44 protein-coding genes, 1 tRNA gene and 1 pseudogene (1 of these 46 only partly in view) are annotated in these 57,671 nt (G+C 62.4%); 22 read left to right on the top strand and 24 right to left on the bottom strand.

What is annotated here, in order from left to right:
• Together B2Y33_RS08415 and B2Y33_RS08410 are read left to right on the top strand one after the other, a co-directional pair.
• On the top strand, positions 1–23 hold the 3' portion of the coding sequence (locus B2Y33_RS08415; RefSeq protein WP_027916201.1) for a lipocalin family protein. It extends 538 nt beyond the left edge of the window; 23 of the gene's 561 nt are visible here — the last part of the coding sequence; its start codon lies off the left edge, out of view; the stop codon is at positions 21–23.
• Positions 24–53: 30 nt separating this feature from the next.
• The gene (locus B2Y33_RS08410) at positions 54–1,013 is read left to right on the top strand and encodes an MBL fold metallo-hydrolase (protein WP_181073770.1); all 960 of its coding nucleotides are present in this window, start codon (positions 54–56) and stop codon (positions 1,011–1,013) included.
• Between the two features lie 342 nt (positions 1,014–1,355).
• On the opposite strand, the gene B2Y33_RS08405 is transcribed toward B2Y33_RS08410, so the two are convergent.
• Entirely contained in the window at positions 1,356–2,639 is a 1,284-nt protein-coding gene (locus B2Y33_RS08405) for a Zn-dependent hydrolase (RefSeq protein WP_181073771.1), read from the bottom strand.
• Between the two features lie 76 nt (positions 2,640–2,715).
• A complete protein-coding gene (locus tag B2Y33_RS08400) occupies positions 2,716–4,206 on the bottom strand; it encodes an NCS1 family nucleobase:cation symporter-1 (protein WP_027916204.1) in 1,491 nt (496 codons plus the stop codon).
• 338 nt (positions 4,207–4,544) lie between these two features.
• On the opposite strand from B2Y33_RS08400, the gene hydA reads away from it, so the two are divergent.
• The 3 genes from hydA to preA all read left to right on the top strand — a co-directional run bounded on the left by hydA (position 4,545) and on the right by preA (position 8,766).
• A complete protein-coding gene (gene hydA, locus B2Y33_RS08395) occupies positions 4,545–5,984 on the top strand; it encodes a dihydropyrimidinase (RefSeq protein ID WP_027916205.1) in 1,440 nt (479 codons plus the stop codon).
• Between the two features lie 139 nt (positions 5,985–6,123).
• Positions 6,124–7,491 carry an NAD(P)-dependent oxidoreductase gene (locus tag B2Y33_RS08390; protein WP_206405410.1) on the top strand — a complete coding sequence of 456 codons (1,368 nt, stop codon included), beginning with the start codon at positions 6,124–6,126 and terminating at the stop codon, positions 7,489–7,491.
• On the top strand, positions 7,492–8,766 hold the full coding sequence (gene preA, locus B2Y33_RS08385) for an NAD-dependent dihydropyrimidine dehydrogenase subunit PreA (RefSeq protein WP_206405411.1): 1,275 nt from the start codon (positions 7,492–7,494) through the stop codon (positions 8,764–8,766). It abuts the gene before it with no gap.
• A 200-nt stretch (positions 8,767–8,966) separates the two neighbouring features.
• Here preA and B2Y33_RS08380 read toward each other — a convergent pair whose 3' ends face one another.
• The 5 genes from B2Y33_RS08380 to gnd form a co-directional block, all read right to left on the bottom strand.
• Complete coding sequence (locus tag B2Y33_RS08380) at positions 8,967–9,587, bottom strand: TetR/AcrR family transcriptional regulator (protein WP_027916208.1); 621 nt, start codon at positions 9,585–9,587, stop codon at positions 8,967–8,969.
• Positions 9,587–9,943: a VOC family protein gene (locus tag B2Y33_RS08375; protein ID WP_027916209.1), complete on the bottom strand. Its 357-nt coding sequence runs from the start codon at positions 9,941–9,943 to the stop codon at positions 9,587–9,589. The genes B2Y33_RS08380 and B2Y33_RS08375 overlap by 1 nt, the downstream gene beginning before the upstream one ends.
• An 88-nt stretch (positions 9,944–10,031) precedes the next feature.
• Positions 10,032–11,825 carry a glycoside hydrolase family 15 protein gene (locus B2Y33_RS08370; RefSeq protein ID WP_027916210.1) on the bottom strand — a complete coding sequence of 598 codons (1,794 nt, stop codon included), beginning with the start codon at positions 11,823–11,825 and terminating at the stop codon, positions 10,032–10,034.
• Between the two features lie 91 nt (positions 11,826–11,916).
• Positions 11,917–13,425, bottom strand: a complete 1,509-nt coding sequence (zwf, locus tag B2Y33_RS08365) for a glucose-6-phosphate dehydrogenase (RefSeq protein WP_049695755.1) — start codon at positions 13,423–13,425, stop codon at positions 11,917–11,919.
• Complete coding sequence (gnd, locus tag B2Y33_RS08360) at positions 13,422–14,405, bottom strand: phosphogluconate dehydrogenase (NAD(+)-dependent, decarboxylating) (protein WP_027916212.1); 984 nt, start codon at positions 14,403–14,405, stop codon at positions 13,422–13,424. The genes zwf and gnd overlap by 4 nt, the downstream gene beginning before the upstream one ends.
• A gap of 662 nt (positions 14,406–15,067) precedes the next feature.
• Here gnd and glgA point away from each other — a divergent pair.
• The 6 genes from glgA to glgX all read left to right on the top strand — a co-directional run bounded on the left by glgA (position 15,068) and on the right by glgX (position 25,817).
• Positions 15,068–16,627, top strand: coding sequence for a glycogen synthase GlgA (glgA, locus tag B2Y33_RS08355; RefSeq protein WP_027916213.1), 1,560 nt, complete (start codon positions 15,068–15,070; stop codon positions 16,625–16,627).
• A gap of 13 nt (positions 16,628–16,640) precedes the next feature.
• Positions 16,641–18,389 carry a malto-oligosyltrehalose trehalohydrolase gene (gene treZ / locus B2Y33_RS08350; RefSeq protein WP_059183842.1) on the top strand — a complete coding sequence of 583 codons (1,749 nt, stop codon included), beginning with the start codon at positions 16,641–16,643 and terminating at the stop codon, positions 18,387–18,389.
• Positions 18,386–20,455, top strand: a complete 2,070-nt coding sequence (gene malQ, locus B2Y33_RS08345) for a 4-alpha-glucanotransferase (RefSeq protein ID WP_059183841.1) — start codon at positions 18,386–18,388, stop codon at positions 20,453–20,455. The genes treZ and malQ overlap by 4 nt, the downstream gene beginning before the upstream one ends.
• The gene (locus B2Y33_RS08340; protein WP_059183840.1) at positions 20,452–23,226 is read left to right on the top strand and encodes a malto-oligosyltrehalose synthase; all 2,775 of its coding nucleotides are present in this window, start codon (positions 20,452–20,454) and stop codon (positions 23,224–23,226) included. Before malQ ends, B2Y33_RS08340 begins: the two co-directional genes overlap by 4 nt.
• 16 nt (positions 23,227–23,242) lie before the next feature.
• Positions 23,243–23,536 carry a DUF2934 domain-containing protein gene (locus tag B2Y33_RS08335; protein WP_027916217.1) on the top strand — a complete coding sequence of 98 codons (294 nt, stop codon included), beginning with the start codon at positions 23,243–23,245 and terminating at the stop codon, positions 23,534–23,536.
• Between the two features lie 127 nt (positions 23,537–23,663).
• Positions 23,664–25,817: a glycogen debranching protein GlgX gene (gene glgX / locus B2Y33_RS08330; RefSeq protein ID WP_206405412.1), complete on the top strand. Its 2,154-nt coding sequence runs from the start codon at positions 23,664–23,666 to the stop codon at positions 25,815–25,817.
• Between the two features lie 308 nt (positions 25,818–26,125).
• Here the strand turns inward: glgX and glgB are convergent, their stop codons facing one another.
• The 3 genes from glgB to B2Y33_RS08315 form a co-directional block, all read right to left on the bottom strand.
• Complete coding sequence (gene glgB, locus B2Y33_RS08325) at positions 26,126–28,336, bottom strand: 1,4-alpha-glucan branching protein GlgB (RefSeq protein WP_028686553.1); 2,211 nt, start codon at positions 28,334–28,336, stop codon at positions 26,126–26,128.
• Entirely contained in the window at positions 28,333–31,653 is a 3,321-nt protein-coding gene (gene treS, locus B2Y33_RS08320) for a maltose alpha-D-glucosyltransferase (protein ID WP_088523350.1), read from the bottom strand. The genes glgB and treS overlap by 4 nt, the downstream gene beginning before the upstream one ends.
• A gap of 70 nt (positions 31,654–31,723) precedes the next feature.
• The gene (locus tag B2Y33_RS08315; RefSeq protein WP_288632829.1) at positions 31,724–33,742 is read right to left on the bottom strand and encodes an alpha-1,4-glucan--maltose-1-phosphate maltosyltransferase; all 2,019 of its coding nucleotides are present in this window, start codon (positions 33,740–33,742) and stop codon (positions 31,724–31,726) included.
• A 138-nt stretch (positions 33,743–33,880) separates the two neighbouring features.
• Between B2Y33_RS08315 and B2Y33_RS08310 the strand changes: the two genes are divergently transcribed.
• Both B2Y33_RS08310 and B2Y33_RS08305 read left to right on the top strand, forming a co-directional pair.
• Complete coding sequence (locus B2Y33_RS08310; protein ID WP_178102867.1) at positions 33,881–34,048, top strand: hypothetical protein; 168 nt, start codon at positions 33,881–33,883, stop codon at positions 34,046–34,048.
• Positions 34,049–34,133: 85 nt separating this feature from the next.
• Positions 34,134–34,379 carry a hypothetical protein gene (locus tag B2Y33_RS08305; protein ID WP_088523351.1) on the top strand — a complete coding sequence of 82 codons (246 nt, stop codon included), beginning with the start codon at positions 34,134–34,136 and terminating at the stop codon, positions 34,377–34,379.
• Between the two features lie 32 nt (positions 34,380–34,411).
• Here B2Y33_RS08305 and B2Y33_RS08300 read toward each other — a convergent pair whose 3' ends face one another.
• Entirely contained in the window at positions 34,412–36,088 is a 1,677-nt protein-coding gene (locus B2Y33_RS08300; protein WP_206405414.1) for an AMP-binding protein, read from the bottom strand.
• A gap of 232 nt (positions 36,089–36,320) precedes the next feature.
• On the opposite strand from B2Y33_RS08300, the gene B2Y33_RS08295 reads away from it, so the two are divergent.
• From B2Y33_RS08295 to B2Y33_RS08280, 4 genes are all read left to right on the top strand, one after another.
• Entirely contained in the window at positions 36,321–37,484 is a 1,164-nt protein-coding gene (locus tag B2Y33_RS08295; protein WP_023534776.1) for an isovaleryl-CoA dehydrogenase, read from the top strand.
• Between the two features lie 96 nt (positions 37,485–37,580).
• Positions 37,581–39,188, top strand: coding sequence for a carboxyl transferase domain-containing protein (locus B2Y33_RS08290; protein WP_027916225.1), 1,608 nt, complete (start codon positions 37,581–37,583; stop codon positions 39,186–39,188).
• A 4-nt stretch (positions 39,189–39,192) separates the two neighbouring features.
• A complete protein-coding gene (locus B2Y33_RS08285; protein ID WP_049695747.1) occupies positions 39,193–40,008 on the top strand; it encodes a gamma-carboxygeranoyl-CoA hydratase in 816 nt (271 codons plus the stop codon).
• Complete coding sequence (locus B2Y33_RS08280; protein WP_088523354.1) at positions 40,005–41,957, top strand: acetyl/propionyl/methylcrotonyl-CoA carboxylase subunit alpha; 1,953 nt, start codon at positions 40,005–40,007, stop codon at positions 41,955–41,957. The genes B2Y33_RS08285 and B2Y33_RS08280 overlap by 4 nt, the downstream gene beginning before the upstream one ends.
• 64 nt (positions 41,958–42,021) lie before the next feature.
• Here the strand turns inward: B2Y33_RS08280 and B2Y33_RS08275 are convergent, their stop codons facing one another.
• Positions 42,022–42,675: a LexA family protein gene (locus B2Y33_RS08275; protein WP_027916228.1), complete on the bottom strand. Its 654-nt coding sequence runs from the start codon at positions 42,673–42,675 to the stop codon at positions 42,022–42,024.
• A 130-nt stretch (positions 42,676–42,805) separates the two neighbouring features.
• Between B2Y33_RS08275 and B2Y33_RS08270 the strand changes: the two genes are divergently transcribed.
• Positions 42,806–43,117, top strand: coding sequence for a DUF6124 family protein (locus B2Y33_RS08270; RefSeq protein WP_028686560.1), 312 nt, complete (start codon positions 42,806–42,808; stop codon positions 43,115–43,117).
• Between the two features lie 438 nt (positions 43,118–43,555).
• Positions 43,556–44,071: a DUF4880 domain-containing protein gene (locus B2Y33_RS08265; protein ID WP_028686561.1), complete on the top strand. Its 516-nt coding sequence runs from the start codon at positions 43,556–43,558 to the stop codon at positions 44,069–44,071.
• A 37-nt stretch (positions 44,072–44,108) separates the two neighbouring features.
• Here B2Y33_RS08265 and B2Y33_RS08260 read toward each other — a convergent pair whose 3' ends face one another.
• The 4 genes from B2Y33_RS08260 to B2Y33_RS08245 form a co-directional block, all read right to left on the bottom strand.
• The gene (locus tag B2Y33_RS08260) at positions 44,109–45,362 is read right to left on the bottom strand and encodes an OprD family porin (RefSeq protein WP_104926340.1); all 1,254 of its coding nucleotides are present in this window, start codon (positions 45,360–45,362) and stop codon (positions 44,109–44,111) included.
• A gap of 63 nt (positions 45,363–45,425) precedes the next feature.
• Entirely contained in the window at positions 45,426–46,730 is a 1,305-nt protein-coding gene (locus B2Y33_RS08255) for a CitMHS family transporter (protein WP_027916232.1), read from the bottom strand.
• 118 nt (positions 46,731–46,848) lie between these two features.
• Positions 46,849–48,168, bottom strand: a complete 1,320-nt coding sequence (gene dctA / locus B2Y33_RS08250) for a C4-dicarboxylate transporter DctA (protein ID WP_027916233.1) — start codon at positions 48,166–48,168, stop codon at positions 46,849–46,851.
• A 72-nt stretch (positions 48,169–48,240) separates the two neighbouring features.
• Entirely contained in the window at positions 48,241–49,320 is a 1,080-nt protein-coding gene (locus B2Y33_RS08245) for a 4-oxalomesaconate tautomerase (RefSeq protein ID WP_027916234.1), read from the bottom strand.
• A 147-nt stretch (positions 49,321–49,467) separates the two neighbouring features.
• On the opposite strand from B2Y33_RS08245, the gene B2Y33_RS08240 reads away from it, so the two are divergent.
• From B2Y33_RS08240 to glsB, 3 genes are all read left to right on the top strand, one after another.
• The gene (locus tag B2Y33_RS08240; protein WP_027916235.1) at positions 49,468–50,361 is read left to right on the top strand and encodes a LysR family transcriptional regulator; all 894 of its coding nucleotides are present in this window, start codon (positions 49,468–49,470) and stop codon (positions 50,359–50,361) included.
• Between the two features lie 80 nt (positions 50,362–50,441).
• Complete coding sequence (locus tag B2Y33_RS08235) at positions 50,442–51,236, top strand: substrate-binding domain-containing protein (RefSeq protein ID WP_027916236.1); 795 nt, start codon at positions 50,442–50,444, stop codon at positions 51,234–51,236.
• A gap of 98 nt (positions 51,237–51,334) precedes the next feature.
• On the top strand, positions 51,335–52,255 hold the full coding sequence (gene glsB, locus B2Y33_RS08230; RefSeq protein WP_023534785.1) for a glutaminase B: 921 nt from the start codon (positions 51,335–51,337) through the stop codon (positions 52,253–52,255).
• 252 nt (positions 52,256–52,507) lie between these two features.
• Here the strand turns inward: glsB and B2Y33_RS23220 are convergent, their stop codons facing one another.
• The 8 genes and pseudogenes from B2Y33_RS23220 to B2Y33_RS08195 form a co-directional block, all read right to left on the bottom strand.
• A complete protein-coding gene (locus tag B2Y33_RS23220; RefSeq protein ID WP_414176410.1) occupies positions 52,508–52,801 on the bottom strand; it encodes a phage integrase central domain-containing protein in 294 nt (97 codons plus the stop codon).
• Between the two features lie 188 nt (positions 52,802–52,989).
• Positions 52,990–53,076 (bottom strand): annotated as a pseudogene (locus B2Y33_RS23215) (hypothetical protein); the annotation flags it as partial.
• A 361-nt stretch (positions 53,077–53,437) separates the two neighbouring features.
• Positions 53,438–53,513, bottom strand: a tRNA-Gly gene (locus B2Y33_RS08220).
• Between the two features lie 64 nt (positions 53,514–53,577).
• Positions 53,578–54,138: a CDP-diacylglycerol--glycerol-3-phosphate 3-phosphatidyltransferase gene (gene pgsA, locus B2Y33_RS08215; protein WP_023534788.1), complete on the bottom strand. Its 561-nt coding sequence runs from the start codon at positions 54,136–54,138 to the stop codon at positions 53,578–53,580.
• 33 nt (positions 54,139–54,171) lie between these two features.
• Complete coding sequence (gene uvrC, locus B2Y33_RS08210; protein ID WP_027916238.1) at positions 54,172–55,995, bottom strand: excinuclease ABC subunit UvrC; 1,824 nt, start codon at positions 55,993–55,995, stop codon at positions 54,172–54,174.
• Positions 55,996–56,000: 5 nt separating this feature from the next.
• A complete protein-coding gene (gacA, locus tag B2Y33_RS08205) occupies positions 56,001–56,639 on the bottom strand; it encodes a response regulator transcription factor GacA (protein WP_027916239.1) in 639 nt (212 codons plus the stop codon).
• Positions 56,640–56,702: 63 nt separating this feature from the next.
• Entirely contained in the window at positions 56,703–57,092 is a 390-nt protein-coding gene (locus B2Y33_RS08200; protein ID WP_088523592.1) for a helix-turn-helix domain-containing protein, read from the bottom strand.
• A gap of 109 nt (positions 57,093–57,201) precedes the next feature.
• Positions 57,202–57,645, bottom strand: coding sequence for a GNAT family N-acetyltransferase (locus tag B2Y33_RS08195; RefSeq protein ID WP_128610362.1), 444 nt, complete (start codon positions 57,643–57,645; stop codon positions 57,202–57,204).
• Positions 57,646–57,671 lie beyond the last annotated feature (26 nt).

The following is a 57,671-nucleotide window of genomic DNA, read 5'->3' as shown; positions in this document are numbered from 1 at the left end:
CTGACAGCACGGGCGTGGAGTAAGACTTTGATGGCGCATGACAAGGAGTAGACATGGACCTGCTGTTTCTGGGCACCAGCGCCGGTGCCCCGACCAAGGCCCGCAACGTCAGCGCGACGGCGCTGCTGGAGGCCACGGGCAAACGCTGGTACTTGATCGACTGCGGTGAGGGCACCCAGCATCGCCTGTTGCACACACCGCTGTCGACTCAGGACCTGGGCGGCATTTTCATCACTCACGTACACGGCGACCACTGCCTGGGTTTGCCCGGCCTGCTGGCCAGTGCGAGCATGAACGGGCGGCGCCAACCCTTGAATGTGGTGTTGCCCCGGGCCTTGCACGAGTGGTTGCGCATCAGCCTGGCGGTGACCGACAGTCATCTGTCCTTCGATCTGCGGCTGTTGCCCGTCGAAGATTTCAATGGCTGGCACAACGCAGCCGTCACGGTGAGCACCGTTACTTTGTCACACCGCGTGCCCAGCGTGGGCTACCTCTTCGAGGAGCGTTGCCCCGAGCCACGGCTGGACAGCGTGCGCCTTGACGCCGAAGGTGTCCCTCGCGGGCCATTGTGGGGGACGCTAGCAAAAGGCCTGGCGGTGAGTCACCAAGGCCGTGAGCTGCAAGCGGCGGACTACCTGCAGCCTGGTCGAGCTGCCCGCCGCATCATTGTTTGCGGCGACAACGACACGCCCGAGCTGTTGGCCGAGGCTGCGGCAGGTGCCGATGTGCTGGTGCACGAAGCGACCTTTACGCAACCTGCGGTGGAAAGATCTGGCGTGACCTATGGCCACAGTACTGCGGCGGCAGTGGCTCGCTTTGCCCAAGCCGCCGGGGTGCGTAACCTGGTGCTGACGCACTTCAGTGCGCGCTACCAGGCTGACAATCGGCGCAGCCCTTCGATCGATGACGTAAGGCAGGAGGCTGCCCTGCATTATGCTGGCAACCTCACGTTAGCCGTGGATCTTCAGCGGTATCATTTGGGGCGTGAGGGTGTGTTGTTGCCTGTCGATTGAGCGGACAGCGTGTATCTGGGTGGTATTGGCAGGGTATGAACAGCCTTGGATGTCCAGGGTGAGTCATAGATTGTGAGGTCCGCTGCGCGGTCCATCGCGGCATATGCAAGACAGTTGCTCCCACAATGGATCTGCGTAGTCCTCACATTTCAGCAAGTACCGCTAGCCGTGAGCAGCCTTGCTGGGGCGCCGGACCGGCCGCGATAGGCCGCGCAGCGGACCCGGCAATGTAAACTGCGAAGCTGAAACCATCGCACTGCCCACAGTTTCATCCCCGCAGCTCCCATCAACCAGACCACTGTAGCGCCCACAGCGTCCACGACAGCATGAACAGCCCCGAAACTAAGCCGCCAAACGCCCCTTGGCCACCGCCTCGGACGCTGCCAACATGGCGCGCAGCAACACGGCACACCCTGCCGCTAGATCCTCAGGCGTGGCGTTCTCGATTTCGTTGTGGCTGATGCCGTTTTCGCACGGCACGAAAACCATGCCAGCCGGCCCAAGTTCAGCCAGGAAGATCGCGTCGTGCCCTGCCCCGCTGACGATATCCATGTGCGGCAACCCCAGCGCCTGGGCTGACTCACGTACCGCACTCACGCAAACGTCGTCGAAATACAAGGCCGGGAAATCTGCGGTCGGCACCAGCTCATACGTCAGCCCATGCCGCTCGCAGGTCTGTTCAATCACACTGCGAACCTCGGCAATCATTCCCTCAAGCCGGTCTCCTTCGAGGTGACGCAGATCGAGGGTCATGCGCACTTCACCTGGAATCACGTTGCGCGAGCCAGGATAAGCTTGCAGGCAGCCCACCGTGCCGCAGGCGTGCGGCTGGTGACCTAAGGCGGCGCGGTTGACAGCCTCGACCACGGCAGCGGCGCCGACCAAGGCATCCTTGCGCAGGTGCATGGGCGTTGGGCCAGCATGGGCCTCCACCCCACGCAAGGTCAGGTCGAACCATTTCTGGCCCAGGGCGCCTAGCACCACGCCGATGGTCTTGGCCTGGTCTTCCAGGATCGGGCCTTGTTCGATGTGGGCCTCGAAATACGCGCCCACCGGATGGCCCGTCACCGCGCGGCTGCCGGCGTAGCCGATTTCATTCAGCGCCTCGCCCACACTAATCCCCTGCGCATCGCGTTTAGCCAGCGTCTGCTCGAGACTGAACTTGCCGGCAAAGACGCCCGAGCCCATCATGCACGGTGCAAAGCGTGAGCCTTCCTCGTTGGTCCACACCACCACCTCCAGTGGGGCCTCAGTTTCCACGCCCAGGTCGTTGAGGGTGCGGATGACCTCCAACCCGGCCATGACCCCGTAGCAGCCATCGAACTTGCCACCGGTGGGCTGGGTGTCGATGTGACTGCCCGTCATTACCGGAGGCAGTGCGGCATCGCGCCCTGGCCGGCGGGCGAACAGATTGCCCACCCCGTCGACCGTCACCGTGCACCCTGCCGCTTCGCACCACTGCACGAATAGGTCGCGGGCCTGGCGATCCAGGTCGGTCAGGGCCAGTCGGCATACGCCACCCTTGGGCGTGGCGCCCAGGTGCGCCAGGTCCATGAGCGATTGCCACAGGCGTGCGCTATCGACATGACGGGCAGTCGATTGAAGAACGTCTTGAGCGCGGGTCATAGGTCTCTCCTCAGGCTTTTCTTGTCGGATGTGTAAGCCACGGCGCGGGCCTGCCCGCACTGCGACGAGCAGGTATTCAAGGCAAAGGCTTGGCCATGCGCGTCGGGCTAGGGGCGGCCATGGCAGCGAAGACGTAGTACAAGCCAGCCCCGAGCAGCGAGCCGGTGAACCAGCCATAGTCGTAGAACCAACTGAAGTGACTGTTGCCAATGGCCAGCACCGTGAGCGCCACCGGCAGCGCAAAGGCCGCGAAGCCCGGCCAGTGCCACGCAGGATAGACGTCATCACGATACAGCCCGGCCAGATCCAGGTGCTGACGCCGTACCAGGAAGTAATCCACCACCATGATCCCTGCAATGGGACCGAGCAGGCTGGAATACCCCAGCAACCAGTTGGAATAGACGCTTTCAAGGCTGATGTCGGAAACGATCCAGCCCAGCTTCTTGAGAAGCTCGTGGCCCATCAGCGCCAGTCCGATGAAACCGGTCAGCCACACCGCCCGGCTGCGCCCGATCAGGCGCGGTGCAATGTTCTGGAAATCGTTGGTGGGCGAGACGATGTTGGCCGCCGTGTTGGTGGACAAGGTAGCGATCACGATCAGGGCCATGGCCAATGCTACCCAGAAGGGGCTCTGAATCTTGCCGATCAGCGTCACCGGGTCGGAAACGGTCTCGCCCACCAATGAGGCCGAGGCCGCCGTCAACACCACACCCAGCGAGGCAAACAGGAACATGGTCAGGGGCAAGCCGAATATCTGCCCCAGAATCTGGTCCTTCTGGCTGCGGGCATAACGACTGAAGTCCGGGATGTTCAGCGACAGGGTGGCCCAGAAGCCCACCATGGCAGTGAGCCCTGCGCAGAAATAACCCACCACGCTGGCCCCTTGAGGACGCTTCGGTGGCTGGGCCAACAGTTCGGTCATGGACATGTGCGGCAGCGCCCACACCAGCAGCCCGACACCCACCGATACCAGCAAAGGCGCTGACAAGGTTTCCAGCCACTTGATCGATTCTGCACCGCGCAGCACCACCCATAGGTTCAGGCACCAGAAGATCATGAAGCCGATCACCTCGCCGGTGCCGCCCAGGGCCTTCCAGCCCTCGAATACCGAGCCCAGGAACAGATGAATCGCCAGCCCGCCGAACAGCGTCTGGATCCCGAACCAGCCGCAGGCGACCACGGCCCGCACCAGGCACGGTACGTTGGAACCCAGAATGCCGAAGGATGCACGCAGCAGCACCGGGAATGGAATGCCGTACTTGGTGCCGGGAAAGGCATTGAGCGTCAGTGGAATCAGCACGATGAGGTTGGCCAGCAAGATGGCCAGCAACGCTTCACCCACGCTCAGACCGAAATACGCCGTGAGCACGCCGCCCAGGGTGTAGGTAGGCACGCAGATGGACATGCCCACCCACAGGGCGGTGATGTGCCACCTGTTCCAGGTGCGCTGATGCACCTTGGTGGGGGCGATGTCGGGGTTGTAGCGCGGGCTGTCAAGCACGTCGGGGCCTTCGCACAGCTCTACCAGGCCGTTGCGTTCAACCTCGTGCGATCTGCTCTGTTGCATGGGGCCTTCTCCAGAATGTTGTTGTATTTGTTCGCTCATCGGGGCGAGTCGATGGCCGGAGTACACACGCAGAATGTGGGTAGAAATTTCGACCAAATTTCAATCTTGTCAAGTTAGTCAATCTCTTGCGAAACGCCTGTGCTAGAGCCATTCGTAATTTAATTTCTTTATTAATCAGTAAGTTAAAAACCACAAAATTCGTGGGATTTATTTCTTGCCGAATCCAGAATCTGCATCTAGCCTCGAATCTTGTCAGCGCTGACAGGATCTAGCTGCCCGCCTGACCTGCACAATTTCAAGAACCGGCACAGACCGGTCAGCCTGCGAGGAAAAACGGCATGTCTCTGTTGATCCGTGGCGCCACCGTGGTCACCCACGAAGAAAGCTTCAGCGCCGATGTCCTGTGTGCGAACGGCCTGATCCAGGCCATTGGCCAGGACATCGACCCACCCGTCGGTTGCAATGTGCTCGATGGCAGCGGCCAGTACCTGATGCCCGGCGGGATCGACCCGCATACCCACATGCAGTTGCCGTTCATGGGCACGGTAGCCAGCGAGGACTTTTTCAGCGGCACCGCCGCCGGGCTGGCAGGCGGAACCACCTCTATCATCGATTTCGTGATCCCCAATCCCCAGCAGTCGCTGATGGAGGCGTTTCACACTTGGCGCGGTTGGGCAGAAAAGAGCGCCAGCGATTACGGCTTTCACGTGGCCATCACGTGGTGGAGCGACCAAGTGGCCGAGGAGATGGGTGAGCTGGTGGCCCACCATGGGGTGAACAGTTTCAAGCACTTCATGGCCTACAAGAACGCCATCATGGCCGCTGACGACACCCTGGTCGCCAGCTTCGAGCGTTGCCTGCAACTGGGCGCCGTGCCCACGGTGCACGCCGAGAACGGCGAGCTGGTGGATCATCTGCAACGCAAGTTGCTGGCCCAGGGCATGACAGGGCCCGAGGCGCACCCGTTGTCACGTCCACCCCAGGTTGAAGGCGAAGCGGCCAGCCGCGCTATCCGTATTGCCGAAACCCTCGGTACGCCGTTGTACCTGGTGCATGTCTCCAGCCGCGAGGCGCTGGATGAGATCGCCTACGCTCGCGGCAAGGGGCAGCCGGTATACGGCGAGGTCTTGCCTGGCCATCTGCTGCTGGACGACAGCGTCTACCGCGACCCGGACTGGGCCACGGCAGCGGGCTATGTAATGAGCCCGCCGTTCCGACCGCGTGAACACCAGGAGGCGCTGTGGCGCGGCCTGCAGTCGGGCAATCTGCACACCACCGCCACCGACCACTGCTGTTTCTGCGCCGAGCAAAAGGCCATGGGACGCGACAATTTCAGCCGCATTCCCAATGGCACGGCCGGTATCGAGGACCGCATGGCGGTACTGTGGGATGCCGGTGTGAACACAGGTCGCCTCTCCATGCACGAATTCGTCGCCGTTACCTCTACCAACACGGCGAAGATCTTCAACCTCTTTCCACGCAAAGGCGCCATTCGTGTCGGGGCCGACGCCGACCTGGTGCTGTGGGACCCACAGGGCACGCGCACCCTCTCGGCCAAGACCCATCACCAGCAGGTGGACTTCAACATCTTCGAAGGCCGTACCGTGCGCGGCGTGCCCAGCCACACCATCAGCCAGGGCAAGGTGGTGTGGGCCGACGGTGACTTGCGCGCCGAAGTCGGTGCCGGACGGTATGTCGAACGCCCGGCCTACCCTTCGGTGTACGAACTGCTCGAGCGTCGGGCAGAACACCACCGGGCCACCCCCGTGCCCCGCTAGCCGCTGACACTGATCGACCGGCTTTCACTGCAACACCGACCCCTCAGGCCGACACCGTGCGCGGGGGCCGGCGTGCCGGTGATCGGGGCTGCCCGCGCCCCACTTTTCAAGCCCACGACAAGAAAGAGAGGCTACCACCGTGATAGACGCACTGAACCATTTGCCCCGCCCAAGGGCCGGCAGCGACCAGTTGGCCGAGCATTTCAGCGACCTGGTCCCACCCCTGACCGCGCGCCAGGCCGCCGTGGAGAGCGCGCGCTGCCTGTACTGCTACGATGCTCCGTGTATCAATGCCTGCCCCAGCGACATCGACATTCCGTCCTTCATCCGCCGCATCAGTGATGACAACCTGCAAGGCGCTGCTGAACGGATCCTGTCGGCCAACATCCTCGGTGGCAGTTGTGCCCGTGTCTGCCCCACCGAAATCCTCTGCGAACAGGCCTGCGTGCGCAACAACGCGCAGGAATGCGCGCCGGTGCTGATTGGCCAATTGCAACGCTATGCCTTGGATAACGCCCAGTTCAGCGAACACCCCTTCCAGCGCTCCCCGGCTACCGGCAAGCGCATCGCAGTAGTCGGCGCCGGCCCGGCGGGCTTGTCTTGTGCACATCGTCTGGCCATGCACGGGCACGATGTGGTCGTCTTCGAAGCCAGTGAGAAACCGGGTGGCCTGAACGAGTACGGTATCGCCCGCTATAAGTTGGTTGATGATTTTGCCCAACGTGAAGTGGCGTTTTTGCTGGGCATCGGGGGCATCGAGATCCGCTATGGCCAGCGCCTGGGCAGTGACCTGGGGCTCGGTGACCTGCGGGATCAGTACGATGCCGTCTTTCTCGGCCTTGGGCTCAGTGCCGTGCGGCAACTGGGCCTGCCCGATGAACAGGCACCTGGCGTGCTGGCTGCCACCGACTACATCCGCGAACTGCGCCAGGCCGATGACCTGAGTCGGTTGCCCTTGGCCGACCGTTGCCTGGTGATCGGCGCCGGAAACACGGCGATCGACATGGCCGTGCAGATGAGCCGACTGGGGGCGCGCGACGTCAACCTGGTGTATCGCCGTGGGGCGTCCGACATGGGCGCCACGGGCCACGAGCAAGCCATCGCCAAGGCCAACCAGGTGCGTCTGCATACCTGGGCGCGCCCCGACGCCGTACTGCTGAGCGACGATGGCAAGGTACGCGGCATGCGCTTCGCTCGCACCGCAATGGTAGACGGTCGCCTGGGCGACACTGGAGAAACCTTCGAACTGGCTGCCGACGCGATCTTCAAGGCCATCGGGCAGCGCTTCGAAGACCAAAGCGTGGGGGACCCGGTCGCCGCGCAGCTGGCGCGCGACGGCGAGCGCATTCGCGTCGATGCGTGCATGCAGACCAGCCTACCGGGCGTGTATGCCGGCGGTGACTGCACCGCCCTGGGCCAGGACCTCACCGTGCAGGCCGTACAACATGGCAAGGTAGCTGCCCAGGCCATCCATGCCCAACTCATGCTCAACGTGGAGGCCGCCTAAATGGCTGACTTGTCTATCGTCTTCGCCGGCATTCGCGCCCCCAATCCCTTCTGGCTGGCCTCGGCCCCGCCCACCGACAAGGCCTACAACGTGGTACGCGCCTTCGAAGCGGGTTGGGGTGGCGTGGTCTGGAAAACACTGGGGGAAGACCCAGCAGCGGTGAACGTGTCATCGCGATATTCGGCGCACTTCGGCGCCAATCGCCTGGTTCAGGGCATCAACAACATCGAGTTGATCACCGATCGATCACTGGAAATCAACCTGCGGGAGATCACTCAGGTCAAGAAGGACTGGCCGGACCGTGCACTGATCGTGTCGCTGATGGTGCCGTGCGAGGAGGCATCGTGGAAATTCATCCTGCCACTGGTAGAAGCCACAGGGGCCGATGGAATCGAACTGAACTTCGGCTGCCCCCACGGGATGCCCGAGCGGGGCATGGGGGCGGCGGTGGGCCAGGTGCCTGAGTATGTGGAGATGGTCACCCGCTGGTGCAAGACCCACTGCTCACTGCCGGTGATCGTAAAGCTCACCCCCAACATCACCGACATTCGCCAGTCGGCTCGAGCAGCGCATCGAGGCGGCGCTGATGCGGTATCGCTGATCAACACCATCAACTCCATCACCAGCGTGGACCTGGACCGCATGGTGGCCCACCCAATTGTCGGCGACCAAAGCACGCACGGCGGTTACTGCGGCTCCGCCGTCAAACCCATCGCCCTGAACATGGTTGCGGAGATCGCCCGCGACCCCGCCACCCAGGGCTTGCCGATCTGCGGGATTGGCGGTATCGGCAATTGGCGTGATGCTGCCGAGTTCGTGGCTCTGGGCAGCGGCGCGGTTCAAGTCTGCACCGCCGCCATGCTGCATGGCTTTCGCATCGTCGAGGACATGAAGGACGGCCTTGCACGTTGGATGGACCAGCATGGGCATGCCCGTCTTGAAGACTTCAGAGGCCAGGCGGTCGGTCACACCACTGACTGGAAGTACCTGGACCTCAACTACCAGTCCATTGCGCACATCGATCAGCACGCTTGCATTGGTTGCGGCCGGTGTCATATCGCCTGCGAGGATACCTCCCACCAGGCCATCGCCAGTACGGTGAAGGCCGACGGTACCCATGCCTACAGCGTGATCGAAGAGGAATGCGTAGGCTGCAATCTATGCCAGATCACCTGTCCCGTTGAAGACTGCATCGAGATGGTGGCACAAGACACCGGCAAGCCGTACCTGAACTGGACGCAGGACCCGCGCAACCCGTATCGGGAGGTTGGTTGAGGGTAGGGAGTGTGGATGCAGGCGCGGTTTCGCCAGACGCCGGATCCGTCGCGGTGGGGCGCACATGGGCCCTGATGTTTATGATTCACGGCTCAAATCCTGGGGCCGCCCAGCGGCCCCAGGGTCTATACTCCTGCATCATCGTGCGCCGGGACCGCTGCACGCCCTCTGCCGGTGGCAGTCAACAGCCGTCTGACGCCTCAAGGCTCTAACCCAATACCTCGCAGGATTACACGGGTGACCGTCTGCACAGCGTTTTCGAAGTCTCGGTCGGACAGCGGCTCGCCTTCGTTGAGCAAGGCCACCTGGTAACCGAAGTCGGCATAATGCTGGGTCGATGCCCATATCATGTACAGCAGCGCCGACGGCTGCACCGGCAGAATGCGCCCCTCCTCCACCCAGCGGCGGATCTTCGCCTCCTTTAGCCTGGCCCAGGGCACCAGGCTCTCATCCAGGTCCGCTTTGAGCACCGGCGCACCGTGCAGCATCTCCTCGGCCCAGATTTTCGAGCCCAGCGGCCGTGAACGGGAGTGTGCCATCTTCGCGCGGATATAACTGGTCAGCACGACGCGAGGGTCATCGAAGTGCTCGAAGCTCAACGCGTCTTGCTTCCAGACTTCGAGCAAGTCCTGCAGCACCGCTCGAAACAGGTCGTCCTTGGTCTTGAAGTAGTAGTGAAGATTCGAGCGCGGCAGCTGCGCCTGTTCGGCGATATCGCCCATGGAAGTGGCAGCGAAGCCCTTCTCGGCGAATACGCGTTCGGCAGCCTGCAGAATCTTTTCGACGTTGCGACGACGGATTTCAATCTTGTGGTTGGCCATCAGGCGTCGGCCGTCCACACGGCCAACTCGAACCCATCCGGATCGGTGAAATGAAAACGGCGACCGCCCGGAAACGCGAACACTGCCCTGCTGACGGTGCCGCCCGCTGCTTGCACCCGTCGCTGGGTGACCTGCAAGTCATCTGCATAGAGAATGACCAGAGGCCCTCCTGGCCGCACGGGCTCACCTGTAGTGAAACCACCCGTCAGCCGGCCGTCGCTGAACTCGGTGTAGGCTGGCCCGTAATCGGTGAACTTCCAGCCGAACACCGCTGCGTAGAATGCTTTGCTGCGCGCGATGTCGCTGACGTTGAACTCGATGTTGTCGATCTGACGATCCCTACCGCGAATACCCATGAACGCTCCGTGCTCTCGGAAATGTTCCGTAGTCTACTCCGCTTGCGTAGCGAAACCATGAGCCGGCGCAAGCGCCGGCTACCAGGCTTCAGGCGCTGGCGCGCACGCGCGCAGGGCATTGCGCACGGTGCAGGTTGAGCGCGGTATTGATGATGCCGATATGGCTGAACGCCTGCGGGAAGTTACCCAGCATGCGCTTGCCTACCGGATCGTACTGCTCGGCCAGCAGGCCCACATCGTTGCACAGCTCGGTCAGCCGTTGATACAGCGCGTGCGCTTCGGCCTGGCGTCCCAGCAGCACGTACACGTCGGCCAGCCAGAAGGAGCACACCAGGAATGTCCCCTCGCCTGCCGTCAGGCCATCGGTGCAGCTGTCGGTGTCGTAGCGCAGCAACAGGCCGTTGTGCAACAGGCGCTTTTCGATCTGGGCCAAGGTTCGCAGAAACCGCGGGTCGTGGGCCGGCAAGAAGCCGGTCAACGCGATGTGCAGCAGGCTGGCATCCATCTCGCAAGAGCCGTAGGCCTGCACGAAGTGCTGGCCCTGAGCATCGAGCCCCTGCTCGCACACTTCCCGGTGGATCTGATCAGCGACCTGCCGGTAGTGAAGGCCGCGTTCACGGTCCTCCTCGGTGGTTTCGGCAAGCCCCGCAGCGCGGTCGAACGCCACCCAGGCCATGACCTTGGAGTGTACGAAGTGCTGCCGACCACCGCGTACTTCCCAGATGCCTTCATCAGGCTCACGCCAGATGCTTTCCAGGTACGGCATGATCACCCGGCTGATCGCGGCACTGCGCGGATGCCTGGGCAGGCCACCACGGATTGCCTGGCTCATGGCGTCGGCCAGTTCACCATAGATATCCAGCTGTGTTTGCGCGGCGGCTGCGTTGCCCACCCGCACAGGCTGGGAGTGCTCGTAACCGGCCAGCCAGGGCAACGTGTACTCCTGAAGGTCACGCTCACCGGCCAGGCCGTACATGATCTGCATCTGCTCCGGGTTGCCCGCCACCGAACGCAGCAGCCATTCACGCCAGGCCTGGGCTTCTTCGAAGTACCCCAGGTTCATGAAGGCCAGCAAGGTCATGGTGGCATCGCGCAGCCAGCAGAAGCGGTAGTCCCAGTTACGCTCACCGCCCACGCGCTCGGGTAGCGAGGTCGTCACCGCCGCCACGATCCCGCCCGTGGGCGCATAGGTCATGGCCTTGAGCACCAGCAGCGAGCGGCGGACCAAGGCCGTGTACGGTCCCACGTCCGGGCACTTGGCTGCAAAGGCCTGCCACTGATCCACGGTGGCCTTGAGGCAGGCATCGACGTCCTGTTCGGCGGGAACCGCCAGGTGCGAAGGGTGATGACGCAAGCTGAACACATGCCGCTCGCCCTCGCCTACCCGCATACGCGCCACCGTGTGATGATCGCGAGCATGGGGGGCCACGGTCGAGGACAGGATCAAGCGGTCCGGGCCTGCTACCGCGCTGAGGGTCAGCGGGTCGAGCCGCTCTACCCAAGGGACGCTGCGCCCGTAGTCAAAGCGCATCACCAGGTCCATTTCGAACGTGGTCTGACCCGAAAGCCCTTCGACAATGCGCACGACCGCGTTCTCGTCACCCAAGGGCATGAAATCCAGCACCCGCGCCTTTCCCGAGGCCGTGACCCAGACGGTTTCAAGCACCAGCGTGTCGTCCAGGTAGCGCCGTGTGCGCTCTGTCACAGGGTCCGAGGGCGCCAGGCGCCAACGGCCATTTTCCTCGTTGCCCAGCAAGGCTGCGAATACCGCTGGCGCATCGAAACGCGGCAGGCACAGCCAGTCGAGCGAGCCGTCGCTGCTAACCAGGGCTGCACTGCGGCAGTTGCCCAGCAGGGCATAATCTTCAATATGGGCAGGCATCGATACTCCTGGAATTCAGTGCGTCAGTAGTGCCGGACCCGCTTTCGCGGACAGGCCCGGCACCACGCGATCGGATCGAAACGGTGCAACGTCAACCCAGCCGGTGCCACTCGCGCTTGTCCCGGGCCAGCAGCTCGTTGCCCGCCTCCGGGCCATCCTGGCCGGCCTCGTAGTCGTGCACTTCCCCGCCCTGGGCCCAGGCATCGAGAAACGGCTGGACGGCGCGCCAGCCGTTCTCGATGTTGTCGGCACGCTGAAACAACGTCTGGTCGCCTGTCAGGCAGTCGTAGATCAAGGTTTCGTAACCGGTGGCCGGGGTCATCTTGAAGAAGTCTTTGTAGGCGAAACCCAGCTCGACATTCTCCATCACCAGTTCCGGCCCTGGCCGCTTGGCCTGAAGGTCGAACCACATGCCTTCGTTGGGCTGGATCTGGATCTTCAGGTAATTGGGCTTGGGCCTTTGCAACGCGGACTCTCGGAACTGGGCATACGGCGCCGGCTTGAAGCAGATGGCGATTTCCGTATCGCGCACGCTCATGCGCTTACCGGTGCGCAGGTAAAAGGGCACACCGGCCCAGCGCCAGTTGTCGATCATGATCTTCATGGCCACGAACGTTTCGGTCTGGCTGTCAGGTTCCACCTTGCTTTCCTGGCGGTAACCCGGCACGTGCTTCCCGCCCAGGGTGCCGGCTACATATTGGCCGCGAACCGAGTTCTTCAATGCCATCTTGGTCGACCACGGGCGGATCGCGCCGATCACCTTGGCTTTCTCCCCGCGAACCGCGTCGGCGGCAAACGCTGCAGGCGGCTCCATGGCCACCATCGCCAGCAGCTGGAACAGATGATTGGGCACCATGTCGCGCATTGCACCGGTGCTGTCATAGAACGCACCACGGGTTTCGACCCCTACGGTTTCAGCGGCGGTGATCTGCACATGGTCGATGTAATGATTGTTCCAGAACGACTCGAACAGCCCGTTGGAGAAACGGCTGACCAGGATGTTCTGGACGGTTTCCTTGCCCAGGAAATGGTCGATCCGGTAAATCTGACGCTCGCCCATCACGTTCAGCAGGCAGGCGTTGAGCGCCTCGGCGCTGGCAAGGTCGTGTCCGAACGGTTTCTCGATGACCACCCGGCGAAACCCGCCGCCCGATTCGTCCAGCAACCCGGCTTCCCCGAGGCGCTTGGCCACTTCGGGGAAGAACCGTGGGGAGGTCGCCAGGTAGAAAATGGCGTTGCCATGGCTGGTCTTGTCGATGCGCTGGGCGATCGCCTCATAAGTCGCCGCGTCGAGAAAGTCCCCGGTCTGATAGTCTAGGCGCTTGGCAAGGCTGGCCCAGAGCTTTTCGTCCAGGTTCGCTGGAGCACCCTCGCCACCTTTGTCGCGCTCGGCCATGAACGCATGCAAACGTTCAGCAAATTCCTCGGCGCTGACAGCATTGTGGTCGACACCCACGATGCGCAGGTCCCGATCGAGCAGGCCATCACGGCTGAGGTTGTAGAGCGCAGGCATCAGCAGTCGCTTGACCAGGTCGCCATTGGCGCCGAACAGGAACAAGGTGCAGGGTGGAGCAGCGGGCGTTGCCGGTTTTTTGCTCATTCAGGTTTCTTCTCAACGTGCCCACCGAACCCAAGGCGCATGGCCGAGAGAATCTTGTCGCCATACGTGCCTTGTTGCTGGCGCGAACGGAAACGCGCGAACAGCGCACTGGACAGCACCGGGACTGGCACTGCCTGCTCGACGGCCGCGTCGATGGTCCAGCGCCCTTCCCCGCTGTCCGACACCGAGCCGCTGAACTGGGCCAACTGAGGGTCGGCCACCAGCGCGTCGGCGGTCAGGTCCAGCAGCCAGGACGTGACCACGCTGCCACGACGCCACACTTCGGCGATCTCGGCCACGTTCAGGTCAAAGCGCTGGTCCTCGGGCAGCTCGTCACCGCCTTTGCTGCGCAGCAGGTCGAAGCCTTCGGCGTAAGCCTGCATCAAGCCGTATTCGATGCCGTTGTGCACCATCTTCACGTAGTGCCCGGCACCCGGCGGGCCGGCATGGATATAGCCATGCTCGGCACGCTGTGGTTCTCCGGTGCGTCCGTGGGTGCGCGGGATGTCCCCGACACCGGGTGCGAGTGCTGCAAACAGGGGCTCCAGACGTTCGAACACGTCCTTTTCCCCGCCGATCATCATGCAGTAACCGCGTTCCAGGCCCCATACCCCGCCCGAGGTACCGACATCCAGGTAGTGAAGCCCACGCTGGGCCAGTTCTGCGGCGCGGCGCATGTCGTCTTTGTAGAAAGTATTACCACCGTCGATGATCGAATCGCCAGGTTCCAGCAAGTCAGCCAGCTGGGCAATGGTCTGCTCGGTAGGCGCCCCGGCGGGAAGCATGACCCAGACGGCACGAGGCGCCTGGAGTTTCTCGACCAGTGCAGCCAGGTCAGCCGCCCCGACGCTGCCTTCGCCCTCCAGAGCAGTAACGGCTTGTGCGTTGCGGTCATGCACCACGGTGTGATGGCCAGCGAGCATAAGCCGCCTTGCGATGTTGCCGCCCATGCGGCCCAGCCCGACGATTCCCAATTGCATGAGCAGGTGCTCCCCTTCTGGAATGAGTGACGACGTTTCGCCTTTCAGGTTAGTCCAGTGGACGGCATGAGGGTTCAGCGACGGGCGGTATGTTCATGTTGGTTTATTGGGGACGAGACGCCGCGCTATCTGCTATTCAGGGTGCGCAAGTCAATTTAACAGCGCTCGATCAATCAAGGCCCCGTCATACAGCACGGGTCGCACCGTTAAGGTGCAAAGCAATACACACAGCGCCGCTCGTCGCCTCTCGCCGGCGTGCAATAAAAGCGCCCTGAGTGCTCGGCGAGTTGATGCCAACGTTTGCGTCTAGCACGGGGGCCGCCTGGAATGACCGTTCGGTCACATTTGTAATATTTCTCGCCTACACTCAAGTTCCGGCCCGCCATTTGCTCATTGGAAGAGCAACGGAAAAAAAGTCGAACTTTAAGGAAAGCCGGCAGGTCAGGAACTAAGCAGGCCAGATGAAATGGGTTATTCCCACGCACGGCCCGCCCACCCCAACCAGTCCACTCGCCTTTTGGCCGGAATGCCAAATGCGCTGTGCCTGTGCGCACGACTCGGGGGCAAGGATTGCAGTACGCAGAATTCGCAAAGAGAGAATCAACACGAAAGACCGCCGCGGTTTATCAGTGCCCGGCCAAGCTTAGGGACGGAGAGAAAGAATGATCAGTGCCGCTGTCGCGACTCAAGTAGCTACCTTTACATCGGAACACCGCGAACCGCTCATCCCGGAGCTCGCCAAGACAGGCAAGGCACCTGGCGCCCAGCGCCAGAACAACCCGAACAAACGCAAGATCCTTTTCGTCACCTCGGAAATCGCTGACCTGGTGAAGACCGGTGGTTTGGGCGACGTCTCCGCGGCGTTGCCTCGCGCCCTTGCCCACCTGCACGACGTGCGTGTGCTGATCCCGGGTTACCCGCAGGTGGTGGAAAGCGACAACCCCATCCACATCGTCGGTGAGCTGGGCGGCCATGCAGCCTTGCCCCCTTGCAAGATCGGCCGGATGGACTTGCCCGACGGGCTGGTGATCTACGTGTTGATCTGCCCAGAGCTCTACCAGCGTCCCGGCACGCCTTACGCAGCAGAAAACGGTCGCGACTGGCCGGACAACCATATCCGTTTCGCCCGCCTGGGCCTGGCGGCTGCAGAAATCGCAGCCGGTGAAGGCATGATCCATTGGAAACCGGAAATGGTGCATGCCCATGACTGGCCAGCGGGCCTGGCCCCTGCGTACATGCACTGGCGCGGCTTGAGCACCCCGACCCTGTTCACCATTCACAACCTGGCCTACCAGGGTGTCTACAGCCGTGGCTGCAGCCCGGAACTGGCCATACCCGACCATGCCATGCAGCAGGAAGGCATGGAGTTCTACGGCAAGCTCTCCTTCCTGAAAGCTGGCCTGGCCTACTCCAGCCATATCACCACGGTCAGTGCCACCTACGCCCAGGAAATCACCACCCCCGAATTCGGCTGCGGCCTGGACGGTTTCCTGGCCAGCAAGGCGCAACAGGGGCTATTGGGCGGCATTCCGAACGGCATCGACGAAAGCTGGGATGCAGCGACCGACAAGCACCTGCAGCACAATTTCAGCATCAACGACTGGGAAGGCAAGGCGCGCAATGCACAGGCAGTGCGCGAGCTGTTCCAGCTGGACCCCTCCGAGGGCCCGCTGTTCGCCGTGGTCTCGCGCCTGGTCTACCAGAAAGGGCTGGACCTGACCCTGGGCGTTGCCGAGTACATCGTCGAGCAAGGCGGCCAAATTGCAATCATTGGTCGTGGCGAGCCTGAAGAAGAGCAAGCCATGCGCGAACTGGCCCTGCGTCATCCCGGCCGTGTGGGTGTACGCATCGGCTTCAACGAAACCGACGCACGCCGCATGTTCGCTGGCAGCGACTTCCTGCTGATGCCTTCGCGCTACGAGCCATGTGGCCTCAGCCAGATGTACGCTCAGCGCTTCGGCTCGCTGCCCGTTGCACGCAAGACCGGCGGGCTGGCCGATACCATCGAGAACGGCGTAACAGGTTTCCTGTTCGACGAGTCGACGGTAGAAAGCTACCGCGAGGCGCTCAGCCGGGCGTTCTACATCTACCAGAAGAAAGACCTGCTCAATGCCATGCGTTGCCTGTCCATGACCCAGCCATTCAACTGGTGCCAAGCGGTGGAACCCTACGCACGCTTGTACGAAGACCTGGTCAAGCAAGCCCAATTGGCTCATTACTGAAGAGAGGTCGAAGATGCAAAGGCATGGCGCACATGTTGAGGACGCCACGTCGGCGCGCTTCGCCCTCTGGGCACCCGACGCGCGCAGCGTGAGTTTGGAATTGCAGCACCAGGACGCCGTCGACCTCGTTCCCGATGACGATGACGATGGATGGTTCATTGGCACCGCCCCTGCCAAGCCAGGGGACCTGTACCGCTACTGCATCAATGGCGAGCTTCGCGTTGCCGACCCCGCATCGCGCTTTCAACCCGAGGGCGTCCACGGCCCCAGCCAAGTCGTGGACCTGGCCGGCTACACCTGGCAGCACCCCTGGCAAGGCCGCCCCTGGCACGAGGCGGTGATCCAGGAGCTGCATGTGGGCGTACTGGGTGGCTATGAAGGTGTGTCGAGCCATTTGCACCGTATTGCCTCGACCGGCATTACCGCCATTGAATTGATGCCGATCAGCCAATTCCCGGGCACCCGCAACTGGGGGTACGACGGCGTGCTGCCTTATGCAGCGCAGCACAACTACGGTACACCCGAGCAACTGTGCAGCCTGGTGGACCAGGCGCATGGCCACGGGCTGATGGTGATGCTCGATGTGGTCTACAACCACTTCGGCCCCGATGGCAACTTCCTGCATGAGTACGCCAGCTCGTTCTTTCGTGAAGACCGTCAGACCCCCTGGGGTGCCGCCATCGACTTCCGCCGGCCCGAGGTGCGTGAATATTTCATCCAGAACGCCCTGATGTGGATCTGCGATTACCGGATCGACGGCTTGCGTCTGGATGCGGTGCATGCCATCGATCAGCCTGACTTCCTCAAGGAACTGGCCAAGCGTGTGCGCGAGGCCGTCGAGCCGGGCCGACACGTGTGGCTGGTGCTGGAAAACGAGCACAACCAGGCGTTCTTGCTCGAACAAGGCTTCGACGCACAGTGGAACGACGATGGCCACAATGCGCTTCACGTGTTGCTGACCGATGAAACCGAAGGCTACTACGAAGACTACAAGGATGACCCGATCGGCAAGCTGGCGCGCTGCCTTGGCGAGGGCTTCGTCTTCCAGGGCCAGCTCAACCGCCATGGCGAACCACGCGGCGAACCCAGCGGCCACCTGCCGCCAAGCGCCTTCGTGCTGTTTCTGCAGAACCATGACCAGATCGGCAACCGCGCCATGGGCGAGCGTCTAACCCGGCTGACATCGCCCGCGGCCCTGCGCGCGGCAACCGGGCTACTGTTGCTGAGCCCGATGATTCCTTTGCTGTTCATGGGCGATGACGACGGCAGCCGTGCACCCTTCCTGTTCTTCACCGACTTTCATGATGAGCTCGCCGACGCGGTGCGCGAAGGCCGGCGCGGTGAATTCGAGCATTTTGCCGCCTTCGCCGACCCCGAAAAGCGTGCGCGTATTCCCGACCCGAACGCCGAGCAGACGTTCCACGCCTCCAGGCCTGACCCGCAGGATGTGATTGCCGGCTGGCATGGGCTGTACCAGCAGCTGCTCACTACGCGCCGCCAGCACCTGGTCCCGCGCCTGCCTGGCACCCGTTCCCTGGGCGCCGAGGTATTGGCTGACAAGGCGCTGACTGCACGCTGGCAGCTGGGGGATGGCAGTACCTTGCGCATCGATCTGAACCTGGGCGACCAGGCGCAGCACCTGGCGGCTGCGCCTGCAGGCACCTGCCTTTTCGACAGCGGCGACAAGGCGCACGCCGGCTCGACGCTTTCGCCCTTCAGCTGTGTGGTCACCCTGCTACCCCCAAACCAGGAGATGCCATGAGCGATTCCCTGCTTCACCGGCTCGCTCAACGGGCGGGCCTTGCCCGAAACTGGGTGGATGCCAACAACAAACCGCAGCAAGTGACCGACGAGGTACTGCGCAAACTCCTCGAAGCCCTGGGCCATCCGGCTGGCGACGACGCGCAACTACAAGACAGTCTATCCAGGCTTGAGCACAGCGATGACGCCCAGCACGTCCCGCCCCTGCTCACTGCCGACCAGGGCAAGCCGCTCGACCTCTCGCGGTATTTCCCAGCGCGGGCCCCGGTGTGTGGTCAGTTGGAAGATGGCAGTCACATCGACTTGCAGCTTGATGCCCAGGCCCACCTGCCAGGTGATTTTCCAGTCGGCTATCACCAACTGGAAGTGGCGCAGCATCGCTTTACGCTCGCGGTCGCACCGCCTGGTTGCCCGTCGTTGCATGACCTGGTCGAGGCGGCACCTGCGCGCTGCTGGGGCTTGTCGGCGCAGCTCTACAGCCTGCGCCGCCCCGGCGATGGTGGTTACGGTGACTGCATGGCCCTCGAGCAGCTGGTACGCAGTGCGGCCGAACGGGGCGCCGATGCGGTGGCGATCAGCCCTATCCATGCTTTGTCGGCCTTCGATCAACAACATTACAGCCCCTACTCGCCTTCGAGCAGGCTGCTGCTCAATACGCTTTACGCAAGCCCGGCGGCCATTCTGGGTGAACGCACCGTGCGCCTGGCGGTCGAGGCCTGCCACCTGGAACAGACCCTGACCTCGCTCGAGCAAGCGGCTTTGGTGGACTGGCCGCGCGCAGCCGATGCGCGCTACAAGCTGCTGGACGCGCTCTACCAGCACTTCAGCCAAGGCGATCACCCGCAACGCGCCGATTTCGAGAGTTATCGCCAGGCCGCAGGCGAGGCACTGGAGCACCATTGCCGTTTTGAAGTGCTGCAAGCCGAGGCGGTCGACAAAGGCCATGGGGCTGATTGGCGCAACTGGCCAGAGGCGTGGCGCGACCCCTTCGGAACCGAAGTCCGCGCCTTGGCCGAAAGTTATCCGGCCAGGGTAGAGTTTCACGCCTTCTGCCAATGGCTGACCGAGCGCAGCCTGCAGCGCGCTCAAGAGGCAGCCAAAGGCAGCGGCATGGTAGTCGGCCTGATTGCCGACCTCGCCGTTGGCGCCGATGGCGCCGGCAGCCAAGCCTGGAGCCGTCAGGACGAACTGCTGGCCAACCTCACCGTTGGCGCGCCACCTGACATCCTCAATCGCTCAGGCCAGGACTGGGGCATCTGCGGGTTCTCTCCCGAAGGGCTCAAGCGCAACGGCTATCGCGCGTTCATCGAGATGCTGCGTGCCAACCTGGCCCATGCCGGTGGCCTGCGCATCGATCATGTGATGGGTTTGCAACGGCTTTGGCTAATCCCGCGTGGTGGCAAGCCCAATGAAGGCGCCTACCTGTATTACCCGCTCGAAGACATGCTTCGCTTGCTGGCGCTCGAATCCAGCCGCCACGGTGCAATCATCCTGGGTGAAGACCTGGGCACGGTTCCGGACGGGCTACGCGAGGCCTTGGCGCAGAAAAACATCCTGGGCATGCGCGTGCTGCCCTTCGAGCAGGCGCCTCGAGGCCAGTTCACCCCTCAGCTTCAGTGGCCCGACGATGCCTTGGCGACCACCGGCACCCATGACCTGGCGACCGTGGCGGGTTGGTTGCAAAACCGGGACGTGGAGTGGAGCCGGCGACTGGGTCTGATTGATGAGTCCACCGAACAGCAATGGCGCGATGACCGCCGCAAAGAACACGAAGGCTTGCGCCGCACGCTTGAAACCCACTATGGCCCGCTGAAGGACGACACTGCCGTGATCGATGCCGCTATTGGTTATGTAGGCTACACCAAAGCTCCGCTGGTGCTGGTCCCGCTCGAAGACCTGCTGGGTCTGGAAGAACAGCCGAACATGCCCGGCACCACCGAAGGGCATCCCAACTGGCGCCGCCGTTTTGCCGAACCGGCAAGCCACATGCTTGACAACGAGGATGCCGCACGGCGCTTGGAAGTGTTGGCGCAAGCGCGCGAGCAGGCGTGGGAGCGCGACCGATGAAACCGCTCACTGCGACCCTGCGCCTGCAGTTCCACAGCGACTTTACCTTAGACCATGCTCTACCGCTGGTCCCCTACTTTGCTCAACTGGGCATCAGCCACCTGTACGCCTCGCCGATACTCAAGGCCCGAGCAGGTTCACGCCACGGTTACGACGTCGTCGATCCCACGCAGGTCAACCCGGAACTGGGCGGCGAAGCGGCCCTGGAGCGCCTGGTCAAGGCGCTGCGCCAGCACGGCATGGGCCTGATCGTGGACACCGTGTCCAACCACATGGCCGTAGGCGGCGCCGACAATCCCTGGTGGCAGAGTTTGTTGGCATGGGGCCGTCGCAGCCCATATGCGGAGTTCTTCGATATCCAGTGGCATTCCACCGACCCGCTACTGGCCGGTCAATTGCTGCTGCCGTTCCTGGGCAGCGATTACGGGGTAGCACTAAAAGAAGGCCAGATTCCCCTGGAATTCGACGCCGACCATGGGGTGCTACAAATCGCTCATTATGAGCACCGCTTCCCGATCTGCCCGGTCGACTACGGCTGGGTGCTGGCGCTAAGCGCTGACCCGACGCTGACCAGCCTGGCCGAACAGTTCACTGCCCTGGCCGAGTCGGCCACCCCGCTTGACGATGCCGCACCGCTGCACGCCGAACTGGCTCGTCGCGTGCGCGAAGGCGCCGACCTGGCGTCGGCCCTGGTGGCATTCGACAGCCGCAGCGAGGCCGGCTTCAAGCGCCTGCACCTGCTGCTGGAACGCCAGACCTACCGCTTGGCCAGCTGGCGCACCGCTGCCGACGACATCAACTGGCGGCGCTTTTTCGACATCAATGAGCTGGGCGGTTTGCGGGTCGAGCGCCCGGTGGTGTTCGAAGCCACCCACGCCAAGCTGTTCGAGTTGATCGAACGCGGCCTGGTCGATGGCCTGCGCATCGACCACATCGACGGCCTGGCAGACCCACGCGGTTATTGCCGCAAGCTGCGCCGGCGCGTGGACAGCCTGATGGCCAGCCGCCCGCTGGACGCTGACGTGGAGCACTTCCCCATCTACGTCGAGAAGATCCTCGGCGTCGATGAGCATCTGCACCGCGACTGGCTCACCGATGGCACCACCGGCTACGAGTTCATGAACCAGGTGTCGTTGTTGCAGCACGATCCGGCCGGTGAGGCCCCGCTGACCGAACTGTGGTCGACGGTCAGCGAGCGCCCCGCGTTCACCGAAGAAGTACGCCTGGCGCGCCATCTGGTGCTCAACGCCAGCCTGGCAGGTGATTGCGAATCGGTGGCGCAAGCCCTGCTGCAAGTCGCGCGAAACGACCTGATGACCCGCGATCTGTCCTTGGGCGCCATTCGTCGCGCCTTGCAGGCACTGGTGGCGCACTACCCGGTTTACCGCACTTACTTCAATGCCTGCGGCCGCCCGGCCGAGGACGAGGCATTCTTCCAGCAAGCCCTGGCCGATGCGCGCCAGGACCTGAGCGAGGCCGACTGGCCATTGCTCGAGCAACTGGAAAAATGGCTGGGCGGCGAAGGTTGGCGCCAGCTGCCACCGGGTCGTACCCGCAAGCAACTGCGCCACGCCTGCGTACGCTTCCAGCAATTGACCGCCCCCAGCGCGGCCAAGGCCGTCGAAGATACCGCGTTCTACCGCAGCGCCAGGTTGCTCTCGCGCAACGATGTGGGCTTTGAAGCCGAACGCTTCAGCGCACCGCTTGAGCACTTCCACAACGAGGCCCAGCGACGCCTGCGGGACTTCCCGGACAACCTGCTGGCTACCGCCACCCACGACCACAAGCGCGGTGAAGACACACGCGCTCGCCTGGCTGTGCTGAGCGAACGCGGCCCCTGGCTGGCCAGCCGCATGGCGCACTGGCGCGAGCTGGCAGCGCCGTTGCGCGCACAGCTGGAGGATGGCATGGCGCCAAGCCCTGGGGATGAAATGCTGCTGCTCCAGACCCTGCTGGGCACCTGGCCCTTGGGCTTGGCCGTCGATGACGCCCAAGGCTTGAAGCAGTTCGCCGAACGTGTCGCTCAGTGGCAACAGAAGGCGTTGCGCGAGGCCAAGCTGCGCAGCAGTTGGAACGCACCCAACGAAGCCTACGAAAAGGGCTGTGCTCGCTATCTGGAAGGGTTGCTGCTGGAGGCCGATGCCCTGCCCCTGCGTACCTCCATCGCCGATGCGGCGCAGCTGATCAGTTGCCCGGGAGCGCTCAACAGCCTGGTGCAGGCGTTCATGCGCATGACCGTGCCGGGGGTGCCTGATCTCTATCAGGGCAACGAATACTGGGACTTCAGCCTGGTGGACCCGGACAACCGCCGACCCGTCGACTACCCCGCTCGACGCAGCACCTTGGCAGAGGCCGCGCCGCTCGACGCGTTGCTAAGCCACTGGCACGACGGCCGGGTCAAGCAGGCGCTGGTGGCCCGCGTACTGGACTGCCGCATGGCCAACCCAGAGCTGTTCCGCCGGGGCAGCTACCTGCCATTGACCGTCAAGGGACGCCATGCCGACAAGATCGTCGCCTTCGCCCGCCTGGGCGACACCCAACGCGCCGTCATCGTCGCGCCGCGCCTGGCCAGCGGTCTGCTGGGGGCTGCGCAGAGCCCTCACGTCCCTGCCCAGAACTGGGAAGATACCCGGGTCATATTGCCGTTCGACTTCTCACCTGCCAATTCGACTGGACTTTTCGGCGGGGCCGTTGTCAGCCCTGTAAGAGAGTTGATGGTTTGTGCTGTGCTGTCGGACTTTCCAGTCAATCTGTTGATCGAAGATAACTAGCATTCAGGAGCGTCATATGAGTGTCGATGATAAACGCATACGCGAGTTTGCCTACCAGATCTGGGAGTCGGAAGGTAAGCCACACGGTGAGGAAGAACGTCACTGGGACATGGCCCGCAAACTGGCAGAAGCCGAGGCCAAGGCTCCGGGGGCCAAAGCCAAGTCACCCGCCAAGCCCAAGGCGCCTGCCAAGCCCAAAGCCGCTGCTGCACCCAAGCCGCCAGCCGATCCCAAGGTCGCTGCACTGCCAGGGGTGAAGCCTGCGGCTTCGAAGAAGCCACGCGCACCGAAAAAGCCGACCGCTAGCTGAACCATCCACGGCCCTGCCGTCTTCAGCGCCGCACTGGCACCGAGCCCCTCGGTTACCAGGCCTGATGACGCCAGGGCCGTTGTAGTACTTAACCTTATTTTCCAGACAAGGCCATTCGAGGATTGCCATGAGCCCGCGCACCGCAAAGAAAACCCGCTCCGTTGCACCGTCGCGCATTCGCGAAGGCTTACCCTACCCCCTCGGCGCCACCTGGGACGGCCTGGGCGTGAACTTCGCCATCTTTTCGGCGAACGCCACCAAGGTCGAGCTGTGCGTCTTCGACGCCACCGGCGAGAAAGAGCTCGAACGGATCGAGCTGCCTGAATACACCGACGAGATCTACCATGGTTACCTGCCTGACGCGCATCCGGGTCTGATCTACGGCTACCGCGTACATGGCCCTTACGAGCCGGAGAACGGCCACCGCTTCAACCCCAACAAGCTGCTGATCGACCCGTATGCCAAGCAGTTGGTCGGCGAGCTGAAATGGTCCGAGGCGCTGTTTGGCTACACCATTGGCCACCCAGACGGTGACCTGTCGTTCGACGAGCGCGACAGCGCCCCCTTCGTGCCCAAGTGCAAGGTCATCGACCCCGCATTCACCTGGGGCCGGGACAACCGTGTACAAACCCCGTGGGACCAGACCGTCGTGTACGAGGCCCACACCAAGGGCATCAGCAAGCGCCACCCGGCCGTGCCTGAGAACCTGCAAGGCACCTTCGCAGGCCTGGCCAACGACGAGCTGCTAAAGCACATCAAGGACCTGGGCGTTTCCAGCATCGAGCTGCTGCCCATCCATGCCTTCGTCAACGATCAGCACCTGCTCGACAAAGGTCTGAACAACTATTGGGGCTACAACACCATCGCGTTCTTCGCGCCGCACCCAAGCTACCTGGCCAGCGGCAAGATCGCCGAATTCAAGGAGATGGTGGCGCACCTGCACGACGCGGGCCTGGAGCTGATCCTCGATGTGGTCTACAACCACACCGCCGAAGGCAACGAGATGGGCCCGACGCTTTCCATGCGCGGCATCGACAACGCCTCGTATTACCGCCTGATGCCCGACCAGAAGCGTTACTACATCAACGACTCGGGCACCGGCAACACCTTGGACCTGAGCCATCCGTGCGTCCTGCAGCTGGTGACCGATTCGCTGCGTTACTGGGCAGGCGAGATGCATGTCGACGGCTTCCGCTTCGACCTGGCGACCATTCTGGGTCGCTACCACGAAGGCTACAGTGAGCGTCACAGCTTCCTGGTGGCCTGCCGCCAGGACCCGCTGCTGCGTCAGGTCAAGTTGATTGCCGAGCCATGGGACTGTGGCCCGGGTGGTTACCAGGTGGGCAATTTCGCACCCGGCTGGGCTGAGTGGAACGACCGCTTCCGTGACACCGTGCGCGCCTTCTGGAAGGGCGACGAGGGCCAACTGGCCGATTTCGCCGCACGCATGACCGGCTCTGGCGACATGTTCAACAACCGTGGTCGCAGGCCGTATTCGTCGGTCAACTTCATCACTGCCCACGACGGCTTCACCTTGCGCGACCTGGTGTCGTACAACGAGAAGCACAACGAGGACAACGACGAAAACAACCAGGACGGGACCAGCAATAACCTGTCCTGGAACTGCGGGGCCGAAGGCCCCACCGAAGACGCGGAAATCAATGCCCTGCGCATGCGGCAGATGCGTAACTTCTTCGCGACCCTGTTGTTTGCCCAAGGCACGCCAATGATCGTTGCCGGCGATGAATTCAGCCGCACTCAGCATGGCAACAACAATGCCTACTGCCAGGACAGCGAAATCGGTTGGGTGAACTGGGACCTGGATGAAGAAGGCCAGGCGCTGCTGACGTTCGTCAAGCGCCTGACCCGCCTGCGCCAGAAATATCCGGTGCTGCGCCGCTCCAGCTTCCTGGTGGGCGATTACAACGAGGCGATCGGCGTCAAGGACGTCACCTGGCTGGCGCCGGATGGCAACGAGATGAGCGTTGAACAGTGGGAAGACCCCAATGGTCGTTGCCTGGGCATGCTGATCGACGGCCGTGCTCAGGTCAGTGGCATTGCCCGTCCAGGTTCGGAGTCCACCGTGTTGCTGATCGTCAACGCCCACCACGACACCGTGCCGTTCAAGCTGCCAAGCGTTCCAGAGGGCGAGCACTGGAGCTGCGTGATGGATACAGACCAGCCACAACTGCGCAAACCCAAGGACCTGCCCTTCGACAGCTCATTTGACCTGACCGGGCGCTCGGTGGCTCTGATGGTGCTGCAACACACCGAAGAGTGATGGCAAACGCGGTACGTCACGCGCAACGCGTGACGTGATCGTTCCTAGCCCGTCGGGCAATCCCAGCCAGGGATTGACCGGCGGGCTTTTTCTGGTAGGTCAACCATCGCCGCTTGAGCCTGCGCCAACCACGTTCAAAACGATTGCCGGGTTGATCGACCCATGGCTGACGATGGTCAGATGATCAAGTGCGCGTAGGGTACCAAGGCCGCTCATTCAAAGAATGCTTTTCTGCCACATCGCGTCCATGACAGCCTAACAGGGCCCTGAATTCACCCGCGGGCAGGACGCCCGCGGGTGGTTGGCGATCAGACTGGCTTGAGTACCAGTATCGCCAGCGGCGGAAGGTTCAGCGTCAGCGACAAGGGCTGACCATGGCAAGGGGTCTGCTGCGTGGCGACCGCACCCATGTTGCCCACATTGGAGCCCGCATAGGCTTCAGCATCGCTGTTGAGCAGTTCCTGCCATTGTTCCCCGAACGGCACACCGATGCGGTAAGCCTCGCGCACCACCGGGGTGAAGTTGGCAACCACAAGCACCGGCTCACCCGCGCTGCTCCACCGCAGCCAGGCGAATACGCTGTTCTGCGCGTCATCCCCGATCAACCACTGGAAGCCTTCGGGCTTGCAGTCCTGCTCATGCAGGGCCGGCACGTCACGGTACAGGCGGTTCAGGTCGCCTACCAGGCGCTGTACGCCCTGGTGCTCGGGATACTGCAGCAGGTACCAGTCCAACTGGTGATCATGGTTCCATTCGCGCCACTGGCCGAACTCGCAGCCCATGAACAGCAATTTCTTGCCAGGGTGCATCCACATGAAGGCCAGGTAAGCACGCAGGTTGGCGAACTTCTGCCAGCGATCGCCCGGCATCTTGTCGATCAACGAGCGCTTGCCGTGCACCACCTCGTCATGGGAAATGGGCAGGATGAAGTGCTCAGAGTAGGCGTACACCAGGCTGAAGCTCATCTCGTTGTGGTGATGCGTACGGTGCACCGGGTCGTTCTGGATGTAGCTGAGCGAGTCATGCATCCAGCCCATGTTCCACTTGTAATGGAAGCCCAGGCCACCCTCTTCGGTTGGCTTGCTCACGCCAGGCCAGGCAGTCGATTCCTCGGCAATGATCAAGGCACCCGGCGCTTCATGCGCCGCCACGCCGTTGAGGTGGCGGATGAAGTCGATGGCTTCCAGGTTCTCACGCCCGCCGTGGCGGTTGGGTACCCACTCTCCGGCCTTACGTGAGTAGTCGCGGTACAGCATCGATGCCACGGCATCTACCCGCAGCCCGTCGATGTGGAAATGTTTGAGCCAGTGAAGCGCCGAGGCCATCATGAAACCCCGCACCTCGTTACGCCCGAGGTTGTAGATCAGCGTGTTCCAGTCCTGGTGATAGCCTTCGAACGGGTTGTCGTACTCGTAGAGGGCCGTGCCGTCAAAGCGCGCCAGGCCGTGTTCGTCCGTGGGGAAATGCGCCGGCACCCAGTCCAGGATCACGCCGATCCGGGCCTGGTGGCAGGCGTCGATAAAGGCGGCAAAGTCCTCTGCCGTGCCGTAGCGCGACGTGGGGGCGAACATCGAGAGCGGCTGGTAGCCCCACGAGCCGCCGAATGGGTGTTCCATGATCGGCAGCAGCTCGATATGAGTGAAGCCCAGCTCCTGCACGTAAGGCACCAGGCGCTCGGCCAACTCGCGCCAATTGTAGAAACGCCCCACTTCGCCGGCTTCATCCAGTTCGCAGCGCCACGACCCTGGGTGCAGCTCGTAGATGGACAATGGGGCGGTATAGGCGTGGCGCTGGGCGCGCTCGTCCATCCACTGCTGATCGCGCCATTCATGCCCAAGCGCCCCAGCCACCTTGGACGCGGTGCTGGGCGGCAACTCGGTAGCACGGGCCAACGGGTCTGCTTTGAGCGGCAGGATCCCGTCCTTGCCCAGCACCTCGAACTTGTAGGTTTCACCCACACCCAGACGTGGAATGAACAGCTCCCAGACACCGGCACCGTGGCGCAGGCGCATCGGGTGCCGACGGCCGTCCCAGTTGTTGAACTCGCCCACGACCGATACCCGGCGCGCATTGGGTGCCCAGACCGAAAAGCACACCCCATCCACCCCGTCGACCTGTGCCGGTTGGGCACCGAAGCGCCCTGCCAGGTCCCGGTGATTGCCCTCGGCGAACAGGTGCAGGTCGATGTCGCCCAGCTGCGGGCCGAAGCTGTAGGGGTCTTCCGTGACTTGCTCGCCGCCGGCCCAGTTGATGTGCAACTGATAGGGATGCGCTTCGTTCAGGTGCGCGGTGAACAGGCCAGGCAATGCACCTGGCCGCATGTCGGCCAGCACGCGCTGGTCGTCGCGCGCCAGCACGCGGGCGCCCAGGGCATTGGGCAGGTAGGCACGAATGGTCATGCCCCCTGCTGGATCGGTGTGAGGCCCCAGTACCGCAAAAGGATCGGCGTGCTCGGCGCGCGCCAGGGCATCCAGGTCCCGTTGCCCAAGCCCGCCGTTTTCACGCGTTGAAACGTTCATTCTGACTCTCCCCAGGTACTGATCAGTCCATGCAGGCCATGCAAAGGCACGGCCAGCCAGCTTGGACGATTTTCGGCTTCATAAGTTATTTCGTATGCCGCTTTTTCCAGGCAGAACAGCTCAAGTGCCGCACGCTCGCCTTCGGCTTGCTCCCAGGCGTGGGGCATGGCCGCGGTGGCCAGGCCATAAGCCTCGATGAACGCATGCCGGGACTGGTGAAGGTACTGTCGGGCCACCCGCTGCCGAGCTTGTCGCGCCGGCTCGGAAAGGTCCATCGTAGACGCGCTGCGCAGGATCATCGCAGCAGCATAGTCGAAAGAGCGCAACACACCGCTGACATCTTTGTACGGGCTGTGCTTGGCCCGGCGCTCTTCCAGTGGTCGGGACGGTTCCCCCTCGAAGTCGATCAGGTAGGCATCGCCTTGCACCACCAGCACTTGGCCCAGGTGAAGGTCGCCATGCACGCGCATCAACAGCCCACCCTGCGCCTGCCGTGCAAGTTCTGCCACGCGTTGGGCGAGCCCGTCGCGCTGCTGCTGCAAGTCATCGACCAACGCCTGGCTTTCAGGGTCGAGTTTGTCACGGTGCTGCACCAGCAGATCCAGCGCGTGGGTCAGCTCCGTGCTGATCTGCGCACTCCACCGCTCGCTGTCAGCGTCAGTGCTGGGATAAGGCGCGAAGGCCTGGTCCTCGGTAGGTGCGGCGAGCATCAGGTGCATCTCGCCCAGGCGCTGACCCAGCAAAGAAGCGAAGTCGCGCAGTTCGCTGACCGCGTCGGTATGGGGTTCGCCTTCGGCACTGGAGGGCTGCATCTGGTCGCGAATGGCGCGCTCCAAGGTGTTCTGGGACCAGGCCCAGGCATCGCCCTGATTACTCAGATAGCCCTGGGCAATCATCAACAGGTGTGGCGCGCCTTGGGCATCCTCGCGACTGACCCAGGCCAGCAACGGCGAGATATTGGCGAAGCCCGCAGCGGTGAGATAAGCGCTCATTTCAAGCTCTGGGTGAATGCCTGCGTTGACCCGCCGGATCAACTTGAGCACCACCGAATCGCCCACCACTACCGAACTGTTGGACTGCTCGGCGCTCAGGTAGCGCACCGAGCTGTCATCGCCCAGTGCCAGGCCAGCCAGCTGCTCGGTGTGATTGAAATGCAGTTCGCCCTGATCGTTCCCGCAGGTCAGGCGCACGCCCTCCTGGCAGGCCTTGAGCACCGCGCGAATGAAGGGTTCGAGGACGAAGGCATCGGTGATCAGGCCCACCTCATTGGCCCGTCGCACGCGCGACAAGGCCAACTGCTGCGGCAGAGCCGTGCTGATTTGCTCTTCGGGCAGCAAGCCGAACGGTAGCTGGTAGCGGCTGGTCACCCCGTCGCTGGTCACCTCGATTTCACTGAACAGCACGGGCATACCGGCCGTGGCCATGCGCACGCCATAGCTCAGGTCGACCTGATCGACAGGCCCTTCCTTACCCGCGAACCAGCGTCGCTTGGGCAAATACTGGGGCAGGATGGTGGACTGCAAGGCGTCGCGTGAAGGCGACTCGAGCAGCTCTTCAAGACGTTTGCGTAGCACTAATGTGGTCAATTCCGGTAACCCCTCAGTAGGCTGGTTGTGCCAGCTGGGCATGCGGTCGTGGGCAGCCAGCACGAACCAGTAGAAGCCATAAGGCGGCAAGGTCAGCAGGAACGGCAACTGCCCGATGGGCGGGAAGGCGCTGCCGCCGATCATTTCCACGGGGACCTTGTCGGCGTACTGGGACAAATCCAGTTCCGCAGCCTGGGCCGCCCGGGACACGTTGGCGACACAGAGAATCACCTCGGTGTGGCCATCGGCGTCGGTGAATTCCCGGATGTAGGCAAGGATGCGTCGGTTGCTGGGTGTCAGCGTGCGCAGCGTGCCACGGCCGAAGGCTTTTTGCTGCTTGCGCACGGCGAGCAGGCGACGAGTCCAGTTCAGCAATGAATGAGGATCGTGGCTCTGTGCTTCGACGTTGACCGTCTGGTAGCCATAGAGCGGGTCCATGATCGGTGGCAGCACCAGCCGCTGCGGGTCGGCCCGGGAGAACCCGCCGTTGCGGTCAGGCGACCACTGCATGGGCGTGCGCACGCCGTCGCGATCGCCCAGGTAGATGTTGTCGCCCATGCCCAGCTCATCGCCGTAGTACAGCGTTGGCGTACCTGGCATCGAGAGCAGCAGGCTGGTGAGCAGCTCGATCCTGCGCCGGTCGCGTTGCAGCAGCGGCGCCAGGCGGCGCCGGATGCCTAGGTTGATCCGGGCGCGGCGGTCCTCGGCGTAGTAGTTCCAGAGGTAGTCGCGCTCACGGTCGGTGACCATCTCCAGGGTCAGCTCATCGTGGTTGCGCAGGAAGATGGCCCACTGGCAGTTGGCCGGAATCTCCGGGGTCTGGCGCAGGATGTCGGTGATGGGAAAGCGATCTTCCATGGCAAGCGCCATGTACATGCGTGGCATCAGCGGAAAATGGAACGCCATGTGGCATTCGTCCCCGTCGCCTTCGCCAAAGTAAGGGCGGGTATCCTCCGGCCACTGGTTGGCCTCGGCGAGCAACATGCGATCAGGGTAATTGGCATCGATCTCGGCCCGGATCGCCTTGAGCACATCATGGGTTTCGGGCAGGTTCTCGTTGTTGGTACCGTCGCGCTCGATCAGGTACGGGATGGCGTCAAGCCGCAAGCCATCGACACCCAGGTCCAGCCAGAAGCGCATCACGCCGATCACGGCCTTGAGCACCTGCGGATTGTCGAAATTCAAATCCGGCTGATGGGAGTAGAAGCGGTGCCAGAAGTACTGGCCTGCCACCGGGTCCCAGGTCCAGTTGGATTTCTCGGTATCGAGGAAGATGATGCGGGTGCCGTCGTACTTGTGGTCGTCATCGGACCACACGTAGAAGTCGCGGGCCTTGCTGCCACGCTTGGCATGGCGGGCACGTTGAAACCACGGATGCTGGTCGCTGGTGTGGTTGATGACCAGTTCGGTGATCACCCGCAGCCCGCGTTTGTGCGCCTCGGCAATGAAGCGGCGGGCGTCGGCAAGGGTGCCGTAGTCTGGATGCACTGCCTTGTACTCGGCGATATCGTAGCCGTCGTCGCGTCGGGGCGAGGGATAGAACGGCAGCAGCCACAAGGTGTTGACGCCCAGGTCGGCGATGTAGTCGAGCTTGCTGATCAACCCGGCGAAGTCACCGATACCGTCATTGTTGGCATCGAAGAACGACTTGATGTGCAACTGGTAAATCACCGCATCCTTGTACCACAGCGGGTCGTCAATGAAGGCTGCCGGGCGGGTACGCTTGGCCATGTACCATTCCTCTGAATGCTTGATCGGTAAAAAACCGTCAGAGAGCAGGCGGGCCCGCTCTCCGCCAGGCTCAGCTGACTTTACTGATTCGCCAGATACCGAAAGGCTGGTGCCAAGGCTCGATGCGCATGAACTGGGTCTTGCCGTACCACGACCAGCGATGACCGTTCATCAGGTCCTCGCCGTGCGTCTCGGCACCGTCATCAAGACCCAGCTCCCACAATGGCAGTTCGAAATGGGCTTCCTGGGCATTATGCGGGTCGAGGCTGACGGCGATGAGGATGTAATTGTCACGCGCAGGCGTGCGCTTGGCGAAATACAGAATGTTGTCGTTCCAGCAATTGAGCAGCGTCAGGCCCAGGTGGCTCTGCAAGGCCGGGTTCTGCCGGCGGATACGGTTGAGCTGGGCGATCTCGGCAATGATGTTGCCAGGCTGGGTGAAGTCACGCGGGCGGATTTCGTACTTCTCCGAGTCCAGGTACTCTTCCTTGCCCGGCAGCCCTGCCGCTTCGCACAACTCGAACCCCGAATACATACCCCACAAGCCCGACCCCATGGTGGCTAGCGCGGCCCGGATGAGGAAGCCTGCGCGGCCGTTCTGCTGGAGGAAGAACGGGTTGATGTCTGGGGTGTTGACGAAGAAGTTCGGCCGGTAGCACTGGCTCCATGGGGGCTGGTTGAGCGTTTCGAAATACTCGCTCAGCTCCTGCTTGGTGTTGCGCCAGGTGAAGTAGGTGTAGCTCTGCGCATAGCCGACCTTGCCCAAGCGCGCCATCATGGCGGGCTTGGTGAACGCCTCGGCCAGGAACAACACGTCCGGGAATTGGCTGCGTACATTGGCGATCAGCCACTGCCAGAACGGCAGGGGTTTGGTATGCGGGTTGTCCACCCGGAACGTCTTCACGCCCTCCTCCACCCAACCGATGATCACATCGCGCAGTGCAATCCACAGCCCAGGTACGGCGTCGGGTGCGTAGAAATCGACGTTGACGATGTCCTGGTACTTTTTCGGCGGGTTCTCGGCGTAGCGGATGGTCCCGTCCGGGCGCCAGCTAAACCAGCCTGGATGCGCTTGGAGCCAAGGGTGGTCCTGGGAGCATTGGATGGCGAAGTCCAGGGCGATTTCCAGACCATGCTGGGCTGCGGCCGACACCAAGCGGCGGAAATCTTCACGCGTGCCGAGTTCGGGGTGGATCGCATCGTGCCCACCGTCGGCACTGCCAATTGCGTAAGGGCTGCCAGGGTCGCCCGGCTGTGCCTGCAAAGCATTGTTCCGGCCCTTTCTATGCTGCATGCCGATGGGGTGGATGGGCGGGAAATACAACACGTCGAAGCCCATGTCGCGAATCATCGGCAGGCGCTGGTGCACATCGTTGAAGGTACCGTAGCGCTGGGGATCATCGGTGATCGAACGGGGGAACAGCTCATACCAGCTGGCGAATTGCGCGGCCGGGCGGTCCACATCCAGCGGGTAGTCGCAACTGCGAGTCAGGTAGCTGCGGTGCTCGGCGGCAGCCATCATCTGCGACGCCTCGGCGCCCAGCAGCAGGGCCACTTGTTCGTCCTCGGGCAGCGTCTGCAAGGTGCTTTGCAGCGCCTGTAATTGCTCGCGCAGAGCGCCGCTGCTCAATTCGATGCCCTTGCCCAGCAGCAAACGCCCTTCCTCAAGCTCAAGCTTTACGCCGACACCGGCATTGAACTTCTTCTCCAGGTCGTAGCAGTACGTGGCATACGGATCGATCCAGGCTTCGATGCTGAACACATGCGGCCCGATTTCAGTCGGGGTGAATTCTGCCAGCCACAGGTCATTGCCAGGCGAGGTCATGGGCACACAATGAATGCGTCGGCTACCGGCCTGACGCCAGTTCAACACCACGGCCATGCGGTCATGGCCGTCAGTGAATACTTTGGTGCTGACCGAAACCGGCTGATTGCTGATGGCCTTGGCGGCAAAGGCGCCGCCATCTAGCACCGGCTGGGTGTCCTCGATGGCGATACGCGGTGCCATCAAGGCCTGGGACAGGCTGATGACCTGCTCCGGATGATCGTTTGCCGTGGGCACGCTTTCGAAGGGCTCGTTCAAAGACATCAGGCCTTGCTCCCTGGGACTGGTGGCGGTAAGGGTTGAGAGCGCGGCGACCGAGTCTGGGTTCAAAAATGAATTGATTCACGGCACCAGCGGTCGAACGCTGCAGGACAGGTTCACTCAACCCCACGAGGCATGGCCATGACGCTCCCAACGCCCCCGGAAACGCCCGATCCGAACATTGACGATCCCAACCTCCCGCCCCCGGAGCCTGAGCGTGATCCGGATGAGCTGCCGATTCAGCCGACGGTTCCGCCAACCGTGGGTGATCCACCCAGCCAGGAACCCCCGATAAAGGCGGGCGACTGAAGTCGAAAACTGTCAGTTTTGCCAGTGGCGCATCGGCCGCGTTGTTCCGATCATGAGTCACCTTTGTGATTCAGGAGTTACGGATATGACGCTTGACGGTATGAGCCACAGCGAGCGAAATGAATACGAAGCCTATGTCATCGAGTGTCTCCAGGAGGCAGGCATCAAGGATCCTAATCCTGCGACAGTTCTGAAGACACTCGATAAGGACGCCTTCAGGCGCGCCATTGGCCAGATGAAGGACGATTTCGATTTCGGTTTCAAGCCTGAGTCGATAACATCTGTCGCTCAACTGGCCGAGGCAATTTGGCGAGCATCGCAATCGAGGTGAGGGATCACCCCTGGGGCACATCACTGAAGGATCTAGGTGATCTGCCCCAGTTCCGCCATGCTGATTTCTCGCATTTTGAACTTCTGCACCTTGCCCGTCACCGTCATGGGAAATTCATCGACGAAGCGAATATGGCGGGGCACCTTGTAGTGGGCTATACGGGACTTGCACCAGGCCTGCAGTGCCTCTGCAGTAGCCTGGTGACCCGGATGCAGCTTGATCCAGGCGACGATGTCCTCGCCATAGCGGCTGCACGGGATACCAATGACCTGGGCATCGGCCACCGCCGGGTGGGTATAGAAGAACTCCTCTATTTCACGTGGGTAGATGTTCTCGCCACCGCGAATGATCATGTCCTTGTTGCGCCCGACGATACGCACATACCCCGCCTCGTCCATCACCGCCAGGTCACCGGTGTGCATCCATCCGGCCGCGTCGATGGCGCTGGCTGTCGCCTGGGGGTTATCCCAGTAACCCAGCATCACGCTGTAGCCGCGCGTGCACAGCTCACCGGTCTGACCGCGTGCAACCGTGCCGCCCTGCGGGTCGATGATCTTGCTTTCCAGCTGCGGCTGGGTACGGCCCACTGTGGTGACGCGCAGTTCCAGCACGTCATCCGGCCCGGTTTGCAAAGACACCGGGCTGGTTTCGGTCATGCCATAGGCGATCTGCACCTGGGCCATGTGCATCTGGTCGATGACCCTGCGCATCACCTCGATCGGGCAAGTGGCGCCTGCCATGATGCCGCTGCGCAAGGACGACAGGTCCACGTGCTGGCGAGCCGGATGGTCGAGCATGGCAATGAACATGGTGGGCACGCCGTACAGAATGGTGCCACGTTCCTCGGCCACGGCGCGCAAGGCCAACTCGGCATCGAAGGCGTCGCTTGGGTAGATCATGGTAGTGCCATGGGTGATGCAGCCCAGGTTGCCCATGACCATACCGAAACAGTGGTACAGGGGCACCGGGATCACCATGCGGTCGCGTTCAGTCAAGCCCAGGCTGGCGCCGACCATGAAGCCGTTGTTCAGGATGTTGTAATGGCTGAGGGTAGCGCCCTTGGGCGCGCCAGTGGTGCCGGAGGTGTACTGAATGTTCACCGGTTGGTCGAAATGAAGGCTGTTCTGCCGGGCGGCGCACGCCTCGCGGCTGACGGACGCGCCCCAAGTGGCCAGTGCCTCCCACGGCAGGAAGCCAACAGGCGGGTCGTTGGCCAGGCTTATCACCCCGCGCAAGGCAGGCAGCGAGGCACTGGTGACCTGACCGGGTGCGGCGGTAGCCAATTCGGGCACCAAGGCCTGGATCATGGCGTGGTAATCGGAATGCTTGAACGCATCGGCACAGACCAGCCAACTGCACCCTGACTGGCGCAGCACATATTCAAGCTCGCCCACACGGTAAGCCGGGTTGACGTTGACCAGGATGGCACCCAACTTGGCGGTTGCCACCTGGAGAATGCACCATTGCGCGCAGTTGGGTGACCAGATGCCCACGCGGTCACCGGTTTCGATCCCAAGGGCCATCAGCGCTCGAGCACACGACTCAACCTGCTCTGCCAGTTGCCGCCAGCTGTAGCGCAGGCGCTGGTGCCGAGCCACCAACGCTTCCTGCTCGTGCAGGCGCGCTACTGTCGCGTCGAAGGCCTGGCCGATGGTTTGGGTAAGCAAAGGGCGATCCTGGCGACCGCGGGTATAGCTGGGTTGAGTCATGTGCGTCCCTTCTTTTGATTGTTCTGGATAGGGGCCAAGCGCGCGCCAATCACTTTGGCTCAGATTTACGTTTACGTAAAGGTGATGGATAAATTGACAAAAAAGCAGGCGCAGGTTTACGTTTACGTAAAGGTGATAGGCAGCAACGCACGTTGTCGGCGTCAGCCGCCTACCCAGGTAAGCTTGCCGCTAGCGGCGTAATCCCATTTCAAGAACAACAAGGTGCCCCCGCATGCATTACCCCAGCCTGAACTTCGCCCTGGGCGAGACCATCGACATGCTTCGCGACCAGGTGCGCACCTTCGCCGCCGCCGAGCTCGCCCCTCGCGCCGCGCAGATCGACCACGACAACCTGTTCCCTGCCGACATGTGGCGCAAATTCGGCGACATGGGCCTGCTCGGCATCACCGTGCCGGAAGAATACGGTGGCGCAGGCCTGGGTTATCTCGCCCACGTGGTGGCGATGGAGGAGATCAGCCGCGCCTCGGCCTCGGTCGCGCTGTCCTACGGCGCCCACTCCAATTTGTGCGTCAACCAGATCAACCGTAACGGCACGCCCGCGCAAAAGGCCAAATACCTGCCCAAGCTGGTCAGCGGCGAGCACGTCGGCGCCCTGGCAATGAGCGAACCCAATGCCGGGTCGGACGTGGTGTCGATGAAACTGCGCGCCGACAAGCGCGGCGACCACTATGTGCTCAACGGCAGCAAGACGTGGATCACCAACGGACCCGATGCCAACACCTACGTCATCTACGCCAAGACCGATCTGGAAAAGGGCCCCCATGGCATCACTGCGTTCATCGTCGAGCGCGAGTGGGCAGGCTTTAGCCGCAGCAACAAGTTCGACAAACTGGGCATGCGTGGCTCGAACACCTGCGAGCTGTTCTTCGATGACGTGCACGTGCCCCAGGACAACATCCTCGGTCAACTCAATGGCGGCGTGCGGGTGTTGATGAGCGGCCTGGACTACGAGCGCGTGGTGCTATCCGGCGGCCCGACCGGCATCATGCAGAGTTGCATGGACCTGGTGGTGCCGTACATTCATGATCGCAAGCAGTTCGGGCAGAGCATCGGCGAGTTCCAGCTGATCCAGGGCAAGGTCGCCGACATGTACACCCAGCTCAATGCCAGCCGCGCCTACCTGTATGCCGTGGCCCAGGCCTGCGACCGCGGCGAGACAACGCGCAAGGATGCGGCCGGGGTGATTCTCTACACCGCCGAGCGCGCCACGCAGATGGCCTTGGAAGCGATCCAGATTCTCGGCGGTAACGGCTACATCAACGAATTCCCCGCAGGTCGCTTGTTGCGCGATGCCAAGCTGTACGAAATCGGCGCCGGCACCAGCGAAATTCGCCGAATGCTGATCGGCCGCGAGTTGTTCAACGAGACCCGCTGAACGCGCTGGCGCCACGGCAGGCTCATCACGCCAGCCGTGGCCACACTGGCCAACCTTGCAGGGCCGCGCCAAGGGCGCGCCACTGCACCAGGAGTCATGATGATTCTGAAATCCCAAGTGAACCCCAGGTCACCCGAATTCGCCCAGTGCCAGGCGGCCATGCAGGCCCAGGTGGACAACCTGCGTGAACTGCTTGCCCAGGTAGCCCAAGGCGGCGGCGCCAAGGCGCAGGAGCGGCACACCTCGCGAGGCAAACTGTTGCCCCGCGAGCGAATCGACCGTCTGCTCGATGCCGGTTCTGCCTTTCTCGAGATCGGCCAGTTGGCTGCACACCAGGTCTATGGCGAAGACGTTCCGGCAGCCGGCCTGATCGCCGGGATCGGGCGCGTGGAAGGCGTGGAATGCATGATCGTGGCCAACGACGCCACGGTCAAAGGTGGCTCCTATTACCCGTTGACGGTGAAAAAGCACCTGCGAGCGCAGACCATCGCCTTGCAGAACCGCCTCCCATGCATCTACCTGGTGGATTCGGGCGGCGCCAACTTGCCGCGTCAGGACGAGGTGTTTCCCGACCGTGAACACTTCGGGCGGATTTTCTTCAACCAGGCCAACATGAGCGCACTGGGCATCGCCCAGATTGCCGTGGTAATGGGGTCATGCACCGCAGGCGGCGCCTATGTGCCAGCGATGGCGGACGAGGCGATCATGGTGCGCCAGCAGGCCACCATCTTCCTGGCCGGTCCACCGCTGGTGAAGGCTGCCACGGGCGAGGTGGTGAGTGCCGAGGCGCTGGGCGGCGCCGATGTACATTGCCGTACCAGCGGTGTAGCCGACCATTACGCCGACAATGACGAGCATGCCCTGGCGCTGGCCAGGCGCTGCGTGGCCAATCTCAACTGGCGCAAGCTCGGCGCCGTGCAATGCATGCCACCGGTTGCGCCCTTGTATCCAGCGCAAGAGCTCTACGGCGTGATTCCGGCTGACGCCAAGCAGCCTTTCGATGTACGCGAAGTCATCGCACGGCTGGTCGATGGCTCGGTCTTCGATGAATTCAAGGCCCTGTTCGGAACGACCCTGGTGTGCGGTTTCGCTCACCTGCACGGCTACCCGATCGCCATCCTGGCCAATAACGGCATCCTGTTTGCCGAGGCTGCGCAAAAAGGCGCGCACTTCATCGAACTGGCTTGCCAGCGCGGTATCCCGTTGCTGTTCCTGCAGAACATCACGGGGTTCATGGTGGGCAAGAAGTACGAAGAAGGCGGCATCGCCAAGCATGGCGCCAAGTTGGTCACAGCCGTGGCCTGCGCGCAGGTGCCCAAGTTCACGGTCATCATTGGCGGCAGTTTCGGTGCCGGTAACTACGGCATGTGCGGGCGCGCCTACGACCCGCGCTTTCTCTGGATGTGGCCCAATGCGCGCATCGGGGTGATGGGCGCCGAACAGGCTGCCGGCGTGCTGGTGCAGGTCAAGCGCGAGCAGAGCGAGCGCAGCGGCGAGCCGTTTGGCGCCGAGGACGAGGCCAGGCTCAGGCAGCCGATCCTCGATCAGTACGAGCATCAGGGCCACCCGTACTATTCCAGCGCCCGCCTGTGGGATGACGGCGTCATCGACCCGGCGCAGACCCGCGATGTTCTGGGCCTGGCCTTGTCCGCTGCGCTGAACGCACCGATCGAACCGAGCCGCTTCGGCATATTCAGGATGTGATCCCATGAGCGATTTCACTACGGTAGAAGTGAGCCACGACCCACGTGGCTTCGCCACCTTGTGGCTCAGCCGCGAGGACAAGCACAACGCCTTCAATGCCTTGATGATCCGCGAGCTGAACATTGCCCTGGGGCAGCTGGCCGATGACGCGGGCATACGCTTCGTGTTGCTGCGCGGGCGGGGGCGGCATTTCAGTGCCGGGGCCGACCTTGCGTGGATGCAGCAGTCGGCGCAGCTGGACTTCAACACCAACCTGGATGACGCACGCGAGCTGGGCGAGTTGATGTATGCACTGCACCGCATCAAGGTGCCGACCTTGGCGGTGGTTCAGGGCGCCGCATTCGGCGGTGCCCTGGGCCTGATCAGTTGCTGCGACATGGCCATTGGCGCCGAAGACGCCCAGCTGTGCCTGTCGGAGGTACGCATTGGCCTGGCGCCGGCGGTCATCAGCCCCTTCGTGGTCAAGGCCATCGGCGAGCGCGCAGCCCGCCGTTATGCACTTACGGCAGAGCGCTTCAGCGGGGCGCAGGCACAGGCGCTTGGGTTGTTGGCCGAGGTGTACCCGGCCAGCCAATTGGAGGCCAACGTGGGTCAGTGGGTTGAAACCCTTTTGGCCAACAGCCCCCAGGCGATGCGCGCGACCAAGGAGCTGCTGCGCGAGGTCGATGGCGGTGCCTTGAGCCCCAGCCTGCGTCGTTATTGTGAGAACGCCATCGCGCGCATTCGTGTAAGCGCCGAGGGCCAGGAAGGCCTGCGGGCGTTTCTGGAAAAACGCCAACCTGCCTGGCAAGCCGATGCGAACAAGGAGCCACGCCCATGAACCGCCCGCCATTGACAACGTTGCTGGTGGCCAACCGCGGCGAAATCGCCTGCAGGGTGATGCGCACCGCCAAGGCCATGGGCCTGACCACGGTGGCCGTGCACAGCGCCATCGACCGTAATGCCCGGCACAGCCGCGAAGCCGATGTGTGCGTGGACCTGGGTGGCAACAAGGCGGCAGACAGTTACCTGCAAATCGACAAGCTGGTGGCGGCGGCCAAGGCCAGCGGTGCCCAGGCCATTCACCCGGGCTATGGCTTTCTTTCGGAAAACGCAGACTTTGCCCGCGCAGTCGAAGCCGCTGGCTTGATGTTTCTGGGCCCGCCAGCGTCAGCCATCGACGCCATGGGCAGCAAGTCGGCAGCCAAGGCCTTGATGGAGGCCGCAGGCGTGCCGCTGGTGCCGGGCTATCACGGCCAGGCACAGGACCTGGAGACCTTCAGGCAAGCCGCCCGGCACGTGGGCTACCCGGTCTTGCTCAAGGCCAGCGCCGGGGGTGGTGGCAAGGGCATGAAGGTGGTCGAGGACGAAAGCCAATTGGCCGACGCCCTGGCGTCGGCGCAACGCGAAGCCCTGTCATCATTTGGCGATGCGCGGATGCTGGTGGAAAAGTACGTCTTGAAGCCGCGCCATGTGGAGATCCAGATTTTCGCCGATCGCCACGGTCACTGTCTGTACCTCAACGAGCGCGACTGCTCGATCCAGCGCCGTCATCAGAAGGTGGTCGAGGAAGCCCCTGCCCCAGGCCTTTCGGCAAATCTGCGCCGCGCCATGGGCGAGGCGGCAGTACGGGCGGCCCAAGCGATTGGCTATGTTGGGGCCGGCACCGTGGAGTTCTTGCTCGACGCCCGTGGCGAGTTCTTTTTCATGGAAATGAACACGCGCCTGCAAGTGGAGCATCCCGTCACCGAGGCCATCACCGGCCTGGACTTGGTGGCCTGGCAGATTCGTGTGGCCTGCGGTGAGCCCCTGCCCATCACTCAGGACCAGGTCCCGCTCAACGGTCATGCCATCGAAGTGCGGCTGTACGCCGAAGACCCTGCCAATGACTTCTTGCCGGCCACTGGCACCCTGACGCTGTACCGGGAACCGGCTTGCGGTGCAGGCCGGCGCGTGGACAGCGGTGTGAGCGAAGGCGATACGGTGTCGCCCTTCTACGACCCGATGCTGGGCAAACTGATCGCCTGGGGCGAAGACCGGGAACAGGCTCGCCTGCGTTTGCTGGCCATGCTGGATGAGTTCGCGGTAGGCGGTGTCAAAACCAACATCGCCTTCCTTCGACGCATCCTGGCCCATCCTGCATTCGCAGCAGCCGAGCTGGATACCGGCTTCATCCCGCGTCATCAGGATGTGCTGTTGCCCACCGCGCAGGCCTTGTCGGATGAGGGCTGGGAAGCTGCAGCCCAGGCGTGGTTGCAAAGCGAACCGCCCCGCACACGTTTGGATGACCCCCACTCCCCATGGGCCCAACGAGACGGGCTGCGCCTGGGGGCGGGCACCTCGACGACTGTGCATCTGACCCGCAACGGCCATGATCAGGTCATTACGCTCAACCAGACGTCCCAAGGCCTGTGGGGCCTGCAAGGCGATTGGCTGATGCGGGAGCAGTCAGGCCTGCGCACTCGCCACCTGGCCATTCGCAGAGGCGCCAGCCTGTATCTGCACTGGGACGGAGAGCTCCACACCTTCGAGGCATTCGACCCGGTTACCGAAGCGGCCATCGACCTTGCCCACCAAGGCGGCCTGACCGCTCCCATGAACGGCAGCATCGTGCGAGTCTTGGTAGAGGTAGGCCAGGCGGTAGAAGCGGGTGCGCCGCTGGTGGTGCTGGAAGCCATGAAAATGGAGCACAGCATTCGGGCCCCCAAGGCCACCACGGTCAAAGCCTTGTTGTGCCAGGAAGGCGACATGGTCAGCGAAGGGGCAGCATTGGTCGAGCTGGAATCTTGAGCGCCTCGGGGTCGCGGTGCCCGACGGCCTGCGGCCCTTGCCTCACCGCTCGGGCCACGTGGCCTCAGAACGCGCCGTGTACCCGCACCACCACCCCCAGGAACTCGCAGCCGGTTTCGCACAGCACCGTGGGGTAACGGGTGTTCAACGGCTTGAGCATCTTGTCACCGCCTTCTTCGACCAACTGGCGTAGCACAGGCGCTTTGCCAGGCTGGCGGGCAATCACCAACCGGCCGGGCTCGGCTGGCAAGCCGGTGTCGACCAGCACGCGCATGCCTTCCGGCACGCTCTTGCCGCTGGCGGCGTTCATCGAGTCGTTTTCCACGGCAAGCCAGAATGCATTGCCCGCAGGCATGTAGTCGGTCTGCTCATGTACCTCACTGGTTTCAGGCAAGGGACCCTGCAAGTCCGCCCACTTGAGCACTGGAAAGCGGAAGCTCGCATAAAGCAGGGCCTGTGCGGAAACAGGCGGCTCAGCGCCGTAATTGCCGGGAGATTCACGCACGAGGTCGCGCTCGACCACCATGACCTGCGCCTCCAGAAAGACCAGCCCGAGCTTTTCCAGTTTTTCGTTGATGGTCTCCAACGTAGGGCGGCGCGTGCCGCGAAGCCAGTGCCCTACCCCACCCTGCGTCATGCCCAGGCGCTCGGCCAGTTTCAACTGGCTGAGGTTGTGTTCGCGCTTGTAGCGCTTGAGAAATGCATTCCAGTTTTCCATGAGCGGCAACAATACGGACTGTATTGGAAGCAGCAATACACAATCTGAATTATTTATTCGGCGCTAGAAAATACAAATTGACCTATGCTCTGAGTTCATTGTGTTTGACGAGAACCTGGAAGGTATCGCAATGAAACATCCGAAAAACGACGAAACAGATCTCGACAGCGAAGCCGCCCGCCGCGCGCTTGATTATTACCTGAACCCCAACCCGCCGCGTCCCACGCCCGAAAACAGGATCTGGACGCTTCACGAGGGCGTCACACGCGATCAAGCCCAGGAGCACGCCATCGCCCTACTGCGCTGTGCGGCGGCAACCGCCCAGGAAACCGCCACCCACCAGCATGGTAGCCAGCGAGAACTGATGTTTGCGTTGATGCACATGATGGACATGGCTCGCGCGCTGCTGGAACACCAGCGCACGGCAGACCCCGCCGCTTGAGGCAGGTAGTGGAGAATGCGAGGGGTCAAAGTTGGCGCATGGCGTGTGAAGCCAAGGCCCTGGTTTGGGGGACAAGGAAGCGCAGCGGTAGGTATTCTACCGTCATGTATAAAAAATCATTTGACTGGCAAATGATAACGATTATTATTGCACTCAGCTGATCGCGAGATCCGCTGGATAACCCGGAGCTTAGGTCGCTCTCGGATTATCTCCTCATCAGGCTAATCACGGTTTTTGACCCAGCTTTTTGCTGGGTCTTTTTTTTGGCTCTTCAGGCTAATGAAGATCGTGATGGCGGCGATGGTAGCAAAAGTGTTTCCAAGGGTGAACGGCCATTACAAAAGTTTGCCGGTTCAGCACTTGAGAATCAATCTCGTTCAGCTTAGGCTCAGCGTCACGGATGCTCTCCCAGATGCTCGCTTCAGCAAGGAACTGCTCATGACCCGCATGCTCTTGCGCCTCCCCACGCCCTTACCCAAGCACGCTGCCGATAGCGATGCTGCCCTGCTGCTCGCACTCAAGCGCCTGCCACGCGCTGCGCGCCAGGTGTTTCTGCTAAGCCGTCTCGATCAGTTGGCCCAGGCCAGGGTCGCCACACGTCTTGGCTTGCCGCTACGCAGTGTCGAGCGTCTCATGGTGCAGGCGTTGCTCGCCGTCCAGCCCCGCCCCGATGCCCCGACGCGCCAGGCAGCACAGTGGTATGTGCGTTTGCAGAGCCCGGACGTCACCGCATGCGAGCGTATCGACTTTCGTCGCTGGCTGGACGCCTCGCCCAACCACCTGCAGGCGTTCCACGCCACCGAGCTGTGCTGGCGCAGCTTGTACGAGCCTGCACTGGCCCTGGGCCGCGATGGCTGGTATCGCAAGGGTCGCGCTGCCCTGGCGCTGGGTGGTTGCTCCTTTGCTGCCGCGCTGGGCATGGCCGTATTGATCATGCTGGGGCTGTGGGCGTGAAACGGTTGCCAGCGCACGCATCTTGATGCTCGCGACCTCACCACAGCGCGATATCGTACGTCAGGTACAGCCGATTGCTGTCACGGCCACGCGCAACGTCCGAGCGGTACACGTAGTTGCGCAGCTTAACGCCAAGCCCTTTGGCGGGGCCTGATTGCACGACATACGCAAGCTCTGCATCGCGCTCCCACTCGCTCAGACCCGCCGCGCCAGAACGGCCGTTATCGCCGCTCAGGTAGCGGGTCATGAAGGTCAACCCCGGCACCCCGGCCGCTGCGAAATTGTAGACATAGCTCGCCATCCAGGTCTTTTCATCTTCTTCGATGAACTTGCCAATGCCCACGTTACTGAATGAATACACCGTCGCCCCGCTGATGTACGGCAGCCCCGCTTCGCCATTGAGCGCTTGATAACCTGCACCGAACGTGTGGCCGGAATGCGTGTAGGCGATTTGCCCGCTGAGCATGTCATTGTCGATCGGGCCACCGTAGGCCGCACCGGTGCTTTTGCTTTTGAAATAGCGCAGGTCCGTGGTCAGGACACCGCCAGCCAGCGCATGGTCGTGAATCACCCCGGCGAAGTCCTGACGATAGAAATGCTCGAGCTGACCGTGATAGTAGCTCAGGCGCAGCTGTTTGCTGACGGTGTAGTCGGCGCCGGCGAAACTGAAGTCTCCGGCTTCGCCGCCACTGTAGCCGTCCAGGTACAGGCCGGTGCTGTTCGAAGAATCGCGCTGTTTGAAACGGGTCAGGTGCCCTGCCGTGAGGTTCAGGTTATCGATTGCGGCACTGGTGACCTGCGTACCCTGGTAGGTTTGCGGCATCAAGCGAGCATCGTTGTGCACCAGCACTGGGGTCTTGGGCAACAAGGTGCCATGCCTGACGACGTTCTGGCCAACACGCGCCTTGAAGGTACCGCCCGCACTGGCGAACGCGTCGGCGGCCCGGCCGTCGTCATGCACAGGCAACAGGCCCGTGCCACTGCGGCCACGCCCCGAATCTAGGCGCACGCCCAACAAGCCCAGTGCATCGAGCCCCACGCCGAGGGTACCGGGGGTGTAACCCGACTGATAATCGAGCAAGAAGCCCTGCGCCCACTCGGTACGCTCGCTCTTGGCGGTGGCTGCGGCGCGGGGGCTCATGCCCTGTTCGTCGCGAAAGTTTTCGTTGAAATAGACATTGCGCATTTGCAACTTGAGCTTGCTGTCATCGATGAAGCCAGTAGCGCCGGCCACAGGCAGGCAGCCGCAGAGCAGGCCACACGTGGCCCCTCGCACGAGGGTCAAGGACATGATCGGTACTCTATTGTTGTTTTTGGGGTGTCAGCGATGGCGGGCGCCTGGCGCCCGCACCATTCAGACGAAGAACGACAACGCACCGGTCAACACCGCCAAGGCGGTGATGACCAGCGAAGTGAGCACTGCCCACTTCACCGTGGCCTTCTGGAAGTCGCCGATGTCCTTGTCCACCATGCCCACCAGCAGCAGGGTCGAGGCGACCAACGGGCTCATCAAGTGCACCGGCTGACCAAGCACCGAGGCGCGGGCGATTTCAACGGGGTCGATGCCATAGGCGGCGGCAGCATTGGCCAGGATCGGCACCACCCCGAAATAGTACGCATCGTTGGACAGCACGAAGGTAAGCGGCATGCTGGTCAGCGCCACCACCAGCGGGAACCAGTGGCTCCAGGCTTCCGGGATCCAGTCCACGAGGGTTTGCGCCAGGGCATCGACCATCTTGGTGCCCGAGAAGATGCCGGCGAAGATACCAGCGGCGAACACCAGCAGCACCACGGTCATGGCGTTGCCCGAATGGGCCAGGATGCGTTCTTTCTGCAGTTCCAGTTGCGGGTAGTTGATCATCAAGGCGGCAACGAAACCGATCATGAACAGGATCGCCGCGTGCATCAGGCCCAGCACCAGTGCGGTCATGACCACAATGACCAGCACCAGGTTCACGTAGGCCAGACGCGGACGCTTGTGGGGCGTGTCACCCAGGATTTCCTTGATGTAGCAATTGCCGCCGCCGGACTCCAGGGCCACGTTGCCGATGCGGCGTCGCTCGGCACGCCCCAGCAAGTAGGCGGTGAACACCACCCAGGCAGCCCCACCGATCACTGTGGGCAGCATGGGAATGAAATAGTCGGTGGCATCGAGCCCAAGGGCTGCGATGGCACGGGTGGCAGGTCCGCCCCAGGGGCTCATGCCACTCATGATACTCAAGGACAGCATCGACACCGTTGCCAGGATCATCGGGTTCATGCCGATGCGCTTGTACAAGGGCAACATGGCGGCGCAGGTGATCATGTAGGTGGTGGTACCGTCACCGTCCAGTGCCACCAGCAGCGACAGCAATGCAGTGCCAATGGCGATCTTGATGGGGTCGCCGTTGACGCGCTTGAGGATCTTACGGATCAGAGGGTCGAACAGGCCGGCATCGATCATCAAGCCGAAAAACAGGATGGCGAACAGCAGCAAGGCGGCCGACGGGGCCACCATTTTCAGCCCGTCGAGCATCATCTTGCCAAGGTCAGGCGCAAAGCCCCCCACCAGCGCGAAGACGATCGGTACGACCGTCAAGGCGACGATCGGGGACAGGCGTTTGCTCATGATCAGGTAGGTGAACGTCACCACCATGATCAAGCCCAGGAGTGCGAGCATGGCTTTTCTCTCTTGTTTTTATCCGGGTTGGGCCGCCGATGGCGCAGACGAGCCCCCTACCCGCGCGCGTTCCTGCACGCGGGTTGCTGCGTTTTGAGTTCAGGGTGTAGCGGACGTCTTAGCCGTGGTGGCCTGGCTTGGCGACCCAGGCGGCGTCGGGGCCTACCGTGGCCGGTGCCTGCTCGACCACAGGCTCGCCATTGAGGCGACTGAGCAGAACCTGCTTGTCACACGCATTCTCGGAAATCGACACCACCACGGTGGCCACGGCATTGCTGGCAAGGCTCGTGAGGGCGCGGGCTTCGGACATGAAGCGGTCGATACCGATCAGCAGGGCCAGGCCTGCCAGCGGAATGTCATGGACAACGGTCAGGGTCGAAGCCAAGGCCACGAAGCCGCTGCCGGTCACGCCCGCTGCGCCTTTTGACGACAGCAGCATGATCGCCAGCATGGTCACCACCTGGCCCAGGCTCAGGTCGATGTTGCAGGCCTGGGCAATGAACACGGCGGCCAAAGACAAGTAGATCGCCGTGCCGTCGAGGTTGAACGAGTAGCCGGTGGGCAGTACCAGGCCAACGACCCCCTTCTTGCAGCCAAGCTTTTCCAGCTTCTCCAGCATGCGCGGCAACACCGGTTCCGTGGAAGAAGTGCCCAGTACCACCAGGAACTCTTCGCGGAAATAGCGCAGCAGCTTCCACAGGCTGAAACCATGGGCGCGGCAGATGCCGCCCAGCACGACCAGCACGAAGAACGCACAGGCGATGTAGAGCGTGCCGATCAGCTTGGCGAGCGACCCCAGCGAGGTCACGCCGTACTGCCCGACCGTGAACGCCAGGGCCCCGAACGCACCGACCGGTGCGAAACGCATGAGGTAGCCGAAGATGCGGAACACCATGGTCGAGACCGCTTCCAGCACATCCAGCACCGGCTTGCCCTTCTCGCCCATGGACGACAGCGCGAACCCGCTGAGCACGGCGATGAACAGCACCGGCAGCACTTCACCCTTGTTGAACGCCCCCATGAAGGTGTCCGGGATGATGTGCATGAAGAAGTCCACCACGCCCAGCTTGGCGGCCGAGGCGGTGAACTGGGTCAACCCTTCGGTGCTCAGGGTGGCCGGGTCGATGTTCATGCCGACCCCTGGCTTGAACAGGTACACCGCGGCCAGGCCGATGATCAGGCTGACGATGGTCAGCCCCAGGAACAGCAGCAGTGTCTTGCTCATCAGGCGCCCGAGCGAGCGCTTGTCGGTCATGCCGGCTATACCGGTGACGATGGTGCAGAACACCACGGGCGCGATCATCATCTTGACCAGCTTGATGAAGGCATCGCCCAGAGGTTTGAGCGCAACGGCCTGTTGCGCCCAGAAGTGACCGACCACTACACCCAGCAGGACGGCGCAGAGGATCTGGAAGTACAGCGATTTGGCAAGTTTCATGAGGCATCACCCATTGTTCATATTGTGCGGATGCGCTTGTTGCAAGGTGCCGCGGTCAATCCATGCAGGTGGCTAGCCAGCCAACCTGCGCAAGGTAGGCGCGTAGACGAATCCTGAAAACAGCCGCCGGGCAGTACGTACCACCGAGGCTTGCAAGGTCTTGCCATCGGCGCCGCTGCGTGACAACGCGACGTCGATGCCACCGCTTGGATGCTCAAGGCGAACCTGGCTCAATTCCAGGGCGTGTTCACCCAGCAGATCCACAATGACGCTGCCAGGGCTGACACAGGCAGTGGCCAGCCCTACAGCACCCGTGATCGCCAGGGCACGGTGGCAATTGTGCGGCATGAAGTAGCGCACCTGGAGCGTGCCGTCGTAGCGCGGCTTGGACACCAGCACTGGCTTGGGTATCACCATGCCGCTGACATCGCCCAGGCCCATGGCCTTGCCGGCTTTGAGCCGCAGCGCTTCAAGGCGCTTGAGCAGAGGGCCGTTGGCGTCGAGCTCGTCGGGCGTTTCGGCGCCGGTCATGCCCAGGTCACTGGCCTGGATGACCATCATGGGCATGGCCATGTCGATACAGGTCATCGGCACGCCATCGATCACATCCTTGGCTTGCCCGGTAGGAAAGAGCTTGCCGGTCTTGCTGCCAACCGCATCGAGGAAGGTCAGGTGCACCGGCGCGGCGGTGCCCGGCACGCCATCGATGGCGGTACGCCCTTCATAGCGCACGATGCCACCTGGGGTTTCCACCAGCGAGTTGACGAAGGTGCCAGTGTTCAGGTTACGGATGCGCACCAAGGTCTTGCCTTCCTGGCCCTTGACCAGCCCCTGCTCGATGGCGAAGGGGCCGACCGCGCACAGCATGTTGCCGCAGTTGGGCGCAGTGTCCACGCGGCGCTGGGCGACCATCACCTGCACGAACAGGTAATCGACGTCGGCGTCGGCATGCAGCGACGGGCTGATGATCGCGACCTTGCTGGTCTGCGGGCTGCCGCCACCGATACCGTCGATTTCCAGCTCATGACCGGACCCCATCAGGTCGATGAGCAATTCATCGCGCTCGACCACATTGGCAGGCAAGTCCCACGCATGGAAAAACGGCCCCTTGGAGGTGCCGCCGCGCATGAGTACGCAAGGAATTCGTTGCATGATTTCGCACTCTTGTTGATCAATGGACATCATTGATGCCGTGAGCAAAAGAGTGACAGGGATGGATAAATCATTCCAATGCAAATATCGTAGTGATTATTCCGTTTCACAAAACAATAATAGGCATTTTTGGTGAGGAGGTGACTGGTGGAATATGAGCTTCAAGACATACGATCTTTCGTCAAAATCGCCGAACTTGGGAGCTTTCACGAGGCTGCCGAGGTATTACACCTGTCCCAACCGGCTCTGAGTCGACGGATCAAGAAGCTAGAAGAAGGTCTGGGCACGTCGCTGCTGGAGCGCACTACGCGCCGCGTAAGCCTGACCAGCGTGGGCCGTGATTTTCTGCCCAAGGCCAGGCGCTTGCTGGACGACTTCGAGGATTCGATTCTCAGTATCCGGGAGTTGGCCGAGCGTCAGACCGGGCAGGTGACGCTGGCCTGTATCCCGACTGCAGCGTTCTATTTCCTGCCGTCGGTGATCCGCGACTACAACGACCAATACCCCAAGATCCGCATTCGTCTGTTGGACCTGAGCGCCAATGATGGCCTGGAGGCCGTGCTGCGGGGTGAAGCCGATTTTGGCATCAACATGATGAGCGGCCAGCACCCGGACATCGAGTTCGTGTCGTTGGTGCAGGAGCACTTCGTGCTGGCCTGCCGGCGCGACCACCCTCTAGCGAACCGCGATGCGGTGACCTGGACCGAGCTTGCCGACTACCGTTTGATCGGCGTGGGTCGATTGAGCGGCAACCGCATGCTGCTCGACCACGCCTTGGCCGGGCTGAACCTGCGGCCGAAATGGTTCTACGAAGTGCAGCACCTGTCCACGTCGTTGGGCATGGTCGAGGCCGGCCTTGGCGTCTCGGCCATGCCTAGCCTGGCCATGCCCAGTGCAGACCACCCGACGCTGGTAAGCGTGCCGTTGATCGAGCCGGAGGTGACCCGCACCTTGGGTCTGGTCTACCGCCGCGGCGCCTCGCTGTCGCCGGCGGCAGAGAAGTTCGTGTCGATCCTGCTGGAGAAATGGCCGAACCGGTGAGCATGAAACATTCTTAACGCCGCTTAATTTAGCGCCGGGCCAGGCTGCCAATAAGCTGCTCGTTTTATCTGGAGTATCCCATGCTGAAAACGCTGTCCTGCACGGCACTACTGGTTGCCACCTTTGCCTGCTCTGCCGCAGAACCCACCCATGACCAGGCCACCACGCTGACCGTGCTCAGCTCCGGCGGCATCATGGGTGCCATCCGCGGCGTTGCACCTGCCTATGAACACACCTACGGGGTAAAGCTGAACGTGCTTGCCGCGCCATCGATGGGCCAGACCCCGCAAGCCATCCCGAACCGGCTGAAACGTGGCGAGCCGGCCGATGTGGTGCTGATGGTGGGCTCGGCGTTGGACAAGCTGGTTGCCGACGGCAAGGCCGACCAGGCAAGCCGCATCGACCTGGGCAAGTCGTTCATCGCCATGGCCGTGCGCAAAGGCGAGCCCAAGCCGGCTATCGGCACGATGGGCGAGTTGCGTCAGGTGCTGCTGGATAGCCCTTCGGTCGCCTACTCCGACAGCGCCAGCGGGGTCTACCTGTCAAAGACCCTGTTCCCGAGCATGAACCTGGGCGAAGGCTTCGCCCACAAAGCCCATATGATCCCTGCCGAACCCGTCGGCAAGGTGGTCGCACGCGGTGAGGCAGCCATCGGGTTCCAGCAGCTGAGCGAGCTCAAGCCGGTGCCCGGCATCGACATCGTGGGGCTGATCCCGGCCGAGGGGCAAAAGATGACGATGTATTCGGGTGCGGTGGTTGCCAATAGCCAGCACCGGGCGGCGGCCCAGGCACTGCTTGATTACATGGCCTCTGCCCAGGCGGACGCCGCTATCGAGAAAAGCGGCCTGACCCCACTGCCGCACTCGGCTCACTAAGCTTCGACGCTCGGCCAGGGCATGTGGGTAGAAGGCGTGCCCTGACGGCGTGCCGCAGCGTCTGAGACCCATCCTTCCTCCTTCCCAAGGCCGTCGCGATGCAAGACATGCTGCAAGAGATTCTCGACCAGGTGCGCCCACTGCTAAGCCAGGGTCAGGTCGCGCAATACATCCCCGCCCTGGCCCAGGTCGACCCTAACCAGCTTGGCATCGCAGTGCAGGGCCTTGATGGCCAGTTGCACTGCGCAGGCGATGCCTACACGCCCTTCTCTATTCAGAGCATTTCCAAGGTGTTCAGCCTGGTCCAGGCGATCAACCATAGCGGCGAAGACATCTGGTCGCGCTTGGGCTACGAGCCCTCGGGCCAGGCCTTCAACTCGCTGGTGCAGCTGGAGGTGGAAAAGGGTCGTCCGCGCAACCCGTTCATCAATGCCGGCGCACTGGTCATCTGCGACATCAACCAGTCACGCTTCGCCACCCCTGCCCTGTCGATGCGCGACTTCGTTCGCCGCCTGGCTGGCAACCCGCGCATCGTCAGCGACACGGTGGTGGCCGAGTCCGAATACCAGCACCGCGCGCGCAATGCCGCGATGGCCTGGCTGATGACTGCGTTTGGCAACTTTCATAACGACGTGGACGCGGTGCTGAGCAGCTACTTCCATCACTGCGCGCTGTCGATGAACTGCGTCGATGTGGCCCGGGGCTTTGCGTTTCTGGCCAACAGCGGCTATTGCCCGCACAGCGGTGAACACGTGCTCAGCGCACGTCAGGCCCAGCAGGTGAACGCGATCATGGCCACCAGCGGCCTGTACGACGAAGCCGGCAATTTCGCCTATCGCGTGGGCCTGCCGGGCAAGAGTGGCGTGGGCGGTGGCATCGTGGCAGTGGTCCCCGGGCGGTACAGCATCTGCGTCTGGTCGCCAGCGCTCAACGCTTCTGGCAATTCACTGGCAGGTATCCGTGCGTTGGAATTGCTGAGTGAGCGCATCACGGGGTCGGTTTTTTCGGCGGTGCCTTGAGGGTCGTATTTCTGTGGCGGCCGTAATCTACTGCAGCAACTGCCGAACAACGTCCTTCGCCTGCCTGGACAGTGGCACGGAGTAAGGCGCAGTTTGTTGGTTACGACGGCCTTCCTTGCGCATTTCAAGCTGCAACTGTTTGACCACTTCGGGCGGAATCGTCCATAGGCCCCCGCCGCAGGTCGAACTGATCCGGGGTGGCCAGACGCAGCTCGCTGGTGCGCACGCCCGTCAGTGACAGCAGGCGCAAGCCTAGACGGATCTGCAATGCACCACCGTACCCCCGACAGCCTCAAACAGTCCAGGAAGCTCTGACACCCGCAGCAAGGGGTTGTGGACCACAGCCGGCTTAAGCGCGACCAGCACATCGAGATCCGGCGCAGGGTTCTGCTCCAGCCCTGGTGCTTTGACCGAAGCGAAGCGAAACAGCTGCTTGAACCACATCCGGACCTTCTCGGCCACGGTGTAAGCTCGGCGCCGCTCGATCTTGGCCAGCACTTCCAGCAGGTCATGCCGCTTGACCGCAAAGATGGAAAATTTGCCCACTACCGGCAACACGTAGTTATCAAAGATGCGCTGGATCTGCTACAGCGTGCTCTGCAGGCCCTTCTTGAGCACACCACTGCGGTGCTTGAATCACAAGCCGTACATCGCCTGGAAGGTGTTTTGCTCTGCGAGATTGTGGGTGTGGCGCTGGTGGGGCCGGTGCATACAGGGATTGGGATCTGGGGCGATCAGCCGCCGCGCTTCGTCGCGCAGTGAGCGTTCCTGCGCAGGCCGACTTCGGGGTAGGTACCGAGGGGCATGCGTTTTTGCTTGCCAGCCCATGAATAGCGAAAGTGCCAAGATTTACCGCCAGCCCGCTCACGCCAAGTGACAGGCCGTCGCTATTTCCGAGGGTGTAGTCCTTGCCGGTGGAATTGGCTTGGCGAAAGGTTGCATCTCAAAGTGCGATGTACGAGCTCCTGAACATGAAATTCAGGGCTAGATGCTCGTGACGCTCGACGCTCCTCTCCAGCACAAACCGCCACAGTGAGAGTCCGAATTTCATGGACTAATTTGTGGACTAAAAAAGTCCGGATGCCCATGGATCGGCGCGGCTTTGACTGAAACGAAAAAAGACGCCTAAGCGTCTTTTTTCAATGACTTACAGACTTCCATGGAACTCTGTAGATCGATATTTGGAGCGGGAAACGAGACTCGAACTCGCGACCCCGACCTTGGCAAGGTCGTGCTCTACCAACTGAGCTATTCCCGCGTCGTGATGGGTGCCATTTTAGCGATATCCAAAACCGCGTCAACCCCTTGATTCAAAAAAACTTTTATTTCTGCTCCGAGCCTTCGCGCAGGTGCGGCCAGGCGGCCACCAGGTAGTGCACCATCGACCAGAGGGTCAAACCCGCTGCCACTAACAATAACCCGTAACCCAGAATGACCCAGAAAGTCACCGCTGGCGGATTGCCCAGCAGGATCACCAACGCCAGCATCTGTGCAGCCGTCTTCCACTTGCCCAGGTTGGACACGGCCACATGGGCCCGCGCGCCCAGCTCGGCCATCCACTCGCGCAGCGCCGACACCACGATCTCGCGACCGATGATGACTGCAGCGGGCAATGTGAGCCAGAAGTTGGCGTGGGTTTGCACCAGCAGTACCAGCGCAACGGCGACCATCAGCTTGTCGGCCACCGGGTCCAGGAACGCACCGAACGGGGTGCTCTGCTGCAACCGACGCGCCAGGTAACCATCCAGCCAGTCGGTGGCGGCGGCGACGGCGAATACGCTGCTGGCGGCCATGTAGCTCCAGTGGAACGGCATGTAGAACAGCAGGATGAAAATCGGGATGAGCAGAACGCGTAGAACGGTGAGCAGGTTTGGAATATTCATCGGTACGACTGGCTGCGGGTTGAACCCGGCATTCTACTCGCTATGCAGGCTGGCATAAATCGACTCGGCAAGCTTTTTACTGATGCCCGGTGCCTTGGCAATCTCGTCGACACTGGCGCGGTTGAGCTCTTGCAGGCCGCCGAAATGTTTCAGCAAGTCGCGCCGGCGCTTGGGCCCGACGCCTGCCACATCCTCAAGGCTCGACACTCGCCGGGCCTTGCCGCGACGAGCACGGTGACCGGTGATCGCGAAGCGGTGAGCCTCGTCGCGGATCTGTTGGATCAAGTGCAGCGCCGGCGAATCGCCCTTGAGGGTGAATTCGTTGTGCACATCGTTCAGGTAAAGGGTTTCGAAGCCGGCCTTGCGCGTAACGCCTTTGGCCACGCCAAGCAGGGTCAGCTCACTGAAACCCAGCTCCTGCATCACATCGCGCGCCATGTTCAACTGGCCCTTGCCCCCGTCCACCAGCAGTACGTCCGGCAGCTTGCCTTCGCCATCACGGATGCGCCCGTAACGACGGGTCAGGGCCTGGTGCATGGCGGCGTAGTCGTCGCCGGCAGTCACGCCTTCGATATTGAAGCGCCGGTAGTCCGACTTGATCGGCCCCTCCGGCCCGAACACCACGCAGCTGGCGACCGTGGCCTCGCCACTGGAATGGCTTATGTCGTAGCACTCCAAGCGTTGCGGCACTTCGTCCAGGTCCAGCACTTGAGCCAGTGCGTCGAAGCGTGCGGCCATGTGTTGGCGGTTGGCCAGGCGTGCGTTGAGCGCCTGCTCGGCATTGGTCACTGCCAACTGCTGCCAGCGCGCGCGGGTGCCACGCACTCGGTGACTGATGGTCAGCTCGCGGCCGCGCAGGGCGTTGAGGGCTTCGGTGATGGCCTCGAAGTCCTCGTGCACCACGTTGACGATCAGCTCCCCCGGCAACTCACGCTCCGGGTTGCCGACGTAGTACTGCGAAACGAAAGCCGCCATCACCTCGGAGACGTCTTCCTCGATACCGACCTGCGGGAAGAAGTTCTTGCTCCCCAGCACACGCCCACCACGGACGCTGATCATGTGGACGCAAGCGCCACCAGGGTTGACGAACGCGGCGATGACGTCGACCTCGCCGCTGCCCCCTTCGATGTATTGCTGGTCCTGTACCCGGCGCAGCAGGCCAATCTGGTCGCGCAGTTCGGCCGCCTTTTCGAAATTGAGGTCCATGGCGGCCTTTTCCATCTCGGCATTGAGCTCGTTGCCCAACTGCTGGCTGCGCCCTTCCAGGAACATCACCGAGTGGCGCACGTCTTCGGCATATTCCTCGGCGCTAACCAGGCCGGTACAGGGCCCCTTGCAGCGCTTGATCTGGTATTGCAGGCACGGGCGGGTGCGGTTGGCGTAGTAGCTGTCCTCACATTGCCGTACCAGAAAGGTCTTCTGCAGCACGCTCAGGCTCTCGCGGATGGCCCCGGCACTTGGGTAAGGGCCGAAGTAGCGCCCCTTAGCTTTCTTCGCGCCCCGATGAATGCCAAGCCGTGGAAACTGACCGTCGGAGAGGAATACATAAGGGTAGGACTTGTCGTCACGCAGCAGGATGTTGTACGGCGGGCGCCACTCCTTGATCAGGTTCTGCTCCAGCAACAGCGCCTCGGTTTCGTTGGCGGTGATGGTGGTTTCCACCTGAGCGATGCGGCTGACCAGCGCAGCGGTCTTGGGCGCCAGCCCGGACTTGCGAAAATAGCTGGCAAGGCGCTTCTTGAGGTTCTTGGCCTTGCCCACGTAGAGCAGCCGCGCATCGGCATCGAACATTCGGTACACACCCGGGCGACCACTGCAGGTCGCCAGGAATGCGCTGGCATCAAAGACTTCAGACATGAGGTTTACAGGCTTGCGTCAACCATACCGTGGCGAACGGCCAGCAATGTCAGTTCGACGTCACTGGTGACCGAGAGTTTTTCAAAGATCCGGTACCGGTAGGTATTGACGGTCTTGGGTGAGAGGCACAACTTGTCGGAAATGATCTGCACTTTCTGGCAGCCGACGATCATCAGGGCAATCTGGATTTCACGCTCGGACAACGCATCGAACGGCGAGCCCTGTGGCTGGAACGATTTGAGCGCCAACTGCTGGGCGATCTGCGGGCTAATGTAGCGTTGGCCGGCGAATGCCAGGCGAATGGCCTGAACCATCTCATCGAGCCCTGCCCCCTTGGTCAGGTAGCCGGCCGCGCCTGCTTGTAGCAGGCGCGTGGGGAACGGGTCTTCTTCACACACGGTCACCGCCACCACCTTTATGTCAGGGTGACTGCGCAGCAACTTGCGTGTGGCCTCAAGGCCGCCGATGCCAGGCATCTTGACGTCCATCAGTACAACGTCTGGCTTGAGCTCGCGCGCAAGCTTGAGCGCCGATTCGCCGGAGTCCCCTTCACCTACCACCTGCAAGCCGTCGATGTCGGCCAGCATGCGCGTAATACCGGTTCGTACCAGATCGTGGTCGTCGACCACTAGGACCCTAATCAAGCACACACCTCTTCAGCAGGGCGATTGGATGCCGCCACCTTAACAAAATTTTTCACAACCGGCCTAGCGCATTGCTTTCGTCAGAAACGGCTGACGACCGGCGTCCGAACTTATACGCCCCGGATGCTCATGCCTGTCGTCGGACAGACGTTTCAACAGGTGATAAATCGCCGTCCTGTCGGCTTCAGCGACGCGCCGAAGCGCGTTGAGCACGTCCGACTCCTGCGCACTAAGCCCGTGCAAGGGTACAGGGGTACGCACCCCGTTAAGCACATACAGCGCATCAACCCCCCTGGCCGCTACGGCGGCCAGGTAATCGACACGTGGCGTGCGCTCCCCACTCTCGTACTTGCCCTGCGCGTTGGGTTCCACCCCGCCGATATCGCCGAATACACGCTGGGTCATGCCCAGCCGTTCACGTTCTTCCCGCAGCCGGGGGCCGATTCCATTCATCCGGGCGTCTCCTTGTCCCTGGGTATCTCCGAGCAGCGCCACGTCCGCACTTACCTCCGCGTCGCTCACACAGGGCACTATGCCGCTGCCAGCCGGTTGGGACAAGGCATCATTGTCCTGAGCAATCGATCGTGCGCTGCATGCGCACAAAACAGTCATCCTCACCCATTTCGACGAAGCCTCGTCGCTGGTAAAGCCTGCGCGCCGGATTGGTGCGAAACACCATCAGCCTGAGCAACGCCAGGCGCCGTTGGGCTGCCCAATGCGCAAGCGTTTCGAGCACCCAGCTACCAACGCCCTGCCCTTGGTGGGCGGGAAGCAAATGCAACTCCCGGATGAACAGCGCCTGGCTATCCTGGCTGAGGCTGCAGAAACCCAACACGGCGTCGGTATTGGTCACCAGCCACTGCTCGCGCCATTGCCAGGCCTGATCGAACGCCTGCTCCACCCAGAGCAGGTCGTAGCGGTGGTAATACGGCAGCATGAGACGGCGCGTCAGGTCGCGGGCGAACGCAAGGTCACTGTCAGTGGCAGGGGTCAGTTGCAGCATCACGCGTTCTCCCGCTCAGGCAGGCTTGG

Source organism: Pseudomonas sp. UBA5666 (assembly GCF_002420785.1).
In the GTDB taxonomy this organism is placed as follows: domain Bacteria; phylum Pseudomonadota; class Gammaproteobacteria; order Pseudomonadales; family Pseudomonadaceae; genus Aquipseudomonas; species Aquipseudomonas fulva.
The sequence above is the reverse complement of the archived record's forward strand: the minus strand, read 5'-3'. Positions and strand labels throughout refer to the sequence as shown.

What these genes read in the sequence shown, in the direction of transcription:
- B2Y33_RS08370 (WP_027916210.1), bottom strand. Translation starts at nt 11,825, where the DNA reads ATGCCTGCCCATATTGAAGATTATGCCCTGCTGGGCAACTGCCGCAGT.
- B2Y33_RS08375 (WP_027916209.1), bottom strand. Translation starts at nt 9,943, where the DNA reads ATGGGTATTCGCGGTAGGGATCGTCAGATCGACAACATCGAGTTCAAC.
- B2Y33_RS08310 (WP_178102867.1), top strand. Translation starts at nt 33,881, where the DNA reads ATGACGCTCCCAACGCCCCCGGAAACGCCCGATCCGAACATTGACGAT.
- B2Y33_RS08295 (WP_023534776.1), top strand. Translation starts at nt 36,321, where the DNA reads ATGCATTACCCCAGCCTGAACTTCGCCCTGGGCGAGACCATCGACATG.
- glgB (WP_028686553.1), bottom strand. Translation starts at nt 28,336, where the DNA reads ATGAACGTTTCAACGCGTGAAAACGGCGGGCTTGGGCAACGGGACCTG.
- hydA (WP_027916205.1), top strand. Translation starts at nt 4,545, where the DNA reads ATGTCTCTGTTGATCCGTGGCGCCACCGTGGTCACCCACGAAGAAAGC.
- B2Y33_RS08260 (WP_104926340.1), bottom strand. Translation starts at nt 45,362, where the DNA reads ATGTCCTTGACCCTCGTGCGAGGGGCCACGTGTGGCCTGCTCTGCGGC.
- B2Y33_RS08280 (WP_088523354.1), top strand. Translation starts at nt 40,005, where the DNA reads ATGAACCGCCCGCCATTGACAACGTTGCTGGTGGCCAACCGCGGCGAA.
- preA (WP_206405411.1), top strand. Translation starts at nt 7,492, where the DNA reads ATGGCTGACTTGTCTATCGTCTTCGCCGGCATTCGCGCCCCCAATCCC.
- B2Y33_RS08245 (WP_027916234.1), bottom strand. Translation starts at nt 49,320, where the DNA reads ATGCAACGAATTCCTTGCGTACTCATGCGCGGCGGCACCTCCAAGGGG.
- B2Y33_RS08235 (WP_027916236.1), top strand. Translation starts at nt 50,442, where the DNA reads ATGCTGAAAACGCTGTCCTGCACGGCACTACTGGTTGCCACCTTTGCC.
- B2Y33_RS08340 (WP_059183840.1), top strand. Translation starts at nt 20,452, where the DNA reads ATGAAACCGCTCACTGCGACCCTGCGCCTGCAGTTCCACAGCGACTTT.
- glgX (WP_206405412.1), top strand. Translation starts at nt 23,664, where the DNA reads ATGAGCCCGCGCACCGCAAAGAAAACCCGCTCCGTTGCACCGTCGCGC.
- B2Y33_RS08200 (WP_088523592.1), bottom strand. Translation starts at nt 57,092, where the DNA reads ATGAATGGAATCGGCCCCCGGCTGCGGGAAGAACGTGAACGGCTGGGC.
- B2Y33_RS08400 (WP_027916204.1), bottom strand. Translation starts at nt 4,206, where the DNA reads ATGCAACAGAGCAGATCGCACGAGGTTGAACGCAACGGCCTGGTAGAG.
- treZ (WP_059183842.1), top strand. Translation starts at nt 16,641, where the DNA reads ATGCAAAGGCATGGCGCACATGTTGAGGACGCCACGTCGGCGCGCTTC.
- B2Y33_RS08275 (WP_027916228.1), bottom strand. Translation starts at nt 42,675, where the DNA reads ATGGAAAACTGGAATGCATTTCTCAAGCGCTACAAGCGCGAACACAAC.
- pgsA (WP_023534788.1), bottom strand. Translation starts at nt 54,138, where the DNA reads ATGAATATTCCAAACCTGCTCACCGTTCTACGCGTTCTGCTCATCCCG.
- B2Y33_RS08300 (WP_206405414.1), bottom strand. Translation starts at nt 36,088, where the DNA reads ATGACTCAACCCAGCTATACCCGCGGTCGCCAGGATCGCCCTTTGCTT.
- malQ (WP_059183841.1), top strand. Translation starts at nt 18,386, where the DNA reads ATGAGCGATTCCCTGCTTCACCGGCTCGCTCAACGGGCGGGCCTTGCC.
- B2Y33_RS08305 (WP_088523351.1), top strand. Translation starts at nt 34,134, where the DNA reads ATGACGCTTGACGGTATGAGCCACAGCGAGCGAAATGAATACGAAGCC.
- B2Y33_RS08290 (WP_027916225.1), top strand. Translation starts at nt 37,581, where the DNA reads ATGATGATTCTGAAATCCCAAGTGAACCCCAGGTCACCCGAATTCGCC.
- uvrC (WP_027916238.1), bottom strand. Translation starts at nt 55,995, where the DNA reads ATGTCTGAAGTCTTTGATGCCAGCGCATTCCTGGCGACCTGCAGTGGT.
- B2Y33_RS08255 (WP_027916232.1), bottom strand. Translation starts at nt 46,730, where the DNA reads ATGCTCGCACTCCTGGGCTTGATCATGGTGGTGACGTTCACCTACCTG.
- B2Y33_RS08410 (WP_181073770.1), top strand. Translation starts at nt 54, where the DNA reads ATGGACCTGCTGTTTCTGGGCACCAGCGCCGGTGCCCCGACCAAGGCC.
- B2Y33_RS08335 (WP_027916217.1), top strand. Translation starts at nt 23,243, where the DNA reads ATGAGTGTCGATGATAAACGCATACGCGAGTTTGCCTACCAGATCTGG.
- dctA (WP_027916233.1), bottom strand. Translation starts at nt 48,168, where the DNA reads ATGAAACTTGCCAAATCGCTGTACTTCCAGATCCTCTGCGCCGTCCTG.
- glgA (WP_027916213.1), top strand. Translation starts at nt 15,068, where the DNA reads ATGATCAGTGCCGCTGTCGCGACTCAAGTAGCTACCTTTACATCGGAA.
- B2Y33_RS08380 (WP_027916208.1), bottom strand. Translation starts at nt 9,587, where the DNA reads ATGGCCAACCACAAGATTGAAATCCGTCGTCGCAACGTCGAAAAGATT.
- zwf (WP_049695755.1), bottom strand. Translation starts at nt 13,425, where the DNA reads ATGAGCAAAAAACCGGCAACGCCCGCTGCTCCACCCTGCACCTTGTTC.
- B2Y33_RS08315 (WP_288632829.1), bottom strand. Translation starts at nt 33,742, where the DNA reads ATGTCTTTGAACGAGCCCTTCGAAAGCGTGCCCACGGCAAACGATCAT.
- B2Y33_RS08270 (WP_028686560.1), top strand. Translation starts at nt 42,806, where the DNA reads ATGAAACATCCGAAAAACGACGAAACAGATCTCGACAGCGAAGCCGCC.
- B2Y33_RS08285 (WP_049695747.1), top strand. Translation starts at nt 39,193, where the DNA reads ATGAGCGATTTCACTACGGTAGAAGTGAGCCACGACCCACGTGGCTTC.
- treS (WP_088523350.1), bottom strand. Translation starts at nt 31,653, where the DNA reads ATGGCCAAGCGTACCCGCCCGGCAGCCTTCATTGACGACCCGCTGTGG.
- B2Y33_RS08265 (WP_028686561.1), top strand. Translation starts at nt 43,556, where the DNA reads ATGACCCGCATGCTCTTGCGCCTCCCCACGCCCTTACCCAAGCACGCT.
- glsB (WP_023534785.1), top strand. Translation starts at nt 51,335, where the DNA reads ATGCAAGACATGCTGCAAGAGATTCTCGACCAGGTGCGCCCACTGCTA.
- B2Y33_RS08405 (WP_181073771.1), bottom strand. Translation starts at nt 2,639, where the DNA reads ATGACCCGCGCTCAAGACGTTCTTCAATCGACTGCCCGTCATGTCGAT.
- gnd (WP_027916212.1), bottom strand. Translation starts at nt 14,405, where the DNA reads ATGCAATTGGGAATCGTCGGGCTGGGCCGCATGGGCGGCAACATCGCA.